Origin of the sequence: Streptomyces sp. NPDC086147 (assembly GCF_040702165.1) — a bacterium.
Lineage (GTDB): Bacteria > Actinomycetota > Actinomycetes > Streptomycetales > Streptomycetaceae > Streptomyces.
In genome coordinates this window covers 125,649-182,152 of sequence record NZ_JBFBJO010000009.1, presented here as the reverse complement: position 1 = coordinate 182,152, position 56,504 = coordinate 125,649, and the positions used below count along the sequence as shown (strand labels likewise).

54 protein-coding genes, 1 tRNA gene and 1 pseudogene (1 of these 56 only partly in view) are annotated in these 56,504 nt (G+C 72.4%); 39 read left to right on the top strand and 17 right to left on the bottom strand.

Annotated elements, in window-relative coordinates:
* The 6 genes from AB0398_RS21210 to AB0398_RS21185 all read left to right on the top strand — a co-directional run.
* Positions 1-853: the 3' portion of an MFS transporter gene (locus tag AB0398_RS21210; protein ID WP_366377247.1), read on the top strand. The gene continues 173 nt to the left of window position 1, outside the view; the window shows 853 of its 1,026 coding nt (coding positions 174-1,026); the start codon falls outside the window, past its left edge; it ends in the stop codon at positions 851-853.
* Between the two features lie 40 nt (positions 854-893).
* The gene (locus AB0398_RS21205) at positions 894-3,230 is read left to right on the top strand and encodes a molybdopterin oxidoreductase family protein (protein ID WP_366377137.1); all 2,337 of its coding nucleotides are present in this window, start codon (positions 894-896) and stop codon (positions 3,228-3,230) included.
* A 7-nt stretch (positions 3,231-3,237) separates the two neighbouring features.
* Positions 3,238-3,837, top strand: a complete 600-nt coding sequence (locus AB0398_RS21200; protein ID WP_366377136.1) for a 4Fe-4S dicluster domain-containing protein — start codon at positions 3,238-3,240, stop codon at positions 3,835-3,837.
* Positions 3,834-4,589: a Rieske (2Fe-2S) protein gene (locus AB0398_RS21195; RefSeq protein ID WP_366377135.1), complete on the top strand. Its 756-nt coding sequence runs from the start codon at positions 3,834-3,836 to the stop codon at positions 4,587-4,589. The genes AB0398_RS21200 and AB0398_RS21195 overlap by 4 nt, the downstream gene beginning before the upstream one ends.
* Positions 4,586-4,990: a hypothetical protein gene (locus tag AB0398_RS21190; protein ID WP_366377134.1), complete on the top strand. Its 405-nt coding sequence runs from the start codon at positions 4,586-4,588 to the stop codon at positions 4,988-4,990. The genes AB0398_RS21195 and AB0398_RS21190 overlap by 4 nt, the downstream gene beginning before the upstream one ends.
* A gap of 96 nt (positions 4,991-5,086) precedes the next feature.
* Positions 5,087-5,308: a hypothetical protein gene (locus AB0398_RS21185; protein ID WP_366377133.1), complete on the top strand. Its 222-nt coding sequence runs from the start codon at positions 5,087-5,089 to the stop codon at positions 5,306-5,308.
* Between the two features lie 19 nt (positions 5,309-5,327).
* Here AB0398_RS21185 and mscL read toward each other — a convergent pair whose 3' ends face one another.
* The 5 genes from mscL to AB0398_RS21160 all read right to left on the bottom strand — a co-directional run bounded on the left by mscL (position 5,328) and on the right by AB0398_RS21160 (position 10,344).
* Positions 5,328-5,900 carry a large conductance mechanosensitive channel protein MscL gene (mscL, locus tag AB0398_RS21180; RefSeq protein WP_366377132.1) on the bottom strand — a complete coding sequence of 191 codons (573 nt, stop codon included), beginning with the start codon at positions 5,898-5,900 and terminating at the stop codon, positions 5,328-5,330.
* A 72-nt stretch (positions 5,901-5,972) separates the two neighbouring features.
* Positions 5,973-6,548, bottom strand: coding sequence for a hypothetical protein (locus AB0398_RS21175; RefSeq protein ID WP_366377131.1), 576 nt, complete (start codon positions 6,546-6,548; stop codon positions 5,973-5,975).
* 262 nt (positions 6,549-6,810) lie between these two features.
* Positions 6,811-7,152, bottom strand: a complete 342-nt coding sequence (locus AB0398_RS21170) for an FmdB family zinc ribbon protein (protein ID WP_366377130.1) — start codon at positions 7,150-7,152, stop codon at positions 6,811-6,813.
* Positions 7,153-7,220: 68 nt separating this feature from the next.
* Positions 7,221-8,498, bottom strand: a complete 1,278-nt coding sequence (locus tag AB0398_RS21165; RefSeq protein ID WP_366377246.1) for an MFS transporter — start codon at positions 8,496-8,498, stop codon at positions 7,221-7,223.
* 319 nt (positions 8,499-8,817) lie between these two features.
* Positions 8,818-10,344 carry a potassium/proton antiporter gene (locus AB0398_RS21160; protein WP_366377129.1) on the bottom strand — a complete coding sequence of 509 codons (1,527 nt, stop codon included), beginning with the start codon at positions 10,342-10,344 and terminating at the stop codon, positions 8,818-8,820.
* Positions 10,345-10,604: 260 nt separating this feature from the next.
* On the opposite strand from AB0398_RS21160, the gene AB0398_RS21155 reads away from it, so the two are divergent.
* Entirely contained in the window at positions 10,605-13,412 is a 2,808-nt protein-coding gene (locus AB0398_RS21155; protein ID WP_366377128.1) for a penicillin acylase family protein, read from the top strand.
* Here AB0398_RS21155 and AB0398_RS21150 read toward each other — a convergent pair.
* Positions 13,402-14,007, bottom strand: a complete 606-nt coding sequence (locus AB0398_RS21150; protein WP_366377127.1) for a 5-formyltetrahydrofolate cyclo-ligase — start codon at positions 14,005-14,007, stop codon at positions 13,402-13,404. The two genes, AB0398_RS21155 and AB0398_RS21150, sit on opposite strands and share 11 nt — an antisense overlap.
* 104 nt (positions 14,008-14,111) lie before the next feature.
* On the opposite strand from AB0398_RS21150, the gene galU reads away from it, so the two are divergent.
* The 9 genes from galU to AB0398_RS21105 all read left to right on the top strand — a co-directional run bounded on the left by galU (position 14,112) and on the right by AB0398_RS21105 (position 20,519).
* Positions 14,112-15,023: a UTP--glucose-1-phosphate uridylyltransferase GalU gene (galU, locus tag AB0398_RS21145; RefSeq protein ID WP_366377126.1), complete on the top strand. Its 912-nt coding sequence runs from the start codon at positions 14,112-14,114 to the stop codon at positions 15,021-15,023.
* A 99-nt stretch (positions 15,024-15,122) separates the two neighbouring features.
* Positions 15,123-16,391, top strand: a complete 1,269-nt coding sequence (glp, locus tag AB0398_RS21140) for a gephyrin-like molybdotransferase Glp (RefSeq protein ID WP_366377245.1) — start codon at positions 15,123-15,125, stop codon at positions 16,389-16,391.
* Positions 16,392-16,450: 59 nt separating this feature from the next.
* The gene (gene moaC / locus AB0398_RS21135; RefSeq protein WP_366377125.1) at positions 16,451-16,936 is read left to right on the top strand and encodes a cyclic pyranopterin monophosphate synthase MoaC; all 486 of its coding nucleotides are present in this window, start codon (positions 16,451-16,453) and stop codon (positions 16,934-16,936) included.
* A gap of 92 nt (positions 16,937-17,028) precedes the next feature.
* Complete coding sequence (locus tag AB0398_RS21130; protein ID WP_366377244.1) at positions 17,029-17,499, top strand: MogA/MoaB family molybdenum cofactor biosynthesis protein; 471 nt, start codon at positions 17,029-17,031, stop codon at positions 17,497-17,499.
* A complete protein-coding gene (locus AB0398_RS21125; protein ID WP_161373234.1) occupies positions 17,496-18,107 on the top strand; it encodes a GNAT family protein in 612 nt (203 codons plus the stop codon). Before AB0398_RS21130 ends, AB0398_RS21125 begins: the two co-directional genes overlap by 4 nt.
* A 137-nt stretch (positions 18,108-18,244) precedes the next feature.
* Positions 18,245-19,354, top strand: coding sequence for a gephyrin-like molybdotransferase receptor GlpR (gene glpR, locus AB0398_RS21120; protein WP_366377124.1), 1,110 nt, complete (start codon positions 18,245-18,247; stop codon positions 19,352-19,354).
* Positions 19,355-19,387: 33 nt separating this feature from the next.
* On the top strand, positions 19,388-19,879 hold the full coding sequence (locus AB0398_RS21115; RefSeq protein ID WP_366377123.1) for a hypothetical protein: 492 nt from the start codon (positions 19,388-19,390) through the stop codon (positions 19,877-19,879).
* Between the two features lie 168 nt (positions 19,880-20,047).
* A tRNA-Ala gene (locus AB0398_RS21110) sits at positions 20,048-20,121 on the top strand.
* 182 nt (positions 20,122-20,303) lie between these two features.
* Positions 20,304-20,519 (top strand): hypothetical protein, encoded by a 216-nt coding sequence (locus AB0398_RS21105; RefSeq protein ID WP_366377122.1) that lies wholly within the window; start codon positions 20,304-20,306, stop codon positions 20,517-20,519.
* 93 nt (positions 20,520-20,612) lie between these two features.
* Here the strand turns inward: AB0398_RS21105 and AB0398_RS21100 are convergent, their stop codons facing one another.
* On the bottom strand, positions 20,613-21,092 hold the full coding sequence (locus AB0398_RS21100) for a GNAT family N-acetyltransferase (RefSeq protein WP_366377121.1): 480 nt from the start codon (positions 21,090-21,092) through the stop codon (positions 20,613-20,615).
* A 50-nt stretch (positions 21,093-21,142) separates the two neighbouring features.
* On the opposite strand from AB0398_RS21100, the gene AB0398_RS21095 reads away from it, so the two are divergent.
* Positions 21,143-21,946, top strand: a complete 804-nt coding sequence (locus AB0398_RS21095) for an exodeoxyribonuclease III (protein ID WP_366377120.1) — start codon at positions 21,143-21,145, stop codon at positions 21,944-21,946.
* Positions 21,947-21,953: 7 nt separating this feature from the next.
* Here the strand turns inward: AB0398_RS21095 and AB0398_RS21090 are convergent, their stop codons facing one another.
* On the bottom strand, positions 21,954-22,574 hold the full coding sequence (locus tag AB0398_RS21090; protein ID WP_366377243.1) for a MerR family transcriptional regulator: 621 nt from the start codon (positions 22,572-22,574) through the stop codon (positions 21,954-21,956).
* A 287-nt stretch (positions 22,575-22,861) separates the two neighbouring features.
* Here AB0398_RS21090 and AB0398_RS21085 point away from each other — a divergent pair, with 287 nt between their 5' ends.
* From AB0398_RS21085 to AB0398_RS21065, 5 genes are all read left to right on the top strand, one after another.
* Positions 22,862-24,388 (top strand): NAD(P)/FAD-dependent oxidoreductase, encoded by a 1,527-nt coding sequence (locus AB0398_RS21085; protein WP_366377119.1) that lies wholly within the window; start codon positions 22,862-22,864, stop codon positions 24,386-24,388.
* A gap of 8 nt (positions 24,389-24,396) precedes the next feature.
* On the top strand, positions 24,397-25,311 hold the full coding sequence (locus tag AB0398_RS21080) for an alpha/beta hydrolase (RefSeq protein ID WP_366377242.1): 915 nt from the start codon (positions 24,397-24,399) through the stop codon (positions 25,309-25,311).
* Entirely contained in the window at positions 25,308-26,189 is an 882-nt protein-coding gene (locus AB0398_RS21075) for an SDR family oxidoreductase (protein WP_366377118.1), read from the top strand. The genes AB0398_RS21080 and AB0398_RS21075 overlap by 4 nt, the downstream gene beginning before the upstream one ends.
* Positions 26,190-26,332: 143 nt before the next feature.
* Entirely contained in the window at positions 26,333-26,533 is a 201-nt protein-coding gene (locus AB0398_RS21070) for a hypothetical protein (RefSeq protein ID WP_366377117.1), read from the top strand.
* A gap of 116 nt (positions 26,534-26,649) precedes the next feature.
* Complete coding sequence (locus AB0398_RS21065; protein WP_366377116.1) at positions 26,650-27,144, top strand: GNAT family N-acetyltransferase; 495 nt, start codon at positions 26,650-26,652, stop codon at positions 27,142-27,144.
* A 6-nt stretch (positions 27,145-27,150) separates the two neighbouring features.
* Here the strand turns inward: AB0398_RS21065 and AB0398_RS21060 are convergent, their stop codons facing one another.
* Positions 27,151-30,453 (bottom strand): S41 family peptidase, encoded by a 3,303-nt coding sequence (locus tag AB0398_RS21060; RefSeq protein WP_366377115.1) that lies wholly within the window; start codon positions 30,451-30,453, stop codon positions 27,151-27,153.
* A gap of 203 nt (positions 30,454-30,656) precedes the next feature.
* Here AB0398_RS21060 and AB0398_RS21055 point away from each other — a divergent pair, with 203 nt between their 5' ends.
* Both AB0398_RS21055 and AB0398_RS21050 read left to right on the top strand, forming a co-directional pair.
* Positions 30,657-31,229 (top strand): TetR/AcrR family transcriptional regulator, encoded by a 573-nt coding sequence (locus tag AB0398_RS21055; protein WP_366377114.1) that lies wholly within the window; start codon positions 30,657-30,659, stop codon positions 31,227-31,229.
* A 164-nt stretch (positions 31,230-31,393) separates the two neighbouring features.
* Positions 31,394-33,583, top strand: a complete 2,190-nt coding sequence (locus AB0398_RS21050; protein WP_366377113.1) for an MMPL family transporter — start codon at positions 31,394-31,396, stop codon at positions 33,581-33,583.
* 78 nt (positions 33,584-33,661) lie between these two features.
* Here the strand turns inward: AB0398_RS21050 and AB0398_RS21045 are convergent, their stop codons facing one another.
* The gene (locus AB0398_RS21045; protein WP_366377112.1) at positions 33,662-34,060 is read right to left on the bottom strand and encodes an SsgA family sporulation/cell division regulator; all 399 of its coding nucleotides are present in this window, start codon (positions 34,058-34,060) and stop codon (positions 33,662-33,664) included.
* Between the two features lie 143 nt (positions 34,061-34,203).
* Between AB0398_RS21045 and AB0398_RS21040 the strand changes: the two genes are divergently transcribed.
* The 5 genes from AB0398_RS21040 (at position 34,204) to AB0398_RS21020 (ending at position 38,619) form a co-directional block, all read left to right on the top strand.
* Positions 34,204-35,241: an energy-coupling factor ABC transporter permease gene (locus AB0398_RS21040; protein ID WP_366377111.1), complete on the top strand. Its 1,038-nt coding sequence runs from the start codon at positions 34,204-34,206 to the stop codon at positions 35,239-35,241.
* Position 35,242: 1 nt separating this feature from the next.
* Positions 35,243-36,007: a cobalt ECF transporter T component CbiQ gene (gene cbiQ / locus AB0398_RS21035; protein ID WP_366377110.1), complete on the top strand. Its 765-nt coding sequence runs from the start codon at positions 35,243-35,245 to the stop codon at positions 36,005-36,007.
* On the top strand, positions 36,004-36,750 hold the full coding sequence (locus AB0398_RS21030; RefSeq protein ID WP_366377109.1) for an ABC transporter ATP-binding protein: 747 nt from the start codon (positions 36,004-36,006) through the stop codon (positions 36,748-36,750). Before cbiQ ends, AB0398_RS21030 begins: the two co-directional genes overlap by 4 nt.
* 122 nt (positions 36,751-36,872) lie before the next feature.
* Entirely contained in the window at positions 36,873-38,072 is a 1,200-nt protein-coding gene (locus AB0398_RS21025) for a serine hydrolase domain-containing protein (protein WP_366377108.1), read from the top strand.
* A gap of 16 nt (positions 38,073-38,088) precedes the next feature.
* Positions 38,089-38,619, top strand: a complete 531-nt coding sequence (locus AB0398_RS21020; protein ID WP_366377107.1) for a YbaK/EbsC family protein — start codon at positions 38,089-38,091, stop codon at positions 38,617-38,619.
* 8 nt (positions 38,620-38,627) lie between these two features.
* Here the strand turns inward: AB0398_RS21020 and AB0398_RS21015 are convergent, their stop codons facing one another.
* Positions 38,628-39,245 (bottom strand): LysE family transporter, encoded by a 618-nt coding sequence (locus AB0398_RS21015; RefSeq protein WP_366377106.1) that lies wholly within the window; start codon positions 39,243-39,245, stop codon positions 38,628-38,630.
* A 195-nt stretch (positions 39,246-39,440) separates the two neighbouring features.
* On the opposite strand from AB0398_RS21015, the gene AB0398_RS21010 reads away from it, so the two are divergent.
* The 5 genes from AB0398_RS21010 (at position 39,441) to AB0398_RS20990 (ending at position 42,750) form a co-directional block, all read left to right on the top strand.
* The gene (locus AB0398_RS21010; RefSeq protein ID WP_366377105.1) at positions 39,441-40,241 is read left to right on the top strand and encodes an SDR family oxidoreductase; all 801 of its coding nucleotides are present in this window, start codon (positions 39,441-39,443) and stop codon (positions 40,239-40,241) included.
* Between the two features lie 129 nt (positions 40,242-40,370).
* On the top strand, positions 40,371-40,790 hold the full coding sequence (locus tag AB0398_RS21005; protein ID WP_366377104.1) for a phage holin family protein: 420 nt from the start codon (positions 40,371-40,373) through the stop codon (positions 40,788-40,790).
* Positions 40,787-41,260 carry a DUF3618 domain-containing protein gene (locus AB0398_RS21000; protein WP_366377103.1) on the top strand — a complete coding sequence of 158 codons (474 nt, stop codon included), beginning with the start codon at positions 40,787-40,789 and terminating at the stop codon, positions 41,258-41,260. The genes AB0398_RS21005 and AB0398_RS21000 overlap by 4 nt, the downstream gene beginning before the upstream one ends.
* A gap of 78 nt (positions 41,261-41,338) precedes the next feature.
* Positions 41,339-41,797 carry a GNAT family N-acetyltransferase gene (locus AB0398_RS20995; RefSeq protein ID WP_366377102.1) on the top strand — a complete coding sequence of 153 codons (459 nt, stop codon included), beginning with the start codon at positions 41,339-41,341 and terminating at the stop codon, positions 41,795-41,797.
* 86 nt (positions 41,798-41,883) lie between these two features.
* Positions 41,884-42,750 carry a GNAT family N-acetyltransferase gene (locus AB0398_RS20990; RefSeq protein ID WP_366377101.1) on the top strand — a complete coding sequence of 289 codons (867 nt, stop codon included), beginning with the start codon at positions 41,884-41,886 and terminating at the stop codon, positions 42,748-42,750.
* A gap of 153 nt (positions 42,751-42,903) precedes the next feature.
* Here AB0398_RS20990 and AB0398_RS20985 read toward each other — a convergent pair whose 3' ends face one another.
* Complete coding sequence (locus tag AB0398_RS20985; protein ID WP_366377100.1) at positions 42,904-43,596, bottom strand: YdcF family protein; 693 nt, start codon at positions 43,594-43,596, stop codon at positions 42,904-42,906.
* Between the two features lie 699 nt (positions 43,597-44,295).
* On the opposite strand from AB0398_RS20985, the gene AB0398_RS20980 reads away from it, so the two are divergent.
* Entirely contained in the window at positions 44,296-46,857 is a 2,562-nt protein-coding gene (locus tag AB0398_RS20980; RefSeq protein WP_366377099.1) for a DUF6185 family protein, read from the top strand.
* Positions 46,858-46,866: 9 nt separating this feature from the next.
* On the opposite strand, the pseudogene AB0398_RS20975 reads toward AB0398_RS20980, so the two are convergent.
* A pseudogene (locus AB0398_RS20975) lies at positions 46,867-47,682 on the bottom strand (IS5 family transposase).
* Between the two features lie 83 nt (positions 47,683-47,765).
* Here AB0398_RS20975 and AB0398_RS20970 point away from each other — a divergent pair.
* A complete protein-coding gene (locus AB0398_RS20970) occupies positions 47,766-49,112 on the top strand; it encodes a tetratricopeptide repeat protein (protein WP_366377098.1) in 1,347 nt (448 codons plus the stop codon).
* Between the two features lie 39 nt (positions 49,113-49,151).
* Here the strand turns inward: AB0398_RS20970 and AB0398_RS20965 are convergent, their stop codons facing one another.
* The 4 genes from AB0398_RS20965 to AB0398_RS20950 form a co-directional block, all read right to left on the bottom strand.
* Positions 49,152-50,003, bottom strand: a complete 852-nt coding sequence (locus tag AB0398_RS20965) for an EamA family transporter (RefSeq protein WP_366377097.1) — start codon at positions 50,001-50,003, stop codon at positions 49,152-49,154.
* Positions 50,000-50,488 carry a YbaK/EbsC family protein gene (locus AB0398_RS20960; RefSeq protein WP_366377096.1) on the bottom strand — a complete coding sequence of 163 codons (489 nt, stop codon included), beginning with the start codon at positions 50,486-50,488 and terminating at the stop codon, positions 50,000-50,002. The genes AB0398_RS20965 and AB0398_RS20960 overlap by 4 nt, the downstream gene beginning before the upstream one ends.
* Positions 50,489-50,556: 68 nt before the next feature.
* The gene (locus AB0398_RS20955) at positions 50,557-52,206 is read right to left on the bottom strand and encodes a penicillin-binding transpeptidase domain-containing protein (RefSeq protein WP_366377095.1); all 1,650 of its coding nucleotides are present in this window, start codon (positions 52,204-52,206) and stop codon (positions 50,557-50,559) included.
* A gap of 95 nt (positions 52,207-52,301) precedes the next feature.
* Positions 52,302-54,044 carry a phospholipid carrier-dependent glycosyltransferase gene (locus AB0398_RS20950; protein WP_366377094.1) on the bottom strand — a complete coding sequence of 581 codons (1,743 nt, stop codon included), beginning with the start codon at positions 54,042-54,044 and terminating at the stop codon, positions 52,302-52,304.
* A 52-nt stretch (positions 54,045-54,096) separates the two neighbouring features.
* On the opposite strand from AB0398_RS20950, the gene rsmI reads away from it, so the two are divergent.
* The 3 genes from rsmI to AB0398_RS20935 all read left to right on the top strand — a co-directional run bounded on the left by rsmI (position 54,097) and on the right by AB0398_RS20935 (position 56,479).
* Positions 54,097-55,005: a 16S rRNA (cytidine(1402)-2'-O)-methyltransferase gene (gene rsmI, locus AB0398_RS20945; RefSeq protein WP_366377093.1), complete on the top strand. Its 909-nt coding sequence runs from the start codon at positions 54,097-54,099 to the stop codon at positions 55,003-55,005.
* 138 nt (positions 55,006-55,143) lie between these two features.
* Positions 55,144-55,560 carry a hypothetical protein gene (locus tag AB0398_RS20940; RefSeq protein ID WP_366377092.1) on the top strand — a complete coding sequence of 139 codons (417 nt, stop codon included), beginning with the start codon at positions 55,144-55,146 and terminating at the stop codon, positions 55,558-55,560.
* Positions 55,561-55,609: 49 nt separating this feature from the next.
* The gene (locus AB0398_RS20935) at positions 55,610-56,479 is read left to right on the top strand and encodes a TatD family hydrolase (RefSeq protein ID WP_366377091.1); all 870 of its coding nucleotides are present in this window, start codon (positions 55,610-55,612) and stop codon (positions 56,477-56,479) included.
* Positions 56,480-56,504: the final 25 nt, after the last annotated feature.

Genomic DNA, 56,504 nt, shown 5'->3' with positions numbered 1-56,504 from the left:
CCCCGGCGCCCGCCGCCTCTTCCGCAAGGGCTGGGGCTCCTTCTTCTCCGTCGCGAACTTCCGCAGCGCCCCCACCGCCCTGCCCAGGATGATCGCCACCTACCTCGGCTTCCAGAAGTTCCTCGGCGCCCGCTCCCACGCCCGCTGGGCCGCCCACCAGCTCATCTTCTGGGGCTGCCTGCTCGCCGCCGCGATCACCTTCCCGCTCACCTGGGGCTGGTTCACCTTCACCTCCTCCACCAGCTCGGGACCCGGCTACGAGATGCGGATCTGGGGCTTCAAGATCCTCGGCTTCGACTCCCTGAACATCGTCGGCTGGCTCATGTTCCACGGCCTCGACATCGCCGCCGTCCTCGTCATCCCCGGCGCCGCCTACTTCCTCTGGCGCCGCATGAAGGACCGGGGAGCCATCACCGGCCAGCGCTTCGCCTACGACCTGGTGCCCCTGCTCGCCCTGATCGTCATCTCCGTGACCGGGCTGCTGCTGACCTTCTCGTCGATCTTCCTGCACGGCGGCGGCTACCAGTTCCTCGCCGTCCTCCACATGGTGTCCGTGGTCTTCACCCTGATCTACATCCCCTTCGGGAAGTTCTTCCACATCGTGCAGCGGCCCGCCGCCGTCGGCATGCAGCTCTTCAAGTACACCTCCCGCCGCACGGACGAGGGGGGTGAGGTCTTCGCCTGCCGCCGCTGCGGACAGCCCATCGACACCGCGCCGTACGTGGAGAACCTCCGGGGCACCATGCGCGACCTCGACCTCGGCTTCGAGGAGTGGGCCGAGTACTGCCCCCGCTGCAAGCGCGTCCTGCGCGGCACCGCCTACCTCGACCACGTGAAGAAGGGCTTCAAGTGAGCGCCATCGCCCGCCCCGGCCACCCGAAGAAGGGCTTCGAGTGAGCGCCACCGACCCCGCGGCCGTCCCCGGCACCGTCCCCGGGCGGCCGCTGTCGCTCGACCCCTTCCTCGCCCCGCCCGGCTCCCGGAACTTCCGCGACGCCGGAGGCATCCCCGCCGACCGCTGGCACGCCGACCAGAACGAGGAGACCCTCGTCCCCACCCACTGCTGCTTCTGCGGCGTCCAGTGCGGCATGTACCTGCGGGTCGACCACCACGGCAAGGTCTTCGGCGTCGAACCCCGCAACCACGACATCAACCGGATGCGGCTCTGCCCCAAGGGCATCAACGCCTACCAGCAGGTCAACCACCCCGACCGGCTCACCGCGCCCCTCATGCGCCGCAACCGCGACGAGGAGTTCCGCGAGGTCAGCTGGGAGGAGGCCCTCGACCACACCGTCGCCGAGGTCCGCCGCATCCAGACCGAGTACGGCAACGACGCCTTCGGCCTCCTCGGCGGCGCCAGCCTCTTCTCCGAGAAGACCTACCTCGTCGGCAAGTTCGCCCGGGTCGCCCTCAAGACCAAGCACGTCGACTACAACGGGCGCCTCTGCATGGTCTCCGCCGCCGGCGCCAACAAGCTCGCCTTCGGCATCGACCGCGCCGGCAACCCCTTCTCCGACATCCTCCTCACCGATTGCCTCCTCATCGCCGGCTCCAACGTCGGCGAGTGCTTCCCCGTCATGACCCAGTACGTGTGGGGGGCCCGCGACCGGGGCGCCACCCTGATCGTGATCGACCCCCGCGAGACCGCCATCGCCCGCACCGCCGACGTCCACGTCGCCCTCAAGCCCGGCACCGACTCCGCTTTCTTCAACGCCGTCCTGAACGTCGTCGTCGCCGAGGGCCTCACCGACGAGGCCTACCTCGCCGCCCACACCACCGGCTGGGACGAGGTCAAGCGGACCGTCGCCGAGTACCCGCCGTCCCGCGCCGCGCGGATCTGCGGCGTCCCCGAGGAGCAGATCGTCCAGGTGGCCCGTATGTTCGCCGGCGCCGGCCGGGCCATGGCCTGGCACGCCCGGGGCATCGAACACCACTCCCAGGGCGTCGAGAACTGCCTCACCGTCATCAACCTCTGCGCCGCCACCGGCAACATCGGAAAGCCGGGCGCCGGCTACGGCACCATCACCGGCCAGGGCAACGGCCAGGGCGGCCGTGAACACGGCCAGAAGTCCGACCTCCTGCCCGGCGGCCGCTCCATCACCAACCCCGAGCACCGCCGCCAGATCTGCGAGATCTGGGGCATCGACGAGACCGAACTCCCGCCCGCCGGAACCTCCATGATGGAGATGGTCTGGCAGATGCAGCGCGAGGCGATCCGCGGCCTCATCGGCATCTGCAACAACCCCTTCGTCTCCCTCCCGAACTACGCCACCGTCAAGAACGGCTACGACACCCTCCAGTTCCACGCCCAGTTCGACTTCTTCCTCTCCGAGACCGCCGCCAACGCCCACGTCGTCTTCCCCGTCACCGTCTGGGCCGAGGACGAGGGCGTCATGGCCAACGCCGAGGCCCGCGTCGTCAAGCACAACAAGGCCCAGGAACCCCCCGCCGGCGTCCGCACCGACACCTGGGTCATGTGCGAGCTCGCCCGCCGCCTCGGCGCCGGCGACAAGTTCGACTTCCCCGACTCCCGCTCCGTCTTCGAGGAGCTCCGCGTCGCCTCCGCCGGGACCGTGAACGACTACTACGGCATCACCTACGAGCGCCTGGAGGAGACCGGCGGCATCGCCTGGCCCTGCCCCACCACCGACCACCCCGGCACCCCCCGCCTCTTCGAGGACGGCCGCTCCTACCACCCGGACGGCAAGGTCCACCTCCAGACCGTCGAGTGGCACCCGCCCATGGACCCGTACAGCGAGGAGTTCCCCCTCTCGCTCACCACCGGCCGGACCGTCGCCCACTTCCTCTCCGGCAACCAGACCCGCCGCCTCGCCGGACTCGTCGAGCAGACCCCCCGGCCCTGGGTCGAGGTCCACCCCTCCCACGGCTTCCGCAACGGCGACCCCGTCCGCGTCGTCACCCGCCGCGGCAGCGAGGTCTTCCCCGCCCTCGTCACCGACGCCATCCGCCCCGACACCGTCTTCGTGCCCTACCACTGGCCCGTCCCCACCGCGGCCAACGCCCTCACCATCGACGCCCTCGACCCGCGCTCCAAGATCCCCGAGTACAAGGTGTGCGCCGCCCGCGTCGAGGCCGCCGAACGCATCGACGAGGTCCCCGCCCCACCCACGCCCCCGGGACAACCGGCCTACCCGGAGGCCCAGGTCTCCCGCACCGACCCGCTGCCCCCCACCGCCCCCCAGGGCCGCGGCACCGCCGAGAGGAGCTGACCCGCACATGATGGGCCGCACGATCTTCATCGACCCCGGCCGCTGCATCGGCTGCCAGGCCTGCGTCTCCGCCTGCCGAGAATGCGACTCCCACCGCGGCAAGTCGATGATCCACCTCGACTACACCGACGAGGGCCACTCCGTCGCCTCCCTCCCCACCGTCTGCATGCACTGCGAGGACCCCGTCGCCCCCTGCGCCGAGGTCTGCCCCGCCGACGCGATCCTCGTCACCCCCGACGGCGTCGTGCAGCAGGCCGACACCACCCGCTGCATCGGCTGCGCCAACTGCGTCAACGCCTGCCCCTTCGGTGTGCCCAAGATCGACCTCCAGGCCAAGCTCCAGCTGAAGTGCAACCTCTGCTACGACCGCACCGCCTACGGCCTCGCCCCCATGTGCGCCACCGTCTGCCCCACCGGCGCCCTCTTCTACGGCACCCTCGACGAGCTGCGGGCCGAGCGCCCCGGCGTCCAGGTCGCCGACTCCTTCACCTTCGGCACCACCACGGTCTCCACCGGGGTCGCGATGGTCGTCCCCGCCGACAAGGTCCAGTGGCCGGTCCCCGGCGGGCTGCCCGTCGTGGAGATCAACGGAAGGGACGTCCGTTGAGCGTCACCGACCCCCAGCCGCCCGCCCCGGGCCCCCGCACCGACGCCGCCCAGGACGCGCTCCACGACCGGATCGCCTCCGACTCCCTCACCACCCGCCGCGACTACCTGCGGATCGTCGCCACCGTCTCCGGCGGCCTCGCCGTCGGCGGCGTCGGCGTCGCCTCCGGCATCCTGCACCGGCACGGCGACAGCGAGGGCGCCCCCGAACCGAAGCGGATCGCCGACCGGATCCTGCCCGGCGACTCCCTCGCCTTCCGCTACCCCGGCGACGACGACCGCGCGGTCGCCGTCCGCCTGGAGGACGGCACCCTCGCCGGCTACTCCGCCGTCTGCACCCACCTCGCCTGCGCCGTCCTCTGGCGCAGGGACCGGGGGAGCGAGGGCGAGCTGTACTGCCCCTGCCACGAGGGCGTCTTCGACGCGCGCACGGGAGAGGTCACCGCGGGACCGCCGCCCCGGGGGCTCCCGAAGGTGCTCCTGGTGGAGGAGACCGACGGCAGCGTCTGGGCGGTCGGCACCGCCCGCTCGGGCGAGAGCGCCCGCGAGGGCCTCTGCCGCGAACTCGGCCCGGACCGCCCCGACCTCGCCACCCGCCTGGGCTGCCCGGGAGCCTCCGGAGCCAACGGCTCCCGTACGGGGACGGGCACGGGTGCCGGCGCAGGCACGGGTGCAGGCACAGGCGCAGGCACAGGCGTGGGCGCAGGCACGGGCGCCGGAGCAAGGGCGACGGAGCGGAGCGAGCGCACATGAGCGAGAGCGCCTTCCCCCGCGACCCGGAGGCCCCGGACCCGGCGGAGCCGCCCCGGCCCCCCGCGTACACCCCGGGCAGTGTCCAGCCGCGCCTGAACCGGCCCCTGCACGAGCGCTACCCGCAGATCCGGCCCACCAGCGGTTACGGCGATCCCCGGATCCGGCACACCGGGCCGGGGCCGGGGGCCGGCGTGGAGCAGGAGCCCGAGCGCTCCTCGAAGCTGACCGCCCGCCTCGCCCTGGCGCTCTCGGTCGTCGTCGGCCAGCTCTGGGGCCTGACGATCGTGGTGGACGAGTGGATGTCGGGCGACACCGGCACCGCCTGGTGGGGCGCGGGCTTCCTCGTCCTGTCGTTCCTCGTGGTGCTCGGCCTCTGGCTGCTCGACCCGAAGGACCGCTGACCCCGGGCGGAGCGGGGCCGCGGACGAGGGAGGCGCGGGTCAGGGAGCCGCGGATCCGGGAGGTGCGGAACGGGGCCACAGGCGTACCCTGAAAGGATGAGTACCGCCCCCGCCCACGGCCCGCGAGACACGGAGCGACCCGGCACGCCCGCCCGCCCCGAGGGCGGGCCCAGGCCGGCCATCGTCTTCGACGATCCGCTGGACCGCCAGTCCGCGGACGACACGGACCGCGGGTGGGGCGAGCGGCCTCCTTCCGGCGGCGACAGCGCCGCCGACCTCGCGCGCTTCCTCGACGAGAAGCCGCCGCACCACCTCTGAACCCGGCGTACGGCGCCGGTCAGGAGGTGGGGTGTGTTCCCGTGCCACCACCCGAGCCGGAACCGGGAGCCGAACCGGGGCCCGTTCCCGTGCCCGCCGAGGGGCCGCGCTGGGCGACCAGGTGGTCGCGGATCTCCTTGAGCACCTCCAGCTCGCTGACCTCCAGCGTCTCCTGGACGCCCTCCTTCGCCTTGTCGTGCGCGGCGCGCTTCGCGAGGATCTTCGCCATCGGCAGGACCATCAGGAAGTAGACGACGGCCGCGGTGATCAGGAAGCTCAGCACCGCGCTGAGCACCAGGCCCCATTGGAGCTGGATGCCCTGCACCTCGCCGCCGACCACCTCGCAGGTGCCCTTGATGCAGGACGAGTAGCTCTCCAGGTCCTTCGTGCCGAAGGCGCCCACGATCGGGTTGATGATGCCCTTGACCACCGAGTTCACGATGTTCGTGAACGCGGCGCCGATGACGACCGCCACCGCCAGGTCGATCACATTGCCGCGCATCAGGAAGGCCTTGAAGCCTCCCAGCACGGTTTCCTTCTTCGCCACCGAGGTGCCTTTCGTCTCCGTCACTCGTGCTGAGTGCCGTGCCATTACGCCGTGCTCGGTGCGAGGGCGTCCAATCCGTACACACGGGACGGTTACTCGACGGTGTGTGCGTGCGAATCAGCACATCGTCACCGCCAGCCGGGACGTGACGCCGGCACCCGCCAGCGCCGCGGCCGTCGCCCGGGGTACGGAGAGCACGACGAGCGCCCCCGCGTCCGGGCCGTCCCCGCCGTCCGCCCGCGGGATCCCGGCGACCCGGGCGCCCGTCGCGACCACCCGGGCCCCGCCCTCCCCGCCCGGCGGCGCGTGGGGCGCGGCGATCACGTCGACCCGGTCCCCGGGCCGCAGCAGCCGTACGGTCGCGGCGTCGGCGATCCGCACCGCGGCGGACACCAGGGGGACGGCCGGCGCGGGGCGCGCGGGGGAGGCCGCCGCGGCCTTCGCGTTCCCGGGAGCGGACCTGCCGCCGGAGACCGATCCCGCCACGGCCAGCGCCGCCGCCATCAGCGCCAGGAGCACCACCTGCACCCGCCGCCCCCGGCGCGGCGCCCCGCGCAGCCGCGGCCGGGCACCCCGTACCCGTACGGGCTCGAAGGCCGGCACCGCGCACGGCGCCGGCACGGAGACGGGGGAGACCGGGGCGAGGGAGACGGGGGCGAGGGAGGCGAGGAGCGGGTCGTTCGTGGTCGTCACGGGAGACCGCCTGTCCTGGTGGGAGGGAAGGAAGAAGGGAAGCGGCTCCCACTCTCCCCGTCCCGCCCCCGCCCCGCTCCGGCCTGGGGATCACCCGGCGCCTGTGGACAACTCCCTCACCCTCCCGGGGGACCTCCCGGGAGACCTCCCGAGGAACCCGCCCGAGGGACCCTCCGAGGGCCCCCGAGGGACCCGCCCTCAAGGCTCCGGACACGCCCGAGGGCCCCGTCGCACGCGACGGGGCCCTCGGGGAAGAGCGGGATCAGGCGGCCGGGCTTCCGGTGCTCGACGAGGACGTCGAGGAGGAGGAAGAGGACGACGACGAGGCCGCCGCGGCCGGCTTGGCGTCCGACGTCGAACCCGACGTCGAGGTCGAAGAGGTCGAGGTCTTCGACGAGGACGACGACGGCGAGCTGCTGGACGACGAGCCGCGGCTGTCGTTCCGGTAGAAGCCGGATCCCTTGAAGACGATGCCGACGGCCGAGAACACCTTCTTCAGGCGGCCCTTGCAGCTGGGGCACTCGGTCAGCGCGTCATCGGTGAACTTCTGCACCGCCTCGAGGCCTTCGCCGCACTCGGTGCACTGGTACTGGTAGGTCGGCACTTGACTTCCTCCTGGCACTCACACTCATCGAGTGCTAACGACGATCCATAGTGACGTATTCCGTGGCCTCAGTCCACCGTCACCGGCACGCGGTGACCGATACCACGCGCCGCGACCCGGCTCGCCTCGCGCGGCTTCAGCCGCGACCGCAGCAGCACCAGCGTGGTCAGGGCCAGGGCCGTGCCCGCCAGCGGCACCAGGAATCCGGTGCTCGCGCCGTGGGCGTCGGCGAGGCGGCCGGCGACCGTGACGGCCGCCGCCTGCCCCAGGGCGACGGCGCCGGTGAGCCAGGTGAAGGCCTCCGTGCGGGCCGACGCCGGGATCAGGGTCTCGACGATGGTGTAGCCGGTGATCAGGGCGGGGGCGATGCACAGGCCCACGACCAGGCCCAGGGCGCCGAGGAGCAGCACCGAGTGCACGGACCACAGCAGGGACGCGGCGACGGTGAGGCCCGCGTAGCCCAGGATCAGGCGGCGGAGGGGGCCGGTCTTCCAGGCGACGGCGCCCATGGCGATGCCCGCGAGCATGTTGCCGGCGGCGAAGACCCCGTACAGCAGGCCGTTGGCGCCGGGGTTGCCGATCTCCTCGCTGAAGGCGGTGAGGGAGACCTGCATGCCGCCGAAGACGGAGCCGATGCCGAGGAAGGCGACGATCAGGACGCGGACGCCGGGCACGGAGAGCGCCGAGCGGTGGGGCTCGGCGGCGTGCGAGGCGGCCAGGCCGTGCGCGGGCTGGGTGGCGCGCTGCGCGGCGAAGAACAGGCCGCCGACGAGGGTGAGGGCGGCTTCGGCGATCAGACCGGCGGCCGGGTGGACGCCGGTGCACAGGGCGGTGGCGAGGACCGGGCCGACGACGAAGGTGAACTCGTCCGTGACGGACTCGAAGGCCGCGGCCGTCGGCATCAGCGGGGTGCCGTCGAGCCTGGCCGCCCAGCGGGCCCGGACCATCGGGCCGACCTGCGGCACGGAGGCGCCGGCGGGCACGGCGGCCAGGAACAGCGCCCAGAGCGGGGCGCCGGCCAGGGCGAGGGCCACGAGCAGCGAGACGGACGCGGTGTGGACGAGGACGCCGGGGACCAGGACGGCGCGCTGGCCGAAGCGGTCGGCGAGCTTGCCGCTCTGCGGCGCGAAGAGCGCCATGGAGACGCCGGTGACGGCGGCGACCGCGCCGGCGCTGCCGAAGGAGCCGGTGGTGTGCTGGACGAGCAGGACGATGCCGATGGTCAGCATCGCGAAGGGCTGCCGGGCGGCGAAGCCGGGGAGCAGGAAGGACAGCGCGCCGGGGGTGCGCAGCAGCTGTCCGTAACCGGGCCGCTTGCCCGTGCCGGGCCGCTCGTCCGCGTGGATCTCCTCCGCGTCGACCGTGCCCGTGTTGACCGTGGACGCCACGGTCCTTGCCTTTCCGCCGCCTGGTAGCGCTCCCCGTGCACGGTAGTGCGGGTGTCGCCGAGAGCTGTCCTCATGCGCGGAACTGCGGTAGATACCGGGCCGGCCCCACTGCGGAGGGGCGCCACGGCCGCCATACGGTCGCGCCAGCTCTGCGTCAGGCAGAGTTGGTTCGATCAGGTGTGCCTTCATGGTACAGGGAAGGAGCGTCCTCCCGCCTGGGAAACGCTCCCTCCCCTTCATCGATTCCTGCGAACACGGGGATCGTGTGGTCCACGTCTCAGCCGGCGGGCTTCTTCTGCCCGTGTCCGGCCCGGTGGAAGCGCGTCTCCGTGCCCGGCGGCGGGCCGAGCGCCGTCGAGCCGCCCCCCGTGCCGAGCCAGCCGGCCAGCTTGCCGCCCTGGCCGACGGCCCGCAGGCGCCGCTCCGTGGCGTCCCGCACCGGGTCGGTGGCGACGACCAGGAGCTCGTCGCCGTGCCGCAGGACGGTCGCGGGCGCCGGTACGAAGCTCTTCTCGTCCCGTACGACCAGGGTGACGGCCGCTCCGGCCGGGAGGCGCAGCTCCGCGACCTCCACGCCGTGCATCCGGGAGCCGTCCGGGATGGCGACGGAGAGCAGGTGGCCGCGCAGCCGCTCCAGGGGCGCCGACTCCACGCCGAGGTCGGAGGCGTCCGAGGAGGCCCCGAGCCTGAGCGCCTTCGCCAGCCAGGGCAGCGTCGGACCCTGGATGAGGGTGTAGACGACGACGAGCACGAAGACGATGTTGAAGATCCGCTCGCTGCCCTCGACCTGCGCCACCATCGGGATGGTGGCGAGGATGATGGGCACGGCTCCGCGCAGGCCGGCCCAGGACATGAGGGCCTGCTCCTGCCAGGGGATCCGGAACGGCAGCAGGCTGACCAGGACCTCCAGGGGCCGCGCCACCATCGTCAGGACCAGGCCGATGACGACGGCGGGCCAGAAGTCGTTGACCAGGTCGTGCGGGGTGACGAGCAGACCGAGCAGGACGAACATGCCGATCTGCGCGATCCAGCCGAGCCCCTCGGCGAAGCCGCGGTTCGCGGGCGCGTGCGGCAGCTTGGCGTTGCCGAGGACCATCGACGCCAGGTAGACGGCGAGGAAGCCGGAGCCGTGGGCCAGGGCGCCGGCGGCGTACGCGACGACGGCGATGGCCATGACGGCGATCGGGTAGAGGCCGGAGGCGGGCAGGGCGACGTGCCGCAGTCCGAAGGAGCCGAGGAAGCCGGCCGCGATGCCGACGGCCGCGCCGATGGCGAGTTCCAGGGCGATCTCGCCGAGGAGCACGTACCAGTGGTCGATCGGTCCGGCGGTGGAGAAGGCGACGACGAGGATGACGACGGGGGCGTCGTTGAAGCCGGACTCGGCCTCCAGGGTGCCGGTGACCCGTGAGGGGAGGGGCACCTTGCGCAGCACGGAGAAGACCGCGGCGGCGTCGGTGGAGGAGACGACGGCGCCGATGATCAGGGCCTGCCGCCATTCCAGGCCGACGAGGTAGTGGGCGCCGGCGGCGGTGACGCCGACGCTGACCGCGACGCCGACGGTGGAGAGGACGGCCGCGGCCGGCAGGGCCGGCCTGACCTCCTTCCACTTCGTGCCGAGGCCGCCCTCGGCGAGGATCACGACGAGGGCCGCGTAGCCGATGACCTGCGTGAGCTCGGCGTTGTCGAAGGCGATGTTGCCGATGCCGTCCTGACCGATGGCGACGCCGATCCCCAGGTACAGCAGAAGGCTGGGGAGGCCGCTCCGGGACGAGATCCGCACGGCCGCCACGGCGATCAGCAGCACGAGCGAGCTGACGAGCAGGAGTTCGTTGAGCTGGTGGACAGTCAGTGGCCGATCCTTCCCCTCATATGCGGCTGGAACGTTCCTCCAGCGGTCGACACTTCGTTACCTTACCTAATCTTTAACGTTTTCTTGACGCCTTCCCGGTGGCTCGTCCGCTCACCAGTACGGTTCTCTTCCTGACACCGCGTCCGAGCCGTCCGGACGCTGCGCCTAAGGTGGCTCCCGTACTCCAGGACCACCCTGCCCCTCGAAGGACAGCGATGCCCTCCAACACGTCCGCGCCCCCCGCCAAGAAGAAAGGGCGGCGTGCCCGCCTGCTCCTCGTCCTCCTGGTCCTCGTGCTGGTCGCGGGCGTCGGGGCCGGCGGGTACTGGGGTGTCAGCACCGTCCGGGCCTCGTTCCCGCAGACCACCGGCGAGATCCGCCTCGACGGGCTCTCGGGCCGGGTGGAGGTGAAGCGGGACGCCCTCGGGGTCCCGCAGATCTACGCCGACAACGAGCAGGACCTCTTCCGCGCGCAGGGCTACGTCCAGGCGCAGGACCGGTTCTACGAGATGGACGTCCGCCGGCACGTGACCGCGGGCCGGCTCTCCGAGATGTTCGGCGAGGGCCAGGTCGAGACCGACTCCTTCCTGCGTACGCTCGGCTGGCGCCGGGTCGCGCAGGAGGAGTACGACAAGGTCCTGTCGGCGGAGACCAAGAAGTACCTCCAGGCGTACGCGGAGGGCGTCAACGCCTACCTGAAGGACCGGAAGCCGGGCGACGTCTCCGTGGAGTACGCGGCCCTGGCCCTCACCAACGACTACGCGATCGAGCCGTGGACCCCGGTCGACTCGGTGGCCTGGCTCAAGGCGATGGCCTGGGACCTGCGCGGCAACATGCAGGACGAGATCGACCGCTCGCTGCTCACCAGCCGGCTGACCCCGGCGCAGATCAAGCAGCTCTACCCGGAGTACCCGTACGCGCTCCACCAGCCGATCGTGGACAAGGGCGCGGTCGACGAGTCCACCGGGAAGTTCGACCCCAAGGGCGAGGGCGACGACGACCTGGGGACGGGCGAGACCCCGGGCAGCAACCCGACCGGTTCCGACGGCTCCACCGGCTCCGGGAGCTCCGACGGCTCTTCCGGCTCCGGCGGCTCGACCGGCTCCGGCGGCTCCTCCGACGGCATGACGTCCCAGCTCGCCGCCCTCTCCGAGGTCCTCGACGGCGTCCCGGCCCTGCTCGGCCCCAACGGCAACGGCATCGGCTCGAACTCCTGGGTCGTCGCCGGGAAGTACACGACCTCCGGCAAGCCGCTGCTCGCCAACGACCCGCACCTCGCGCCGCAGCTCCCGTCCCTCTGGTACCAGATGGGCCTGCACTGCCGCTCGGTCTCGGCGACCTGCCGCTACGACGTCTCGGGCTACACCTTCTCCGGCATGCCCGGTGTGATCATCGGACACAACGACAAGATCGCCTGGGGCCTCACCAACCTGGGCGCCGACGTCACCGACCTCTACCTGGAGAAGATCGGCCCCGACGGCTACCTCGTCGACGGCAAGGTCAGGCCCTTCACCGTCCGCGAGGAGACCATCAAGGTCGCCGGCGCCTCCGACCGGAAGATCACCGTCCGCTCCACCGAGCACGGCCCGCTGGTCTCCGACCGCTCCTCCGAACTGGAGACGGTCGGCCAGAAGGCCCCCGTCGGCAACGCCGCCCCCGACCGCGGCACCGGCTACGGCGTCTCCCTCCAGTGGACCGCCCTCCAGCCCGGCCGGTCGATGGACGCGATCTTCGCCATCGACCGCGCCAAGGACTTCGCCTCCTTCCGGGCCGCCGCCGAGAACTTCGAGGTCCCCTCGCAGAACCTGATCTACGCGGACACCGAGGGCAACATCGGCTACCAGTCCCCGGGCAAGATCCCGCAGCGCGCCAAGGGCGACGGCACCCTGCCCGCGCCCGGCTGGGACTCCTCGTACGCGTGGAAGAAGCAGTACGTCCCCTTCGAGAAGCTGCCCTACGAGTACAACCCGGAGCGCGGCTACATCGTCACCGCCAACCAGGCCGTGATCGACCCGAAGAACTACCCCGACCTGCTCACCAAGGACTGGGGCTACGGCTCGCGCAGCCAGCGGATCAACGACCTGATCGAGTCGAAGACCAAGGACGGCGGGAAGATCTCGCCGGACGACATGCGGACCATGCAGACGGACAACCGCAGCGAGATCGCGACCCTGCTCAACCCGCTCCTGCTCAAGATCGACATCGCCGACCCGCACGTCCGCGAGGCACAGAAGCTGCTGGAGGGCTGGGACTACACCCAGGAGCCCGACTCGGCCGCCGCCGCCTACTTCAACGCGGTCTGGCGCAACGTCCTCAAGCTCGCCTTCGGCGACAAGCTGCCCAAGGAGCTGCGCGCCGAGGGCGACTGCATCAACGTGCGCCCGGCCGACGCCACCGGCCCGGTCGACGAGCAGAACAAGCTCGTCCGCGAGTGCGGCCAGCGCGACGCCGACTCGGCCCAGCCGGACGGCGGCGACCGCTGGTACGAGGTCGTCCGCCCGCTCCTCAAGCAGGAGAAGAACGAGTGGTGGACCACCCCGGGCAACCGCACCGACCAGGCCACCGAGACCCGTGACCAGCTGCTCGCCCGCGCCATGAAGGACGCGCGCTGGGAGCTGACCGCCAAGCTCGGCAAGGACGTCTCCACCTGGAGCTGGGGCCGGCTGCACCAGCTCACGCTGAAGAACCAGACCCTCGGCACCGCCGGACCCGGCGCCGTGCAGCGGCTCCTCAACCGCGGCCCGTGGAACCTGGGCGGCGGCGAGGCGGCCGTCGACGCCACCGGCTGGAACGCGGCCGGCGGCTACGAGGTCATCTGGGTCCCGTCGATGCGGATGGTCGTCAACGTCGGCGACTGGGACAAGTCCCGGTGGGTCAACCTGACCGGCGCCTCCGGCCACGCCTTCCACTCGCACTACACCGACCAGACGGACGCGTGGGCGAAGGGCGAGCTGTACGACTGGGCCCACGGCAAGGCGGCGGTCGACGCGGCGACCAGGGACACGCTGGTCCTCAACCCGTAGGGGCGGCCCGGAAGCGGACGACCGCCTCCGGGGTCACCACCGCGTGCACGGGGTGGTCGTGCGGTTCCTCCGGGACCCGCCCGACCACCTCGTCCGCGTAGAGGAGGACCACCAGGGCCGGGTCCCGGCCGGCCCGTACGATCCGGGCGAGGACCCGGTCGTACGAGCCGCCGCCCCGCCCCAGCCGCATCCCGCGCGCGTCCACCGCGAGGCCCGGCAGCAGCACCGCGTCCGCCCCGCACACGGCCTGCGGACCGAGCCGGGGCCCGACCGGTTCGAGCAGCCCCCGGCCCGCCCGCGCGAGCCGGTCCGGGCCCTCGTACGCGGCCCAGTCCAGGTCGTTGTCGGGGAGCAGCACCGGGAGCAGGACCCGCACCCCGCGCGCGTGGAGCGCGTCGAGCAGCGCGCGCGTGCCCGGCTCGCGGCCCACGGACACGTACGCGGCGACGGTGGAAGCCCCGGCGAGCTCGGCCAGTTCCAGCCCCTGGCGGGCGAAGGATCCGGCCGATTCCACCAGGAATTCCGGAGTCAGCGCGGCGCGGGCCCCCAGAAGTCGACTGCGCAGCACGGTCTTTTCGGACATCTCCGGTGTCATGACGGTCCTCTGTGAATACGCGAAGCTCATGTAACTGCCTTTATGCGGAGGAAGTTAATCGAAGCCACATCTTTCTCTCATTCCGAACCGTTAGGGTGCACCGCATGAATCAGTCGCTCCCCAGGCTCGGCCGGATCAGCAAGGCTGTCATCCCGGCCGCCGGTCTCGGCACCCGCTTCCTCCCGGCGACCAAGGCGACGCCGAAGGAGATGCTGCCGGTCGTCGACAAGCCGGCCATCCAGTACGTCGTCGAGGAGGCCGTCGCGGCCGGCCTCTCCGACGTCCTGATGATCACCGGCCGGAACAAGCGTCCCCTGGAGGACCACTTCGACCGGAACCACGAGCTGGAGGAGGCCCTGAGCCGGAAGGGCGACGCCGAGCGCCTCTCCAAGGTCCAGGAGCCCAGCGACCTCGCCACCATGCACTACGTCCGCCAGGGCGCCCCGCGCGGCCTCGGCCACGCCGTCCTGTGCGCCGCCCCGCACGTCGGCGACCAGCCCTTCGCGGTCCTCCTCGGCGACGACCTGATCGACCCGCGCGACCCGCTGCTCGCGCGGATGGTGGAGGTCCAGGAGCGGGAGGGCGGCAGCGTGATCGCCCTGATGGAGGTCGAGCCCTCGCAGATCCACCTGTACGGCTGCGCGGCGGTCGAGGCCACCGCCGAGGTGGACGTCGTCAAGGTGACGGACCTGGTGGAGAAGCCCGAACCGGGCGAGGCGCCCAGCAACTACGCGATCATCGGCCGCTACGTCCTGGACCCGGCCGTCTTCGGCACCCTGCGGGAGACCGAGCCGGGCCGCGGCGGGGAGATCCAGCTCACCGACGCCCTGCAGAAGCTCGCCTCGGACGAGAAGATCGGCGGACCGGTGCACGGCGTCGTCTTCAAGGGGCGCCGCTATGACACCGGCGACCGGGGGGACTATCTGCGTGCCATTGTCAGACTCGCGTGCGAACGTGAAGATCTGGGACCGGACTTCCGGGCCTGGCTCCGGAGATACGTCAGCGAGGAGATGTAGGCCTTGAGCAGCAGCACGGCACCGTCGCCGTCCCACGACGACCACGACGAGGACCGGGAGAAGGGCGCGCCCGACCCCTGCGCGGGCCCGGCCCGCGACCTGTGGACGGTCGACGAGCACCTGGACGACGTCCTCGCGTCCGTGAGCCCGCTCGAACCCATCGAGCTGCAACTCCTCGACGCGCAGGGCTGCGTCCTCGTCGAGGACGTGACGGTGCCGGCCGCGCTGCCCCCCTTCGACAACAGCTCCATGGACGGCTACGCGGTCCGGGTCGCCGACGTCGCCGGGGCCACCGAGGAGTTCCCCGCCGTCCTCACGGTGATCGGCGACGTCGCGGCCGGCGCGGACGGCCTGCCCGAGGTCGGCCCCGGCCAGGCCGCCCGGATCATGACCGGCGCCCCGCTGCCGCCCGGCGCCGAGGCCGTCGTCCCCGTCGAGTGGACCGACGGCGGTACGGGCGGGGGCGCGGCCACCGGCATGAGCGCCGCGAGCACCGCACCCGAGGGCGCGGCCGGCGAGGTCCGGGTGCACCGCGCCGCCGAGGCCCGCGCCCATGTGCGCGCGGGGGGCAGCGACGTCCGCGCCGGAGAGCTGGCCCTCGCCGCCGGCACGGTCCTCGGGCCGCCGCAGATCGGGCTGCTCGCCGCGATCGGGCGCGGCACGGTCCGGGTGCGGCCCCGCCCCCGGGTCGTCGTCATCTCCACCGGCAGCGAGCTGGTCCAGCCGGGCGAGCCGCTGGGCCCGGGGCAGATCCACGACTCCAACAGCTTCGCGCTGGCCGCCGCCGCGCGGGACGCCGGAGCCCTCGCCTACCGGGTGGGGGCCGTCGCCGACGACGCGGAGTCGCTGCGCTCCGCCATCGAGGACCAGCTCATCCGGGCGGACCTGATCGTGACCACGGGCGGGGTCAGCGTCGGCGCGTACGACGTGGTGAAGGAGGCGCTGACCGGCGACGGCGAGGTCGACTTCCGCAAGCTGGCCATGCAGCCGGGCAAGCCGCAGGGCTTCGGCGCGATCGGCGCCGACCGGATCCCGCTGCTCGCCCTGCCGGGCAACCCGGTCTCCTCGTACGTCTCCTTCGAGCTGTTCGTCCGTCCCGCGATCCGCGCCCTGATGGGGGTGGGGGACCTGCACCGGCCGCGGGTGCGGGCGGTCCTCGACGTGGACGGCCCCCTGCGCTCCCCGGCGGGCCGCCGCCAGTTCCTGCGCGGGGTGTACGACCGGGAGACCGGCGCCGTCACTCCCGTGGGCGGTGCCGGCTCCCATCTGATCGCGGCCCTCGCGCACGCGGACTGCCTGCTCGTGGTCCCGGAGGGGACGGAGAGCGTGGAGCCGGGCGCCGAGCTGGAAGTGGTCCTCCTCGGCTGAGGGGGCCAGGGTGGGGGTACGGTGTCTCGTCCCACCCAGCGACCGGGAGTGTCACGGCCATGAGCACGCAGCAAGGTCTCACCCACATCGACGAGGCGGGGGCGGCCCGCATGGTCGACGTCTCCGCGAAGGACGTCACGGCCCGCACGGCGCGTGCCAGCGGACGGGTCCTCGTCTCGCCGCGCGTGATCGAGCTGCTGCGCGGCGAGGGCGTCCCGAAGGGCGACGCGCTCGCGACCGCCCGGATCGCCGGGATCATGGGCGCGAAGAAGACGCCCGACCTGATCCCGCTCTGCCACCCGCTGGCCGTCTCGGGCGTGACGCTCGACCTGTCGGTCGCGGACGACGCGGTCGAGATCCTGGCGACCGTGAGGACGACGGACCGCACGGGCGTCGAGATGGAGGCCCTGACGGCGGTCTCGGTGGCGGCCCTGACGGTCGTCGACATGGTGAAGGCGGTCGACAAGGGCGCGGTCATCTCCGACGTGCGGGTGGAGGAGAAGACGGGCGGCAAGTCGGGCCGCTGGGCGCGGGGCGAGTCGTGACGCGCGCCGACGGGGTGGCGGGGACGCACGGGCACCCGGAGCCCGCCGGGTCCGCCGCGCCGGGGGAGACCCCGGCGGACGCCTACTCGGCCCTGGTCGTCACCGCCTCCAACCGGGCGGCGGCCGGGGTGTACGAGGACAAGGGCGGCCCGCTGATCGCCGAGGCCCTGACCGCGCTGCGGTTCGCGGTCGAGGGGCCGCAGGTCGTCCCGGACGGCGAGCCCGTCGAGGCGGTGCTGCGGGCGGCCGTGGCGGCCGGGTACGACCTGGTGGTCACCACCGGCGGCACGGGGATCTCGCCCACCGACCTGACCCCCGAGGTGACCCGCCGGGTCCTGGAGCGGGAGATCCCGGGCATCCCGGAGGCCATTCGCGCGTACGGCCGGGAGAAGGTGCCGACGGCGGCGCTCTCCCGGGGCCTCGCCGGGGTCGCGGGCACCACCCTGATCGTGAACCTGCCCGGATCGACGGGCGGGGTGCGGGACGGCCTGGCCGTCCTGGAGCCGCTGCTGCGGCACGCCGTCGACCAGATCCGCGGCGGCGACCATCCGAGACCGTCGTGATCCCGTCCTGGCCCGCGGTCCTCGTCGACGGCGACGTCGTCCTGCGGCCGATAAGGATGCGGGACCACGCGGCCTGGCGCGAGGTGAACCGGCGCAACCGCGAGTGGCTGCGCCCGTGGGAGGCGACGGTCCCGCCGCCGCCGCCGGGCGGCCCGGCCGCCCAGCGCCCGACCTACCGTCAGATGGTGCGCCACCTGCGGTCGGAGGCGAACGCGGGCCGGATGCTGCCGTTCGTGATCGAGTACCAGGGGCGGCTGGTCGGCCAGTTGACGGTGGCCGGGATCACCTGGGGCTCGATGTGCTCCGGGCACGTGGGGTACTGGGTGGACAGCGCGGTGGCCGGGCGCGGGGTGATGCCGACGGCGGTCGCGCTCGCCGTGGACCACTGCTTCCGCACGGTCGGCCTGCACCGCGTCGAGGTGTGCATCCGCCCGGAGAACGGCCCTTCGCGCCGGGTCGTGGAGAAGCTGGGCTTCCGCGAGGAGGGGCTGCGGCCCCGCTACCTCCACATCGACGGGGCGTGGCGGGACCACCTGGTGTTCGCGCTCACGGCGGAAGAGGTGCCGGAAGGGCTGCTGAGGCGCTGGCGCCAGGCAAGAATGAAATAAGTGTTCGAATTTAATCAGTAGTGGGCGGTCAATCGATCTGAACAATCACAAAAAAGTTCAGTGATATCAGCCAGATCGTGCGACACACCGGGCCAATTGGCCTATGCCCTCGTGCGAACCCCTCTACCGTGTGAACCGTGAGCAGCAGCGGCCTCATCTACGCAGTCATCGTCGGGGCCTGGGCCGCCTACTTGGTACCGATGTGGCTCCGCAGGCAGGACGAGCTGAACGAAGCACGTCCGACGGAGCGCTTCAGCACCGCCATCCGGCTGCTTTCCGGACGGGCGGGCATGGAGCGCCGTTACGCCAGGGAGCTGAAGGAGCGGGACCGTACGGCGGAGGACCCGACGCCCGACGTCGACCCGGACGCGGCGACCGAGCATCTCGGCTCGGTCGACGTCCGGGCCTTCTCCGCGCCCGCGGCCAGGACGGAAGCGCGCCTGGAACTCCCGGACCGCGACCGTGACCGCGCGTCGGACCGCGCCCCGGATCACGCGCAGGGCCGTGAACCGGGACGCGACCCGAACCGCGAGTCGCACCGCGAACCGGAACCCGCGTCCGCCCCGCCCCGCCCCGCCCCGGGCGCCGCCGAGCGCGCCCGCCGCGGCAAGGTCCTCGCCCGCCGCCGCCGCACCACGATCCTCCTCTTCCTCGCCTTCACGCTCGGCGCGGTCGTCGCGGCCGTCGGCGGCGTCCCCTTCCTGTGGGCGCCCGCCGCCCCCGCCCTGCTCCTCAGCGCGTACATCGTCCACCTGCGGATCCAGGAGCGGCGCCGCTTCGTGTACGTGATGGACCGGCGCCGCGCCGAAGCGGCGGCGGCCCGGCTGCGCGAGAGCCGCCGCCCCGCCCCGACGCCCGAACCGGAGGCCGACCCGGCGCCCGCGACGGCCCCGGCGGTCTCCCCGCAGGAGGCGGACCGGCGCGCCCTGGTCGAACAGACCGACCACGCCGAGTGGGTGGACCAGCAGCGCGACCGCGGCCCGGCCCGCGGCGACAGCTGGGACCCGGTCCCGGTCCCGCTCCCCACGTACGTCACCGCCCCGGTCGCCCCGCGCGCGTCCGGCGGCGTCGACATCACGGACCCGGAGACCTGGAGCGCGGCCCGCTCCTCCACGGCGGCCGACCCGACCCCCGCCCCGGCCCCCCGCAAGCGCCCCGCCGCCCCCCGCCGCGACCGCGACCACGGCCGCACCCCGCTCTTCGACCAGTACGCGGACGACGACCGCCCCCGGGCCGCCAACGAGTGACCCGGCGGGCGGACGTCTCTCTAGGCTCCGCCCATGGACGGATACGAGAACCCGACGGCACGGGTCGAGAAGGCCTGGAAGGAGTTCGACGACCCGGCCACGCCGTCCCGGAGCGCCTGCCTCGACTCCGTCGACGACCTCCTGGAGGCGGGCCTGCTGACGCGGGAGGACGCCGAGCGGGTGGTCGGACGCATGGCCCGGATCGCCCTGTCGGAGGACGAGGACGGGGCGGTCCTGGAGTCCGCCCTGCACGCCGTCTGCACGGCGGGCACGCGCTACACGCTCCCCCTCCCGCTGGTGGAACCGCTCGCCGCCGCGGCGGACCGCTTCGAGCGCCCGCTCCTCGTCTACGTCCTGTCGGCCCTCGGCTCCACGCACGACAGGGCGGCGATACCGCTCGCCGAACGGTTCCTCGACCATCCCCACCCGGAGATCCGCAGGGAGGCGGAGGACGCGCTGACCGAGATCAGGTGGCAGTACCGGGACGAGCCGATCCGGCGGGAGGAGCGGCGCCGGCCTTCGTAGGCGTCCTCCGGGCAGCCCCACCAGCCGCTCATCGGACCACCGGGCGGGCCCCCGCCGCGTTCGTCATGCGCCGAAGGTGCGCCGGTCCCCGCTACGGCCTCGGCTGACCTGCGGCGGAAGCGATTTTTGTTCTCGTCGGTCGGGGTGCTAATGTTTCACACGTCGCAAGGGCCTGTGGCGCAGTCTGGTAGCGCACCTCGTTCGCATCGAGGGGGTCTGGGGTTCAAATCCCCACAGGTCCACAGACACCGGGAATCCCGTCCGATTGAACAATCGGACGGGATTTCTGCTTTTCCGGGGAGATCGGCCTGCCCGAGAACGCGGGAAACGGCTCCCGCCGACCGGGGGAACGGGCCTCGTATTTCCCGGTCCTCCGGTGAGGCGGCGCGAGGCCGTGCGGCACCCCGGGGCAATAATGCGGAGCGTGACCCACAGTTCGAAGAACCGGTGGAACGAGCTCGCGCTGTTCCTGGTGGTGACGGGTGTCAGCGTCTTCGCTCTGTCTTCTCTGGTGACGTTCCTGATCGGTGACCGGGACGCGGTCGTCAACGGAATCCTCGTCGTCCTTCCCAGCGTCCTCATCGGGCTCGGCACCGCGAGGGCCTACCGCCGCCGCCCGGCGGGCGGGATCGGCAAGTAGGCGGTCCTGTCGGCCCGGTGAAGGGCGGGGGCGATCGACGGAATCGCTCCTGACACGCGGCTCGACGTCCGGTGGGCGCTCCTGGAGTGGCCGTCAGACCAGGGACTTCGCGTAGCAGCGGCTCTCCGGGTGGTCGCGGTAGTGGCCGAACTTCGGGCACGGGGCGTAGCCGCTGGAAGCGTAGAGGGCGATGGCCTCCGGCTGGGCCGTGCCCGTCTCCAGGACCATGCGGACGCGGCCGGCGGCGCGGGCGTCGGCTTCGAGGGCCGCGAGGATGCGGCGGGCCAGACCCAGGCCGCGGGCCTCGGGGATCACGTACATGCGCTTGAGTTCGGCGTCGCCGTCCGCGTAGCCGTGGTCGTTCGCGTCCTGCGTGCGCCAGCCGCCGGTGGCGAGGGGGTGGCCCTCCGGGTGGTACGCGAGCAGGTAGAGGCCGCGGGGCGGGACGAACATCCCGGCGTCCAGCGGTGTGACGTCGCCCTCGTCGCCGTAGCGGACGGCGTACTCCGCCTGGACCGCGTCGTCGAGCTTGACGGCATCGGGGTGGTCATAGGGGGTGGGACGGATGTTCATGCGTTTCATCGTACGTGTGTGCGGGTCGTGGGTGTCGGTATTCTCCCGGGATGCTCACTGTCACGACAGCTAACGTCAACGGTCTCCGCGCCGCCGCCAGGAAGGGCTTCGTCGAGTGGCTGGCGGGCACCTCCGCCGACGTCCTCTGCCTCCAGGAGGTGCGCGCCGAGGAGGCCCAGCTGCCCCCGGAGGTGCGGGCGCCCGAGGGCTGGTTCGCCGTGCACGCCCCCGCCACCGCCAAGGGCCGGGCGGGCGTCTCCCTCTACACCCGGCGCGAGCCGGACGCGGTCCGGGTCGGCTTCGGGTGCCTGGAGTTCGCCGACAGCGGCCGGTACGTCGAGGCCGACCTGCCCGGCGTGACCGTCGCCAGCCTCTACCTGCCCTCCGGCGAGGTCGGCACCGAGCGGCAGGACGAGAAGTACCGCTTCATGGGCGAGTTCCTGCCGTACCTGAAGGACCTCCGCGCCCGCGCCGCCGCCGACGGGCGCGAGGTGGTCGTCTGCGGCGACTGGAACATCGCCCACCGCGAGGCCGACCTCAAGAACTGGAAGGCCAACCAGAAGAAGGCCGGCTTCCTGCCCGACGAGCGGGAGTGGCTGACCCGGGTCCTCGACGAGGGCGACGGCGGGTACGTGGACGTCGTCCGGGAGCTCCACCCCGACCAGGAGGGGCCCTACTCCTGGTGGTCCTACCGCGGACGCGCCTTCGACAACGACAGCGGCTGGCGCATCGACTACCAGATCGCCACGCCCGGCCTCGCCGCCAGGGCCGTGAAGGCGTACGTCGAGCGGGCCGCCACCCACGACGAGCGGTGGAGCGACCACGCGCCCGTCACCGCCGTCTACGACCTGTAGGGGCGTCTCAGGGGCCGTCGCGCAGGCGGCGGTCCAGGGCCATCGACAGCTCCGCCTCCACCACGCTCTTCGCGAGCGGGCGCAGCCGCCACAGGTCCTGCTCGGCCGCGTGGGCGCGGAGCAGCTCGGTGAAGAGGTCCGCGAGCGCCTCGGCGTGCTCGCGGACCCTCGCCCCCGCCTTGAGGACCTCCGCGAGCGGCACGCCCTCGCGGACGAGCGCGGCGGAGACGTCGAGCAGCCGGCGGCTGATGTGGACGATCTCCTCGCCGTCGGTGACGAGGTAGCCGAGGTCGAGGGCGGCGGCCAGGTTCTCGGGTGTGACCTCGCCCGCGAAGTGGTCGGCCAGCTCCCCGGGGGTGAGCCGGACCGGCTCCTCCTCGCTGGGGACGTCGATGGCGAGGACCTCGCGGACGTTCCGGCCGCTCTCGAAGGCGGTGGTGAGGTCGGCGATGCCGTTGAGGGTGTGGCCGCGCTCCAGGAGGGCGGCGATGGTCCGCAGCCGGGCCAGGTGCTGCTCGTCGTACCAGGCGATCCGGCCCTCGCGGCGGGGCGGCGGGATCAGTCCGCGCTCGCGGTAGAAGCGCAGGGTGCGCACGGTGATGCCGGCGGCGGCCGCCAGCTCCTCCATGCGGTACTCGCGCACGCCCCCCTCGGCCGCCGCGCCCGTCGCGCCGCCCGCCGCCGGGCCCGCGCCCGCCGGTGCGCCCGCGCCCGTGTCCGCCGGGTCGCCGCCCGCGCCCGGTCCCTCGTGTCCGCCCGTCCCGGGACTCGATCCTTCTGCCACGCCCGCCAGCCTATGTTGTACCGCCGGTAACTTTCCCTCGTCGTACCCCTACCGCTCGGTAGGGAGCTGCTCTACAGTCCCCACCATGCCAGTGATTGCTGGCGGAATCAGCCGGGCGCACGGGAGGCGGCATGGCGAAGCACGAGCACGTACGGGTGGCGGTGATCGGATCGGGATTCGGCGGCCTCGGGGCCGCCGTCCGGCTGCGCCGCGAGGGCATCACCGACTTCGTGGTCCTGGAGCGGGCCGACTCCGTGGGCGGCACCTGGCGCGACAACAGCTACCCCGGCTGCGCCTGCGACGTCCCCTCCCACCTGTACTCCTTCTCCTTCGCGCCCAACCCGGACTGGCCCCGCACCTTCTCCGGGCAGCGGCACATCCGCGCGTACCTGGAGCACGTCACCGACACCTTCGGGATCCGGCCGCACCTGCGCCTGAACCACGAGGTGCTGCGGATGGAGTGGGACGCCGACGCGCTGCGCTGGGAGATCGAGACCTCCGCCGGCTCCTTCAGCGCCGAGGTCGTCGTCTCCGCCACCGGCCCGCTCTCCGACCCCAAGGTGCCGGACGTTCCGGGGCTCGCCGACTTCCCCGGCAAGGTCTTCCACTCGGCCCGCTGGGACCACGACTACGACCTCACCGGCAAGCGTGTCGCCATGATCGGCACCGGCGCCTCCGCCATCCAGATCGTGCCCGCGATCCAGCCGCAGGTCCGGAAGCTCACGCTCTTCCAGCGCACGCCCCCGTGGGTCATGCCCCGCATGGACCGGAACATCACGGGCGTCGAGCGCCGGCTGCACCGCGCCCTGCCCGCCACCGCCACCCTGCGCCGCGGCCTGCTCTGGGGCATCCGCGAGCTCCAGGTCGGCGCCTTCACCAAGCACCCCGGCGAGCTGGGCCTCGTCGAGAAGCTCGCCAAGGCCAACATCGCCAGGGCGGTCAAGGACCCGGTGCTGCGGGCCAAGCTGACCCCCTCGTACCGCATCGGCTGCAAGCGGATCCTGCTGTCGAACACGTACTACCCGGCGGTCGCGCGGCCCAACGTCGACGTCGTCGCCTCCGGTCTGCGCGAGGTCCGCGGCTCGACCCTGGTCGGCGCCGACGGCAGCGAGACCGAGGTCGACGCGATCGTCTTCGGCACCGGCTTCCACGTCACCGACATGCCGATCGCCTCGCGCGTCTTCGGGGCCGACGGGCACTCGCTCGCCGACGCCTGGAAGGACGGCATGGAGTCGCTGCGCGGCGCCACCGCCGCCGGCTTCCCCAACTGGATGACGATCATCGGCCCCAACACCGGCCTCGGGAACTCCTCGATGATCCTGATGATCGAGTCCCAGCTGAACTACCTGGCCGACTACCTGCGCCAGCTCAACGTCCTCGGCGGGCGCGCCGCCCTCGCCGCCCGGCCCTCCGCCGTCCACTCCTGGAACCGCAAGGTGCAGGCCCGGATGGAGCGGACCGTCTGGAAGTCCGGCGGCTGCGAGAGCTGGTACCTCGACGCCAACGGCCGCAACACCACCCTCTGGCCGGGCACCACCGGCGAGTTCCGGCGCGAGACCCGGCAGGTCGACCTCTCCGAGTACGAGGTGATCCGCGCGCCCAGGACCGCCCCGGCCGCCAAGAACCGTCCGTCCCGCACGAAGGAGGCCGCCCAGTGAGCCGGCACCTGACCCCGCTCCCCGGAGCCCGCGAACTCACCGTCACCTCCACCGACGGCTCCCGCATCCACGTCGAGGTGTACGGCCCCGAGGGCGCCCCCGCCGTCGTCCTGGCCCACGGCTGGACCTGCTCCATCGCCTTCTGGGCCGAGCAGATACGGGCGCTCGCCGCCGACCACCGGGTCATCGCCTACGACCAGCGCGGCCACGGGCGTTCGCCCGACCCCGGCCCCGGCGGCTACTCGACCACCGCGCTCGCCGACGACCTGGAGGCGGTGCTCTCCGCCACCCTCGCCACCGGCGAGCGGGCCGTTCTCGCCGGGCACTCCATGGGCGGCATGACGATCATGGCCGCCGCCGAGCGCCACGGACTGCGCGACCACGCCGCCGCCGTCCTGCTCTGCTCCACCGGCCCCTCGCGGCTGACCGCCGAGGCCACCGTCGTACCGCTGCGGCCCGGCGGCCTGCGCACCCGGCTCACCGCGGCCGTCCTCGGCTCCAAGGCGCCGCTCGGACCGGTCAACGCCGTCTCGAAGAAGGTCCTCAAGTACGCGACCATGGGCCCCGGTTCGGCGCCGGAGAAGGTCGACGCCTGCGCCCGGATCGTGCACGCCTGCCCGCGCGGCCCGCGCCACGGCTGGTCGCAGGTCCTCGCCGGGCTCGACCTCGAACGGGACGTCCGGGCGCTGCGGCTGCCGGTCGCCGTGCTCGTCGGCACCGCCGACCGGCTCACCCCGGCCGCCCACTCCCGCGCCCTCGCGGAGGCGCTGCCGCACTGCACGGGCTTCGTCGAGCTGCCCGGCATGGGCCACATGACCCCGGTGGAGGCCCCGGAGGCCGTCACCGCGCAGATCCGCGAACTGACCCTCACGTACCTGGGCGTGAAGGACACCGCCACCGTGAACGCCAAGGAGGACGCATGAGCAGGGTGAGTCTCGAAGGACAGGTCGCGGTCGTCACCGGAGGGGCCCGCGGCGTCGGCGAACTCCTCGCCCGCAAGCTCTCCGCGCGCGGCGCGAAGATCGCGCTCGTCGGCCTGGAGCCGGAGCAGCTCAAGGAGGTCGCGGGCCGGCTCCACACGGAGGCCGACTGGTGGCACGCCGACGTCACCGACCACGAGGCGATGGCCCGGGTCGCGACCGAGGTGAAGGAGCGGTTCGGGAAGGTCGACATCGTCGTCGCCAACGCCGGCGTCGCGTCGGGCGGCCCGTTCGTCGACTCCGACCCGGCCGCCTGGCGGCGGGTCATCGAGGTCAACCTGATCGGCGGCGCCGTGACCGGCCGGGCGTTCCTGCCCGTCCTCATGGAGTCCCGCGGGTACTTCCTCCAGATCGCCTCGCTCGCCGCGATCACCCCGGCCCCGATGATGACGGCGTACTGCGCCTCCAAGTCGGGCGTGGAGGCCTTCGCGCACAGCCTGCGCGCCGAGGTGGCGTACAAGGGCGTGAAGGTCGGCGTCGGCTACCTCTCCTGGACCGACACGGACATGGTGCGGGGCGCCGACGAGGACGACGTCATGCGGGAGCTGCGCCAGCGGCTGCCCTGGCCGTCCAACCGCACGTACCCCCTCGGCCCGGCCGTCGACCGGATCGTCGAGGGCATCGAGCGGCGCTCGCCGCACGTCTACGCCCAGTGGTGGCTGCGCGGGATGCAGTCGATCCGCGGCTACCTGCCCGGCGTGATCGCGACCGTGGGGCAGCGCGAGATGAGGCGCTTCGAGCCGCGCCTCAACACGGTCTCCAAGGGCCTCGTGGGCGCGGGCGGCGCGGCCGACGAGCAGGAGCGGACGGAACGGGTCTGACCCCCGGCCCCCGCGCCCGACCTCCGTCCTTCACGGTCCGTAACTGATCGAAATGCGCGGAATGTTCGCTCGTGCGAGGCTGATCGAGGCCGGGGACACCACGTCCCCGACCTCCCCCACACCTCTCACAGGAGTGAACTTCCATGGGCGTGCAGGACCAGTTCAAGGACAAGGCCGAACAGCTCAAGAACCAGGCCAAGGAGGCCATGGGCAAGGCGAAGGACGAGGCGTCCGAGCGCGCCTCCCAGGGCCGCGACCGCTCCCAGGACGCGCAGGACCGCGCCCAGCAGGAGGTCCAGGACCGCCGGCCCCAGGACCGCCGACCCCAGGGCCGCCAGGCCTGACGTCCGCCGGTTCGCACCGGAGGCGCACCCGGGAGACCGGGTGCGCCTCCGCGCGTTTCCGGCCACCGCCCACAACTCCCGCGCGCCCGCCGCCGGATCTCCGTACGGTGGCGCCCATGGCCGTACTCGAACGTCTGCGCTCCGACCACGCCCCCGCCCTGCTCGTGTTCGAGCGGGAGAACCGGGGCTACTTCGCCGCGTCCGTGCCCGATCGGGGCGACGCTTACTTCAGCGGGTTCGAGGAGCGGCACCGGGCGCTGCTCGACGAGCAGGAGACCGGGGCGGTCCACTTCCACGTGCTCGTGGGGGAGGGCGGGGAGGTCCTCGGGCGGTTCAACCTGGTCGACGTCGCCGACGGGGGCGCCGAGCTGGGCTACCGGGTCGCCGAGCGGGCCGCCGGGCGCGGGGTCGCGACGGCCGGGGTCCGGGAGGTGTGCCGGCTGGCCCGCGAGGAGTACGGGCTGAGCCGGCTGACCGCCGTCACGACCCTCGACAACCCGGGATCGAGGGCCGTGCTCGGGCGGGTCGGCTTCGGCGCGGTCGGGAGCGTGGTGCTGGACGGCCGCCCGGGCACGTCGTACGAACTCGACCTGGCGTACGGGGTGGGGTGAGGGAACTCAGCCCTCCGGCCTCGGCGGCAGCTTCGGGCGGGAGCGGTCCGGGAGTTCCTCGTACGCCGGGGGGCTCGCCGCCGGGGTCTCCTCCAGGAGCGCGAGGGCGACGTGGACGGCGTCGTCGAGCTGGGCGTGGCGGCCCTCCGCCCAGTCCAGCGGGGTGCGCAGGACCGCGAGGTCGGGCTCGACGCCGTGGTTCTCCAGGGACCAGCCGTACTCGGGGAACCAGGCCGCGTTCATCGGCACCGTGATCTGCGTGCCGTCCCCGAGCCGGTGGCGGCCGGTCATGCCGACGACCCCGCCCCAGGTGCGCTGGCCGACGACCGGGCCGAGGCCCAGGAGCTTGAAGGCGGCGGTGATCATGTCGCCGTCGGAGGAGGTGGCCTCGTCGGCGAGGGCGACGACGGGGCCGCGCGGCGCGTTGGAGGCGTAGCTGACGGGCTGGGCGTTGCGCGTCAGGTCCCAGCCGAGGATCCGGCGGGTCAGCTTCTCGATGACCAGCTCGCTGATGTTGCCGCCCGCGTTGCCGCGCACGTCCACGATCAGGGCCGGCCGGGAGACCTCCATGCGCAGGTCGCGGTTGAACTGCGCCCAGCCGGAGCCGCCCATGTCGGGGATGTGGAGGTAGCCGCAGCGCCCGCCGCTGAGTTCGCGGACCACGGTCCGGCGCTTGGCGACCCAGTCCTGGTAGCGCAGCGGACGCTCGTCGACGAGCGGGACGACGGCGACGCGGCGGGCCCGCCCCTCGCCCTCGGCGGGGGTGAAGGTCAGCTCGACGGTGGTGCCGCCGGTGCCGGAGAGCAGCGGGTACGGCCCGGCGACCGGGTCCACCGGCCGCCCGTCGACGTGGGTGAGGACGGCGCCCTCGCGGATGCCCGTACCGGCGAGCGGGGAGCGGGCCTTGGAGTCGGAGGACTCGCCGGGCAGGATCCGCTTCACCGTCCATCCGGCCTCCCGGAGCACGAGGTTGGCGCCGAGCAGGCCCATGGGCCGCTGGTAGTGCGGCGGGCCCTCGTTGCGGCGGGCCGGGGTGACGTACGCGTGCGAGGTGCCCAGCTCGCCCATCACCTCGCGCAGCAGGTCGGCGAACTCGTCGGGGGAGGAGACCCGTTCGACCAGCGGCCGGTACTGGTCGAGGACCGCCGTCCAGTCCACCCCGCCCATGCCGGGCTCCCAGAAGTAGGCGCGGACGATCCGTCCGGCCTCGTCGAAGGCCTGCCGCCACTCGGCGCCCGGGTCGACCTCGTGCAGGATGCGCCGCAGGTCCAGGTAGACGGTCGAGTCGCCGTCCCCGGCCTCGGTCGCGGGCACCGCCCGCAGCTCGCCCTCGTCCGCGACGACGAGCCGGGTGCCGTCGCCGCTGACCGCGAACCAGTCCAGGTCGGAGGCGAGTTCGCTCTTGCGGGCCTTGGTGATGGAGAAGTGCTCCAGGGTGGGGCGGCCCGAGGTGTCGGCCGGGTTGGCGAAGGTCTCGCCGAGCGCGCCCGAGATGGGCCAGCGCAGCCAGACCAGGCCGCCGCCGCTGACCGGGTGCAGCCCGGAGTACTTGGAGGCGGCCACCGGGAACGGCGTGACCCGCTCGGCGAGCCCTTCGATCTCCACCGTCACCGTGCCCTCCGCCGGCGCCGTGTCGTCGTCGGCCGGGTCCAGGCCGCCGGCCGCCGGGCGTCCGTCCGGGAGCAGCGCGAAGGGGGACGGGGTCGCGGAGGAGAGCGGTACGAGGTAGGGGCGGCAGCCCAGCGGGAACGACAGGTCGCCGGTGTGCACGTCGTACACCGGGTCGAAGCCGCGCCAGGAGAGGAAGGCGAGGTAGCGCCCGTCCCGGGTGAAGACCGGGTTCTCGTCCTCGAAGCGCCCGTTGGTGACGTCCACGACCGTGCGGGCGCCCGGGCCCGAGATCCGGGCCATCTTGATGGAGCGCAGGGAGCGGCCGATGCCGGGGTGGGACCAGGTCAGCCAGTCGCCGTCGGGGGAGAAGGCGAGGTCGCGGACAGGCCCGTTGACCGACCTGATCAGCTCGCTGACCTCGCCGTTGGACTCCTCGCTCGCGTCCAGGAGCAGGAGCCGGCCGTCGTGGGAGGCGAGGGCGAGCCGCTCGCCGTCCGGGTCGGAGACCAGCTCCTCGACCCGCCCGAGGTCCCCGGAGGCGAGCCGGCGCGGCGGACGGTCGCCGCTGGCGCGCGGCAGGTGGGCGACCTCGACGGCGTCCTCGCCGTCGGCGTCGGTGACGTACGCGACCTGGCCGCCGCTGCCGAGCATCTCGGGCAGCCGGACCCGGACGCCGGGGGAGTCGATGATCGTGCGGGCCGGGCCGTCGCGGTGCGTCAGCCAGTACAGGCTGCCCCGGACGGAGACGGCGCTGGCCCGGCCGGTCTCGTCGACGGAGAGGGAGTCGATGTGGCGGGCGGCGGGCACCTGGTAGCTCCGCCGTCCCACGCGCTGCCCGCCGAGCCGCACTTCGAGGCGGCGGGGCCGGGAGTCGGGGGTGAGGGCGTCCACGGTCCACAGCTCGCCCGCGCACTGGTAGACGACCCGCCGCCCGTCGCTGGAGGCGTGCCGGGCGTAGAACTCGGCGTGGTCGGTGTGGCGGCGCAGGTCGGTGCCGTCGGGCCGGCAGGAGTACAGGTTGCCGACGCCCTCGTGGTCGGAGAGGAACGCGATCCGGCCCCCCACGGCCATCGGGCAGTCCAGGTGCCCGCCGATGTCCGGCAGCAGCCGCCTGCCGTGCAGCCAGAGGCGGCCGGTGGCGCCGCCCAGGTACCGCTTCCAGGCGGCGGGCTCGTGCGGCGGCTTGCCCGTCAGCAGCAGCGTGCACCGCTCGCCGTCGTGGCCGGGGGCGGTGGTGTCGTCGGTGACCGTGATGTCGGAGACCGGGCCCCAGGGCAGCCGGCGGCCGGGGGTGCCGTCGGTGGGCACGGTGTAGGCCCACGAGTAGTACGAGAAGGGCTGCCCGTGCGAGGAGACGGCGAGGATCTCGGAGCGGCCGTCCTTGTCGGGGGGCGTCCAGCCGCAGACCCGGGTGTCGGTCGAGCCCCAGTGGGTGAGCCGCCGGGCGGCCCCGCCGTCGACCGGGACGAGGTGGATCTCGGGGTCGAGGCTGCGCCAGTTCGTGTACGCGATGTGGCGCCCGTCCGGCGAGAAGCGCGGGTGCCCGACCCGGGTGCGGTCGACGGTGAGGCGCCAGGCCCGCTCCGGTCGCCGCCCCTCGGGCGCGAGCGGGGCGATCCAGAGGTCGTCCTCGGCGGCGAAGCACAGCAGGTCGTCGTGGAGGTGCGGAAAGCGGAGATACGCGACGTCGTCACTCACCTCCCCATGCTTTCCGGGCGGAGGGGGCGTGGCAACTCGTACGTGTTTGCGGGCGGGTACGCGGGAGGGGGCCCGGATGTGGCCCAGGACACGTACGAAACGGTTTCGTTTCGCTGGGGGCGGGGGTACCTTTGTACTGTACGAAACCGTTTCGTTCGCCCTTCCCCGGTCCGCGGAAGGGTCGCTGAAGCAGGAGACCCGGCATGGCGCGCAGCAGACTCACTCCCGAGCGGGAGTCCGAGCTGTACGCGGCCGTGCTCGACCTCCTCCGCGAGGTCGGCTACGACGCCCTCACCATGGACGCCGTCGCCGCCCGCACCCACTCCAGCAAGGCCACCCTCTACCGCCAGTGGGGGAGCAAGCCCGAGCTGGTCGCCCGGGCGCTGCGCGCCAACAAGCCGGCCGACCTCTCCGAGATCGACACCGGCTCCCTGCGCGGCGACTTCCGGGTCATGCTCGAACGGACCGACGACTGCCAGATGGAGAAGGACTCCGCGCTGATGCGGGGCCTGGCCCATGCCGTCCACGACAACCCCGACCTGCACCGGGCGCTGCGCGAGCTCCTCATCGAACCCGAGATGAACGGTTTCGAGGAAGTGCTGCGCCGGGCGGTCCGCAGGGGCGAGGTCGACGCCGGCAACCCGGCGCTGAAGCTCGTCCCGCACATGCTGATCGGAGCGTTCGTCGCCCGCCCGCTGATCGAGGATCAGCCGGTCGACCACGCGTTCCTCAGCGCCTACGTCGACGCCGTGGTGCTCCCCTCACTCGGCGTCTGAGCCCCACGGGACCTCTCCGGAGGCCCCGGCCCCACGGGACCTCCCCGGAGGCCCCCGGCACCACTCGCACCACCCGCACCGCCCTCTCCACCTGACGTCGCGCCGCTCACGCCGTCGGGCCGGCTCCCCATGCCCCTGTCCCTCAACACCGGGAGTACGCCCCCGTGGCCACGTTCCTGTACAAACTGGGTCGTTCCGCCTTCCGGCGCCGACGGCTCGTCGCCCTCCTCTGGGTGGCGCTCCTCGCGCTCGCCGGCGTCGGCGCCGCGACCGCGCCCGCCGCCACCTCCAGCTCCTTCTCGATCCCCGGCACCGAGGCCCAGCGCGCCTTCGACCTGCTCGAAGAGCGGTTCCCGGGCGCCGGGGCCGACGGAGCCACCGCCCGCGTCGTCTTCAAGGCCCCCGAGGGCCAGAAGGTGACCGACCCGGCGCACAAGGCCGTCGTCGAGGAGACCGTCGCCGCGCTGAAGTCGGGCTCGGACCAGATCGTCTCGGTCGCCGACCCGTACACAGCCCAGGCCGTCTCCCAGGACGCCTCCACCGCCTACGTCTCCGTCGCGTACAAGGTCAACGCCATGGAGCTGACCGACGCGACGCGCGAGGCCCTCAAGGAGGCCGGGCACCAGGCGCAGGGCAAGGGCCTGACGGTCGAGGTCGGCGGCGACGCCCTCCAGACCATGCCCGAGACCGGCGCGGGCGAGATCGTCGGCGTGGTCATCGCCGGCATCGTGCTCGTCGTCACCTTCGGCTCGCTCGTCGCCGCCGGACTCCCGCTGCTCACCGCGATCATCGGCGTCGGCATCGGCGTCTCCTCGATCACGGCGCTCGCGAACGTCCTCGACCTCGGCTCCACCACCTCCACCCTCGCGATGATGATCGGCCTCGCGGTCGGCATCGACTACGCCCTCTTCATCGTCTCCCGCTACCGCGCGGAGCTGGCCGAGGGCCGCGACAAGGAGGAGGCCGCGGGCCGCGCGACCGGCACCGCCGGCTCCGCCGTCGTCTTCGCCGGACTCACCGTCGTCATCGCCCTCGTCGGCCTGGCCGTCGTCAACATCCCGATGCTGACGAAGATGGGCTTCGCCGCCGCAGGCACGGTCGTCATCGCCGTCCTCATCGCGCTCACCCTCATCCCGGCCCTGCTCGGCTTCGCCGGCGACAAGGTCGTGGGCCGCAAGCAGCGCAAGGGCGCGGCGTCCGTCGCGGGTGAGGACGGCAAGTCCGGCAAGGAGGAGAAGCCGAACGGCGGCACCCGCTGGGCCCGCTTCGTCATCCGCCGCCCCGTGCTCGTGCTCCTCGTCGGCGTCCTCGGCCTCGGCGCGATCGCGGTGCCCGCCGCCTCCCTGGAGATGGGCCTGCCGGACGACGGCGTGAAGCCGGTCTCCACCACCGAGCGCCGGGCGTACGACATGCTGTCCGACGGCTTCGGCCCCGGCTTCAACGGCCCGCTGCTCGTCGTCGTCGACGGCGACAAGTCCGCCGCCGACGAGACGGTCTCCGCGATCAAGAAGCTCGAAGGCTGGGCCGCCGTCACCCCGGCGACCCCGAACAAGGCCGGCGACGCCGCGATGATCACGGTGGTCCCGAAGGACCGCCCGTCCTCCGCCGCCACCGAGAACCTGGTCCACGACATCCGCGACGCCACCGGCGACGACGTCCTCGTCACCGGCGCCACCGCGATGAACATCGACTTCTCGCAGAAGATGAACGACGCCCTGGTGCCCTACCTGGCCCTCGTCGTCGGCCTCGCCTTCCTCCTCCTGACCCTGGTCTTCCGCTCGGTCCTCGTCCCCCTGAAGGCGGCCCTCGGCTTCCTGCTCTCGGTGGTCGCGGCCCTCGGCGCGGTCGTCGCGGTCTTCCAGTGGGGCTGGCTCGGAAGCCTCTTCGGGGTCGAGCAGACCGGCCCGATCATGTCGATGATGCCGATCTTCATGGTGGGCGTCGTCTTCGGCCTCGCGATGGACTACGAGGTCTTCCTCGTCACCCGGATGCGGGAGGCGTACGTGCACGGCGAGCGTCCCGGCGAGGCGATCGTGACCGGCTTCCGGCACAGCGCCCGGGTGGTCACCGCCGCCGCGGTGATCATGATCGCGGTCTTCTCCGGCTTCATCGGGATGACCGACCAGATGATCAAGATGATCGGCTTCGGCCTGGCCGTCGCGGTCCTCTTCGACGCCTTCGTGGTCCGCATGGCGATCGTCCCGGCCGTCCTCGCGCTGCTCGGCCACAAGGCCTGGTGGCTGCCGAAGTGGCTGGACCGGGCCCTGCCGAACGTGGACGTGGAGGGCGAGGGACTCGCCGCGCACGTCGGCGGAACCGGCTCGGAGGAGAAGCCGGACCTCGTGAAGGTCTGAGTCCGGCCTCGTGAAGGGCGTGCGGGCCGGGATCCGGTCCGTGCGCCCGGCAGCCCGACGCCGTCGGCGTGTCGCCCGTCAGCGACGCGCCGACGGCGTTCGCGTGCCCGGGCCCGCCGTGCGGGCGGTGGCGGAAGGTCCCGAGGAGTACGTGTGGCGCAGGAACCGGGCCAGGGCGGCGGTGTCGAACTGGACGACCTCCACCCCCTCCTCCGTGTGGAACTCCACCACCGTCTGCACCCGGCCGCAGGGCCAGACGCCGATGTCGCCGCGCCGGGTCGGGGTCCGCAGGCCCGTCTCCAGGAGGGCGCGCGGGAAGGACCACTCGACGGCGCCGGGGAAGACGAAGCGGACGGTCGCGGGGGAGTAGCCGGGGTCGTAGCGCAGGGCCACCGGGACGGGTCGGGAGAGCGGCGCGTCGGTGATGATCCGACCCTTGGCGCGGTCGTCGACGGCGGGGGCGGGTGCGGTGGCCATCGGTGGCTCCTGACTTTTGTCCTCTTATAGGCCAATGTGGCACTCCTTCCCCGTGATCGCACGGCTCATGCGGGGAAAGGTGCGGCCATGATGTGACCCGTGCGCTCTTGCAAGGCCTTCGCAGGAGCGCCCATCATGCCGACGTGCATGTACCTGACGGATTCATCAACGCCCCCGTATCGGCCGTCGCCGGTGTCGTCGCCGCCGGCGCCGTCGCCGTCAGCCTGCGCGGAGCCCGCCGCGAACTCGACGAGAAGACGGCACCGCTCGCCGGACTCGTCGCGGCCTTCGTCTTCGCCGTCCAGATGCTGAACTTCCCGGTCGCCGCCGGGACCAGCGGACACCTCCTCGGCGGCGCGCTCGCCGCGATACTCGTCGGCCCCTGGACCGGCGTCCTGTGCATATCGGTCGTCCTGCTCATGCAGGGCGTCCTCTTCGCGGACGGCGGCCTCACCGCGCTCGGCGTGAACATCGACGTCATGGGCGTCGTCACCGTCGTCGTGGCCTACGCGCTCTTCCGGGGCCTCGTCCTGGTCCTGCCGCGCACCCGCCGCTCGGTGACCGCCGCCTCCTTCGCCGCCGCGCTCGTCTCCGTACCGGCCGCGGCCGCCGCCTTCACCCTGATCTACGCGATCGGCGGCACCACCGACGTCCCCGTCGGCAAGGTCCTCACCGCGATGGTCGGCGTGCACGTCCTCATCGGCGTCGGCGAGGCCGTCATCACCATGCTGACCGTCGGCGCGGTCCTCGCCGTCCGCCCCGACCTGGTGTACGGCGCGCGCGGCCTGACCGCCCCGCTCAAGCTCCGGGTGGGCGGCGAACTGGTCGACGCCGAGCCCGCCGCCCCGGCCGCTCCCGCCCAGGGCTCCCCCAGGAAGCTGTGGATCGGCGGCCTCGTCACCGCCCTCGTCCTCGCCGGCTTCGTCTCCTTCTACGCCTCCGCCAGCCCCGACGGCCTGGAGAAGGTCGCCGCCGACAAGGGCATCGACGCCAAGGCCGAGGAGTACGAGCACGCCACCGCCGACTCCCCGCTCGCCGACTACGGCGTCCAGGGCGTCGCCGCCGAACGCCTCTCCGGCGGCCTGGCCGGCGTCATCGGCGTGGGCGCCACCCTGGCCGTCGGCACCGGCGTCTTCCTGGTCGTCCGCCGCCGACGCGCCGCCGCACCGGAAAGCGTCTGACGTGGGTGCGGGCCACGCCCACAAGCTCTACCGGCACGGGCACTCGCCGGTCCACGGGCTGCCCCCGCACACCAAGCTCGTCGCCGTCCTCGGCTTCGTCGTGGTCGTCGTCTCGACGCCCCGCGAGGCCGTCTGGGCCTTCGCCGCGTACGCCGCGCTCCTCGCGGCCGTGGCGGCGAAGGCCCGGATCCCGGCCGGCTTCCTCCTCAAGCGGCTCCTCGTCGAGGTGCCGTTCGTCGCGTTCGCGCTGCTCATGCCGTTCGTCGTGCCCGGCGAGCGGACCGAGGTCCTCGGGATCTCCCTGAGCGTCCCCGGCCTGTGGGGCGCCTGGAACGTGCTGGCCAAGGGCACCCTCGGCGTCGCCGCCTCCGTGCTCCTCGCCGCCACGACCGAACTGCGCTCCCTGCTCCTCGGCCTCCAGCGGCTGAGGCTGCCGCCGCTGCTCGTCCAGATCGCCTCCTTCATGATCCGGTACGGCGACGTCATCACCGACGAGATGCGCCGCATGTCCGTCGCCCGCCGCTCGCGCGGCTTCGAGGCGCGGGGCGTGCGCCACTGGGGCGTCCTCGCCAAGTCCGCGGGCGCGCTCTTCATCCGCTCGTACGAGCGCGGGGAACGGGTCCACCTGGCCATGGTCAGCCGCGGCTACACCGGCACCATCCCGGTGCTCGACGAGGTGACCGCCACCCGCGCCCAGTGGGCGCGCGCCGCCGCGCTGCCGCTGGCCGCCCTCCTGATCTGCCTCCTGGGATGGACCCTCCGATGAACGCTCCCGCCTCCCTCGACGTCCGCGGCCTCGCGTACGCCTACCCCGACGGCCACCAGGCCCTCTTCGGGGTGGACCTGACCGTCGGGCGCGGCGAGCGGGTCGCCCTGCTCGGCCCCAACGGCGCCGGCAAGACCACCCTCGTCCTCCACCTCAACGGCATCCTCACCGGCGGTGCGGGCACCGTCACCGTCGCCGGGCTCCCGGTCGGCCGCGCCCACATGGCCGAGATTCGCCGCAGGGTCGGCATCGTCTTCCAGGACCCCGACGACCAGCTCTTCATGCCGACCGTCCGCGAGGACGTCGCCTTCGGCCCGGCCGCCGCCGGGCTGCGCGGCGCCGAGCTGGACGCCGTGGTGCGCCGGGCCCTGGAGCGGGTCGGGATGGCGGAGTACGCCGACCGGCCGCCGCACCACCTCTCCTTCGGACAGCGCCGCCGGGTCGCCGTGGCGACCGTCCTCGCCATGGAGCCGGAGATCCTCGTCCTCGACGAGCCGTCCTCCAACCTGGACCCGGCCTCGCGCCGCGAGCTCGCGGACGTCCTGCGCTCCCTGGACGTCACCGTCCTGATGGTCACCCACGACCTCCCGTACGCCCTGGAGCTCTGCCCGCGCGCGGTGGTCCTCAGCGAGGGCGTCATCGCCGCCGACGGGCCGACCGGCGAACTCCTCGCGGACGAGGAGCTGATGGCCCGGCACCGCCTGGAGCTGCCGTTCGGCTTCGTGCCGCGGCCGGTGGTCTGAGGGCCCGCCTCCCCGACGGCCCGAGGGCCGGCCCCCGGTGCTCCGAGGGCCCCGGAATCGGCCCCGCGCCCGCCGCGTTGCACCATGGAGAGTCGGAACAGGGCAAGAGGAGGAGCGGGAACGTGGACGTCCGGGGCACGGTGGCGGCGGGCTGGGAGCCGGTCGGGGACGCGTTCCTGCGCAACTTCGAGCAGCGCGGTGAGCGCGGGGCGGCCGTCGCCGTCCACCGGGACGGCGTGAAGGTCGTCGACCTGTGGGCGGGCAGCCGCGACGTGGACGGCGAGGACCCCTGGACCGAGGACACCGCCCAGGTCGTCCGCTCGGCCACCAAGGGCGTCGCCGCCGCCGTGCCGCTGCTCCTGCACCAGCGCGGCCTGCTCGACCCGGACGCCCCCGTGGCGACGTACTGGCCCGAGTTCAAGGCGGCCGGCAAGGACCGCGCGACCGTGCGGGACCTGCTCGCACACCGGGCCGGCGTCCCCGTCCTCGACCGGCCGCTCACCCTCGCCGAGGCCGTCGACCTGCCGACGGCGACGGCCGCCGTCGCCGCCCAGGCCCCCGTCTGGGAGCCCGGCACCGACCACGGCTACCACGCCCACACCTTCAGCTGGCTGCTCTCCGGCCTGGTCCACCGGGTCACCGGCCGGACGATCGGCCGCTGGGTGGCGGAGGAGATCGCCGGCCCGCTCGGCCTCGACCTGTGGATCGGGCTCCCGGAGGCGGAGGCCCACCGGGTCGGCCGCATCGGCCCCGTCGAGGAGGTCGAACCGGCCGGCAGCGGCGCGCTCAGGCTCCGCCCCAAGCGCGCGGTCACCGAGGCCTACCGGGACCCCGGCTCCCTCACCCGCCGCGCCTTCGGCGTCATCGACCCGAAGCCCGACGAGAACGATCCGGTCTACCGGGCCGCCGAACTCCCCGGCTCGGCCGGCGTCGCCACCGCCCGCGCGCTCTCCCGCTTCTACGCCGCCACCCTCGGCCCCGTCGACGGCGCCGACCGCCTCTTCGCCCCGGCGACCCTCACCCTCGCCCGTACCGAGGAGTCGGCGGGCACGGACCGCGTGCTGCTCGTCGACACCCGCTTCGGCCTCGGGCACATGCTGCACGGCCCGGCCTCGCCGCTCCTCGGCCCGTCCTCCTTCGGCCACCCGGGCCGCGGCGGCTCCCTGGGCTTCGCGGACCCCGACTCCGGGATCGCCTTCGGATACGTCACCAACGGCATGCGCAGGACGGTCACGGCGGACCCGCGCGCCCAGGCGCTCGTACGGGCGGTGGGGGCGGTGACGGGCGTAGGGTCGACCCGTCAGGCGACGAAGGCGAATTGAGACGGGGAGTGGGCGCATGACCGTGGAGACGGCGGAGACCGGAGGGGCGGCGGCCGGGGACGGCACCCACGCCGCGTACGAGAAGCTGATCGCCCTGCTCGACGAGCGCGGGGCCGCCTACCGGGTGCTCGAACACGCCCCCGAGGGCGCCACCGAGGCGGTCAGCGCGCTGCGGGGCAACACGCTCGCGCAGGCGGCCAAGTGCATCATCGCGATGGTCAAGATCGGCAAGAAGGAGAAGCGGTTCGCGCTGGCCGTCGTCCCCGGCGACCGCCGGATCGACCTCGCGGCGGTGAAGGCGCTGTACGGCGGCACGTACGTCTCCTTCGCCTCCCCGGAGATCGCGGAGGAGCTCGCGGGCTCCCCGAGCGGCACCATCCTGCCCTTCGCCTTCGACGAGCGCCTCGAACTGCTCGTGGACCCGGACCTGTTGGTCCACCCGGAGATCTACTTCAACGCGGCCCGGCTCGACCGCTCGCTCGCCCTCTCCACCGAGGACTACCGGGCGGTCGCCGAGCCGCGCGTGGAGCGGGTCTCGACGGCCTGAGGCCCCCCTCAGGCGGCCGACGGCGTCAGCGCGAGCACCATCCCGAGGCCGACGAGCACGGCGCCGATGGCCTTGTTGAGCACGGTCTGGCGCCGCAGCAGCCGGGTCCGCAGGCTCTGCTGGGAGAACAGCAGCGCGGCGAGCGAGAACCACACCAGGTGCGCGAGCGACATGAACAGGCCGTAGCCGATCTGCTGGGGCACGGGGGTGTCGGCGCTGACGACCTGGGTGTAGGTGCTCAGGACGAACAGCATCGTCTTCGGGTTGAGCGCGTTCGTCAGGAAGCCGGTGCGCAGCGCGCCCGCCTTCGACAGGCCCTCGCCGTCCGACAGGTCGACGTCCACCTGGGACTTGGTGACGAAGGTCTTGTACCCGATGTACACCAGGTACGCGGCGCCGATCAGCTTCATCGCGGTGAAGAGCGCCGGGCTCCGGGACACCAGGAGCCCGACGCCCAGCATGGTGTACGTGACGTGGACCAGGACGCCGAGGGCGATGCCGACGGCGGCGAGGACGCCGGCGGTCCGCCCGTACAGATAGCTGTTGCGGACGGTCATCGCGAAGTCCGCGCCGGGACTGATGACGGCCAGGACGGTGATGACCGCCACGGCGATGAGCTGACCCATGTTCCCGCTCGTTCCCGTCTTCTTGTTCGGACTTCTCGTTCGGACTTCTCGTCGGGGCTTCTCGTTCGGGCCGGGACGGTGCGGATCCGCGCCGGGCGCCGGGGGTTGCGACAGTAGATGATCTCCGGCGCGTCGTGCGAGGCCCTTCGAACATTCCTCTGGTGCGGACGCCGCGGTCGGTGTTGTGATCAGCCCATGGAGCACTTGAAGCACGTGGATCTCGGCAAACGGCTCGACGGGTACGGGGTACTGATCACGGGCGGGGCGCGCGGCATCGGCGCGGCGACCGCGCGGCGCCTCGCGGCGGAGGGCGCGCGGGTCCTCGTCACGGACGTGGACGAGGAGGCGGCCCGGGCGACGGCGGCGGAACTGCCGGGGGCGGAGTCCGTACGCTGCGACGTGTCCGACCAGGGCTCGGTGGACGCGGCCGTGGCGTACGCGGTGGAGGCCTTCGGCGGCCTCGACGTCCTGGTGAACAACGCGCTCGGGCCCGTGACCCCCGACCGGGACCGCTTCGAGGACGAGCCGGACGAGGTGTGGTCCGTCCAGCACGAGGTCACGTTCATGGGGGCGGTGCGCTGCTCGCGGGCGGCGCTGCCGCACCTGGCGGCGGCGGGCGGGCGCGGGGCGATCGTCGTGATCGGGTCGGTCAACGCGGAGACGGACTTCGGCAACCACGCGTACAGCGCCGCCAAGGCCGGACTCGCCTCCCTCACCCGCACCCTGGCGGGGGACGCGGCGGCGCGCGGGGTCCGGGTCAACCAGATCAACCCGGGCACGATCGCGACCAGGGCGTGGGAGGGCAAGGAGGCCGGGCTCGCCGCCCTCGCCGAGCGGGTCTACCCGCTGGGCCGCGTCGGCACCCCCGAGGACATCGCCGCCGCCGTCGCCTTCCTCGCCTCCCCGGACGCCTCCTGGGTCACCGGCACGGTCCTCCGCGTCGACGGCGGACTCCTCGCGGTGAACCGGCACTTCAGGGAGGTGCTGGGGGACTGAGGGGCCGGTCCCCTTCCACCGCACGACACGGCGTCCGGTCCGGCGGGTGAGAACGGACCCGTGTGAAAACGCTCGTACCGAGCAGGCGAAGAAGAGGAGAAGCGGGGAAACGGACGAAGAGAGGACGCGATGAGCACCATCCAACGGCCGGTCCACGGCAGCGCCGCCGACGCGTCGGTGGGCGACCTCGTCTCGCGGGCGTCGCAGCAGATCTCGGAGCTGGTCCGCGACGAGATGCGGCTCGCCCGGGCGGAGATGACCGAGAAGGGCAAGCGCTACGGCGTGGGCGGCGGCCTGTTCGGCGGCGCCGGCCTGGTCGGCGTGCTGGCCGCGCAGGCCCTCGTCGTCGCCGTGATCGCGGCCCTCGCCCTGGTCCTCCCGGTCTGGGCGTCGGCCCTGATCGTCGCCGCCCTGCTCGCGGCGGGCGCGGCGGGCATGGCCGCGGCCGGGAAGAAGCAGATCGACGAGGCGGGCGCGCCGACCCCCGAGCAGACCATCGACAACGTCAAGGCCGACGTGGCCGAGATCAAGGAGAGGGCCCACCGATGAACCACCGGACGCAGGGCGACAAGACCGCGAACGACCTCGGCGAACTGCGCGAGCAGGCCGAGCACACCCGCGACGAACTCGGGCGCACGGTGGAGGCGTTGGCGGCCAAGGCGGACGTCAAGGCACAGGCCGGGGAGAAGGTGGCCGAGGTGCGCGAGAAGGCGGCGGTCGCGACCGAGCGGGCCAAGGAGAAGGCGGTGGTCGCCGCCGACCTGGTCAAGGAGAAGACGGCGGTCGCCGCCGACCGGGCCAGGGAGAAGACGGCGGTCGTCACCGACCGGGCCAAGGAGAAGGCGACGCAGGCCGCCGACCTGGTGCAGGAGAAGACCCCCGACCCGCTCCTGGAGAGGGCCGAGGTGGTCGCTCACAAGGCGAAGGCCAACAGGACCCCGCTGGTCGCCGGGGCCGCAGCCCTGGCCGGCTTCCTGCTGGTGCGCCGGATCATCCGGGGCCGCCGCGGGCGCCGCTGACGGCGCCGCCGAGGAACGCCGGCACCGTGCCCCGGCCCCGGGTGGGATACCTCCCCGGGGCCGGGGCACACGGGTTTCATGAACGGACACCATGCGCGCCCCGGCAGCACCATGTTCGGCTCAGTCCTGACCCCGTCGACCGACCGCCCCGCGGCCAGGCACTCACGACCGGGCAGGCTCGCGACCCGCCTGCGCCGCCGGTTCCTGGCGTACGGGGCGGTCGAGTTCCTCTCCACGCACGTCCCGGACGACCCGGGCCCGGGCGAGGAGCGCCTGCTCCTGGTCCACGCCCGCCAGGTCGTCGGGCAGGTCCACTACCGGATGTGCGCGCGATGCGCCCGGGGCGTCATCACCGACGTCGCCCTCGACGAACGCTTCCGCGGCAGCGGCCTGGGCACCCGGGCCCTCTCCCACCTCCGCGCCCGCCACCCGGGCACCGCCTGGCACAGCACCCTGACCCTCCGCGCCACCCGCGACCTCCTGCGGCGCATGCGCATCCCGACGACGGGCCCGGGACCGCTCTGCGCCCACGCGTGACGCACAGGCGGACCGGGCCCGTCGATCCGGTCGGCTGAGCGAAATCCGGGTGCGGCCGGTCGCCGCGATGGTGTGGGATGCGGGACATGACGATCGTTCTGAACGTGCCCGGCGTCGAGGGGCTGACCGGGGTCGTGGATGCCCTCCGCGCATGGCAGGACGACCGCACGCCGCTGCAACTGCATCCGGGAGACCTCGGCTGGGCCTGGGCGCTGGGCGCGGAGAGGCTGGCTGCGGCCGTCCGCACCTGGAGCGTGGACGGACGGATCGTCGCCGTCGGATATCTGGACGACCCCGGTGTGCTGCGCCTGACGACCGCGCCGGATCTGCGCCGGGACGGTGATCTGGCGCGCCGGCTGCTGGCGGACCTCGACGATCCGGAGCGCGGGGTCCTGCCGCCCGGGAAGGTCGGCCTCGAAATCCCCAACGGCGCCCTGCTCCGCGAGGTCCTCTTGGAGGCGGGCTGGACTCCGGACGAGCCGTGGACGCCGCTGCGCCGCGACCTCGCCCAGCCGGTGAAGGACTCCGGCCTGCGGATCGAGGTGGCCGGTCCGGAGACGGCGGGGGTGCGGACCGCGGTGCATCGCTCGGCGTTCGGCAGCCCGGCGTTCACCGAGGAGGTGTGGCACGTCCTCGCGGCCGGGCCGGTCTATGCCGACGCCCGCTGCCTGATCGGCTACGACGGCCAGGACAACGCGGTGGCCGCGGCGACGGTCTGGTCGGCCGGGCCCGGCAAGCCCGGTCTGCTGGAGCCGGTGGGCGTGCACGCCGACCATCGCGGTCGCGGCTACGGGACGGCGATCGGCGTCGCCGCTGCGGCGGTGCTGCGTGAACTGGGTGCGTCCAGCGCACTCGTCAGCACCCCGACCTCGAACGCTGCCGCCGTCGCCGCCTACAGGGCGGCCGGCTACGAGCCGTCGCCCGAACGGCTGGACGTCGGCCGAGCCGCCTGAGAGCACGCTTCGTTCCACCGGGCCGAAGGCGTCATCGCCGCCCTCGTGATCCGGCTCCGCCGATCGACGGCCCCTGCGGCCGGACCTCCACCTTCACCGGCCCCGACGGCCACCACGTCACCCTCCACGACCGCGCCCGACGCGCCCCGCGGCCTACTGCCCGGGGACGAGCCGCCCGGTGAACCCGGCGTCCCGGAGCCGCTCGTAGGCCGCGACCACGGCCCCGGGGATCTCCTGCTCGATCATGAACCCCCGCGCCGGATAGACGATCAACCGCTGTACGGCCCCCACGAGCATGTCGAGGACGAGCCGGGCGTCGCCGAGGGACGCGACGTACGCGTCGAGTGCCAGGGGAGCGGACGCGCTGACGACCTCCACCCCGGGCCAGAGCCGCCGGACGGTGGCGTACGCCCGCCGCTCCTCGTACGGCTTGCTGACGAGCAGTACGGAGGACACCTCCACGCCCCGCCCGGCGAGCAGTTCCCGCGAGAACCGGATGTTCTCCCCGGTGTTCCGCGCCCGCGTCTCCACGAGCACGACCTCCCCGGGCACCCCGCTCTCCAGCGCCCGCTCCCGGTAGTGCACGGCCTCGCCGCGCGGCATCCGGTCCCGGGTCGTCGGGCTGGTGGCCCCGGTGAACACGATCAACGGCGCCATGCCCCGCCGGTACAGCTCCACCGTCACGTCGGCCACCCCGAGATCGTGACTTCCGAGCCCGACGGCCACGGAACAGGGGCGGGGCTCGTGGCCCATCCGCTGGAAGTCCCAGAGGAGCCGGGCGTCGGCCATGACCACCCTGTTGCCCTCCGGCGCTTCGGAATCGTCGTAGTGCTCGGTCCGTGCCATGCGCTCAGCCTTCCACGGGCAGGCCGGCGAACACGCCCGGAGCGGTCGCCGTGCCGGCCGGGACCCCGTCCACGCCCCACGGGAGAACAGGCGCACGGACGGGGCGGTTCACACGTCAGCCCGTTACGGGGACGGGCCGGTCGGGGTCTTCGTGCCACGTCCACCACACGTCACGGAGCCGCAGCCCCATGGCGAACTGCGCGGCGAGGTCGTCACCCGCCACCCGCCACGGCGGAAGAGCGAGGCAAGGTCATCCTCCGGGCCGAACCCGCCATCTGCGACCTCGGCACAGATGCGGCGAAGCAATCCGGGCAGGGGGGTACCCGAGGCTGCGCTCGGTAAGGTGCACCTCCGCTTTCGTGAGAGGCGGGAACGGCTGATCCGGGAGAAGCCCAGGAGAGGCAGGCACGCTTTTTGAGCCCCAGGCGATGGCGTGCAGCCTCTCCGGAAGAGCGTCGTCATCCGCGGCGGCGCGGCAGGCGGTATCGGTCATGAACCGAGACTGTGGTGCGCATTGTCTCAGGTAGCGCGCTTCCATAGGGCCGACTGCGCAGCGTGCATCTCCTGCTTTCCGGGTCGGCTTGGCAACCGCAGCCCTGGTGGAAGACCTGTATCGGGGAATGCGTCGCGTCCGGGTGGGGTCCTCACTCATCATGAAGGTGACAACCGCGTTATGGGGGAGGCGGGTTGAGGGCTTGTGTGGTTTTACTCGTGGTTTTGTTGTTTGGGATCCTTGTCCTATCCGGTCAGGCTGCTCAGGCGTCGGATGATGGTGCCTGCGGCTCGGGGGGTCTGGCCAAGGCCCAGGTGAGCGCATCCCTGCGGCTGGAGCATGAACGTCGCACCCAGACCAAACTGGTCAGCCAGTTCACGGTGCGGGTTCCCTCCAGGTGGATGCATGCGGCCGGGTTGCTCATGGGCGAAGACTCTGAGGTGTACCGGCAGGCGATGCGCTGTCTGCTGAGAGGTACGGGGACCCAGTACGCGTGGTGGGGCGAGTGGCGTTCCCGCGCTCCGCGCATCACGGCGGAGAAAAATCTCGTAGAGGTCCAGGTGGACACCTACGCCTGGGCAGACAGTAGCGGTGTGAAGTACTTGGGGCCCTGGGACGTCGAGATCGGCAAGGATTATTGGCGCGTGCGTCTCAATCCTGCCGAGGCTCTGCGTGGTGCGCGATGGATGTCTGTGGTGGTGGATCCGGGCTCTGCCAGTGCTCTCACGGTCAGCCCTCGTCCGACTGGCGGCAAAGGGAACACGGCGTTGCTTTGGCAGCAGAAGTCCGAGATCATGCCGGCCGTCGATGTCCGTGTCGATCCGGCCTGGCAGCGCTCGTGGGCAACTCAGCTTAATCGGCTCCGCTTTCTCGGTGCGGACACCGCCGGCAGACTGCTTTGGGTGGGTTCCCTGTCTGTCTTGCTGCTCGTGGTCGTACGCAGAACCAGACAGGCCACCGGGTCGCTGACAGTGGACGAGACAAAACAGCTCGGCACGATGAGCCAATGGGCTTGGATGTACGCCGCGATAGGCGTGGTGGACCTCGGGGAAGATTTTCTCTACCGTGCGCTGGCCGAGTCTCCCTATGACGGCTGGGCCTTGGGGCAGGCACGTCACGGTCTGGCTGCCAGCCTTGTCACCAGCTGGGCTCTGCTGCTCTTCGGCCGTCCGCGGCGTACCATCCATGTGGCTGGCGTGGTCCTCACCGTGCCCGCGCTGGCCGTGGCGGTTTGGCCCGAGGGCTTTGGGCTGCCTGCCCACCTCTTCCTTCCGGCAGATGCCTCCGACTGGGCTGTCATTGCGCTCTTCATGGCGAGCGGCTGCGCCTTCGGTCTGCTGCTCCTGGGCACGGCAGCCACGGGCTGGCGTCTGTCGCGCGCGGCTGGACTGATCAAGGACCGTACATCTGGTACTCCGCGCGAGCTGCGGCTGCGTCATGCGGCACCAGTGCTCCTTCTTGCCGTCGTCGTGATCGGCCTGTGTGTGGGGTTCACCAGGGAACGGGACTGGCAGCGTGCCGCCTGGCTGAGCGCGCACGGCGATCCGTCCTATGGCACTGCTCACCTGGAGGCTCTGCGGAACGAGCTGACCTGGTTCGCCGAGACCAGCATGGACTGGTGGCTCACGTATGACTGGACCCTTGTCGGCTTGGCCGTCCTTGCCGTGCTACGAGCTCGAGTGCATCGGCCTGCGGCTTCGGCGTACGGCCCCGACACTGTCGAGAAGTTCTGGTTGCTTATCTTCTTCCCGGTTGCGGTCGGCATGGGACTTGGCTGGTTCGTCAACAACGGTGCGTTGAGCTGGCTGTGGGTCTTCGTGAACCTCGGCGCCCTGTGGCTGGTCCTGGTCCTCGGCAAGGGCCGAGGCGTGCTCGACCGATCGTTGCGGCGTTCGGGCATCCCACTCGGCAAAGCCCTGGATGAGGCTCGCCGTCACGACTTGCTCGACAGAGCCCGTAGGTTTCGAGAGGTGCACGCCAAGCTACGCCGCCTGGATCAGGGGCAGTCCGACGACGAAGCGCACAGCCGACGCGCCTATGAGCGCGAACTGCGCGGCCTCCATCACTGGCGGACGCCCTCAGGAACTGCCGACAGTCTTCCCGCAGACGTCTCCGTGGTCGACGCCGCCCTCGCGTTGGGGCCCCGTACGACCTGGTGGAAGAACGGCTGCCGGGCTGCCACGCTCGCTGGGATCATCGGACTGCCGATGAGCGCCCTCATGATCTGGTCCGATCATCTCAGGGGTGAGTTCCTCACCTCGACCTTCTACTACGGCTACGGTCTTCCTGAAGTTCTCAGGAGTCTCGTTTACTGGGAGATAACCTGGGCTGGTGCCGGCTTCCTGCTCGGTGCGCTCTGGCGGCAACTCCCTGGGCGCCGAGGCCCGGTGCGCAGCCTGCTGATCACGGCCGCGTTCACGCTCCCGATAGGGCTCGATGCTGTCGGTAACTGGATCACACGCGAGGGGCAGAGCACCCTGGCCCAGAGCGCTGCGGCCATGCTCCTGGTCATGACCCTGACTGGTATAGCCGTCGACCTAGACACCTTCCGTGGTGAACGTCGTTACTGGCAAAGCCGCTTCGGACTTCTGCTTTCGATTTACCAGATGCGTTACTTTTCGCTACAGATGGCATACCTGTTCGCCCAACTCATCGCTTTTCTCACCCTGTGGCAGTTCTTCACCGACACCGGAGGGCCACCAGGATCCGGCCCGTCGGGATCTGGCTCGCCGGGATCCGGTCCGTCGGGAGGCGCGACAGGAAACTAAGACCGTGTCCTATGTAGTGAGGCTGAGGAGTCGTTTGTAGCAGCAGAGGGCCGCGGCGAGACCGAGGAAGGCCAGGTAGTTGCGGGGATGGCGTTCGTATCGGTGGTTGAGTCGGCGGTAACTGGTGAGCCAGGACATCGTGCGCTCGATGACCCATCTGCGGCGTCCGAATCATTCGCTGGACCCGATGCCCTTGCGGGCGATGCGGACGCCGATGCGTTTGTCGCGGAGCCATTTCCGCAGTTCAGGGATGGCGTAGGCCTTATCGGTGTGCGGACGCCGGGGTTTGAAGTGGCGGCCTCGGTGGGGGTCGTGTCTCGTTTGGTGGCCGAGGACCATGGGTTTCAGGGCTTGGCTGTCGTGGGTGTTGGCAGCTGAGAGGCCGACGAGGAGAGGCAGTCCGTTCGCGTCCGGCAGGACGTGCATCCTGGAACCTGCTTTGCCCCGGTCCACGGGGCTCGGACCGGTGAGTTCGCCCCTTTTCGCCCTGACGTGGGCGGAGTCGAGGACGGCTCGGGTCAGGTCGAGCAGGCCGGCGTCGTCGAGGCGGTGCAGGATCTCCTCGTGCAGCCGGCCCCAGACACCGGCGCGGGACCAGATCAGGAACCGGCGATGGGCCGTGGACTTCGATATGCCGAAGCACGGCGGTAAGGCCCGCCGGGCGCAGCCGGAGACCAGGACGTAGATGATCGCGGCGAACAGCGTCTCATCAGGTGTGTCCTGCGTTCCGTCGCCCTGCGGCCGCACCCTGGAGGGCGGGATCAGCGGCTTCGCGATCTCCCGCGGTCCGTCCGGAACAATCCAACTCCACGCACCCCGCCCCATGGCGACGTCAACGATCGCCTCACCGCATAGGGCACAGTCTTAAGATCTTCAAGTGCGTTCAAACAGAGGGGAGTTGATTGCTTATGGCCGCCCCGAAGCCGAACGAAGGACTCGTGCGCCTCTACCGGGAGACCGGTTGGACGCTGCGGCAGTTCGCACAGGAGATCAACCGGCTGGGTACGGAGCGGGGCACACCCCTCCGGTACCGGGAGCCGTCGGTCCACCAGTGGCTCAAGGGCCACCTGCCGAAGGAAGCGGTCCGGCCGCTGATCCTGGAGGCGTTCGCCCGCAGGCTGCGTTGTCCCGTGGCGTACGGCGAGACGGGCTTCCCGTCTCCTCCCGCCGGAGAGTCCAGTGCGCTCCCCAGTACCGTGGAAGGACTGTTGGACCTGGGGAGGCAAGACATGGATCCGTCCCGTCGTAGCGTTCTCGGGGTCGGCCTCTTCTCCGTCGCGCTGACCATTCCCCACTGGCCCGACGTCATCGGCCGAATGGAAGCGGCGCAGAAGGGTCATGTGCGGCGCATAGGAACGGCGGACGTCCGGGCCGTCGCCGCCATGACCGAGCGGATCTCCGACCTCGACGACCAGTTCGGCGGACGGACCGCCCGCCCCATGGCCGCGGCGTTCCTCGTGAACACGGCGGCCCCGTACCTGCGCGCGGAAGCCCCCGACGACGTACGCAAGGCGATGACGGGTGCCGTCTCGGACCTCTGCTACCTCACGGGGTACATGGCGGTGGACGAGGGGCTGCACGGGTTGGCGCAGCGGTACTACCTCAAGGCGCTCGAACTCGCGGGTGCCGCCGAGGACCACTTGACGTTCCGCACCACCTTGCGGGGCATGAGCGTCCAGGCCGTCGACCTGGGGCACGGCGCGGAGGCGATGCGGCTCGCGGACGCCGCTGCCGCCGCCTCACCGCAAGCGGGCCCCCGGATGCGGGCCTTCCTCGCCGGCCAGCAGGCCCACGCGGCGGCGCGGACGGGGGCGCGAGCCGCAGCGCGGACTTATCTCAAGGAAGCCGAAGTGGCCATGGAAAAGGCCGAGTCGCAGTCCAAGGCCTTCGGCTCCTACGATCCCTCCTCGCTCCTGTACCACACCAGCCAAGTGCGTTTCGAACTGGGCGACGTCGCCGGATCGATTGCGGCCATGCAGGAATCGGACAAGGTCCGCCAGAGCGTCTACCGGCGTGCTCGCGTCCGGCATCGCTGCACCCTGGCCGAGAGGCAGCTCGATCTGGGGCACCTCGAAGCCGCGTGCGCCACATGGACCCTCGCGCTGGAGGATTACCCGAGCCTTCAGTCCGGACGGGCGGACGAGCGCATCAAGGTCATGCACAGCCGCATCAAGCCGTACCTCAAGAACCCCGTGGCGCGAGACCTCTTCGAGCGGGCGCGAGGGGTGACGCCGGCCGGCCTCCTGCCCCGGTGAGGAGAAGCGAGCCCCCGGCTTCGTCGACGTGACGCGCCGTCACCCCGCGTGCAGCATCAACCCGATTCCCACCGCCATCAGCGCCGCCGCCGCGATGCGCGGGGCGCCGAAGCGTTCCTTGAAGAGGAGGGCGCCGATGGCCGCGCCCACGATGATGGAGGACTCGCGGAGGGCGGCGATCGGGGCGAGGGGGGCCTTCGTCTGGGCCCAGAGGACCAGGCCGTACGCGGCGACCGAGAGGGCCGCGCCGAGGAGGCCGCGGGCGGCGTACGGGCGGAGCTGGGGGAGGAGGGCGGCGCGGCGGCGCCACAGGGCGTACGCCGGGATCGCGAGGCCCTCCAGGGCCATCAGCCACGCGATGTAGCCGAGCGGGGTGCCGGAGGCGCGGACGCCCATGCCGTCGACGACCGTGTACAGGGCGATCGCGACGCCCGTCGCGCCCGCCGCCAGGAGGGCCGGGCCGTGCGGTCGCGCGCCCTTGCCCCGGATGCCCCACAGGGCGAGCCCGGTCAGGCCCGCGCAGGCCACCGCCACCCCGAGGAGCTGCCGGCCGTCCGGGACCTCGTCGAGGAGGACGGCCGCCAGGAGGGTCACGATCAGCGGGGCCGTACCGCGCGCGATCGGATACATCTGGCCGAAGTCGCCCAGCGTGAACGAGCGCATCAGGAGCACGTAGTACCCGACGTGCAGGAGCGCGGACACGATCAGGTACGGCCACGCCCCCGCCGCCGGGAAGGGGGCGAAGGGGGCGAGGGCCAGGCCGATCAGCGCCCCGCCGCCCGCGATCAGCGTGAAGGAGAGCAGCTGGTCCTTGATGTGGTGCGCGAGGGCGTTCCAGCCGGCGTGCGTGACGGCCGCGACCAGGACCGCGAGCGTGACGAGCGGAGTCACGCCGACGGCTCGCGCACGTCCACCAGCGTGCCGCCCGCGTGCGCCACCAGCGCCTTCGGGTCGATCGCGAAGACCGTGTGCGGGGTGCCCGCCGCCGCCCACACCACCTCGTGGTCGAGGATCCCCCGGTCCGCGAGGACCCGGGTCCGGCTGCGGTGGCCGAACGGCGGGACGCCCCCGATCGCGTACCCCGTCGTCTCGCGGACGACCTTCGCGTCGGCCCGGGTCACCTTCTCCGCGCCCAGTTCCTCCCGTACCCGCTCGACGTCCACCCGGGACGCGCCGTCCATCAGGACGAGCACCGGCACCCCGTCCGCCGCGAAGACCAGGGACTTCACGATCTCCGCGACCGCGCAGCCGATCGCGTCGGCGGCCTGCTGCGCGGTGCGGGTCTCGTCCGGGAAGCGGCGGACCTCGACGTCGAGCCCCAGCTCCTGGAGAGCGGTGGCGAAGAGGGGATGGGCGGTGGTGTGATCGGTCGTCATGGGGGGACGTTAGCGATCCGCGTACGGGTCGTGCGACCGGCTTTCGCCCCTCGGGATCCCCCGGCGGATCAGCCCGCCTTCAGCACCCCCGCCACCACCTTGCCCGCCGAGTCGCCCCCGTGCCCGCCCGCCTGCACCACGGCCGCCGCCGCGAGGTTTCCCGAGTAGCCGGTGAACCAGCTGTTCGAGACGGACTGGTTGCCCATCTCCGCCGAACCCGTCTTCGCGCCCTTCGGAGACGGCACTCCCGCCATCGCCTCCGTCGCGGTGCCGTCCGGCGCCGTCGCCGCCGACCTCATCATCTTCTGCAGCCCCGAGGCGATTCCCGCGGGCAGGCGCTCGGCCGTGGCGAACTCGCGGTCGCCGTACTTCTTCGCCACCAGGTACGGCTGGAGGAAGCCGCCGTTCTTCACGGTCGCGGAGAGCGAGGCGACGTTCAGCGCGTTCATCGTGATCCTGCCCTGGCCGATGTACGAGGCGGCCGTCTCGGGGCCGTCCGACGCGGGGACGCTGCCGTCCGTCGTCGAGGTGCCGACCTCCCAGGTGGCGCCGATGCCGAAGTAGCGGCGGGCGGTCTCGCCGAGGGCGGTGTCCGCGACGTTCTTCTCGTTGAGGGGGCCGATCGCCTTGATGAAGGCGGTGTTGCAGGAGCGGCGGAACGCCTCGGTGAGGGTGCCGTTCTTGATCTCGAAGCGGTCCAGGTTCTGGAAGGTCGTGCCGAGCCACTGCGCGGTGGGCGGACACTCCACCCGGTCGCCGGGGCCGGCGATCCCGTGCTCCATCATCATCGCGGCCGTCACGATCTTCATCGTCGAGCCCGGGGCCTGCGTTCCCAGGAAGGCCGTGTTGTAGCCCTCCGCCGGGCTGTTCGCCACCGCCCGTATCGCGCCCGTGGACGGCTCGACCGCCGCCACGGAGGCCTGGCCGTACGCCTTGACCGCCTTCTCGGCCGCCGCCTGGACCCCCGCGTCGATGGTGGTCTCTATCGTGCCCGGCTTGCCCTGCCGCAGGACGAGGAGGGTGGTGTCGGCGACGGTCTCGCTGCCCGAGTCGATCCAGGTCTCGACCCCGGTCGTGCCGCCCGCCTGCGCCCCGTACCGCTGCCGCAGCGTGTCGATGATGACGCCGAGCGAGGGGTACTTCTCCTTGGTCAGCTCGGCGCCGTTCCGGTCGACGGCCTTCACGGAGGCGACCTTCGCGGTGCCGGTGCGCAGGGTCGCGTCGGCGGTCAGCTTCGGGTGCAGGACGGTCGGGCGCCACTGCACCAGCGGCCGGCCGGTGGTCTGCCCCCGGACCACCGTCAGCTCGGAGGCGTACGACAGGTCCTTGGAGACGCCCTCGTGCGAGACCGTCGCCTTCACCGTGAACGGCACCTTCGTGCCGACCGGCGTCCCCGGGGTGATGACCGCCTTCGAGACCTTCGCGCCCTCCTTGTAGGCGAGCAGCGCGGGACCGGCCGTGACCGGGTCGTTGGTGAGCTGGGCCGCCTTGTCCGACTCACCGGCGGCCCAGGCCGCCAGGAAGTCCTTCGAGGTGGCCGTCGTCTCCTCGGGGGTGACGGGCCCCGATCTCTTCTCCGGTGCGGCCTCGCTCCGGGTGTTCACGGTCGAGTCGCCGCCCGTGACCCCGTTCCAGAGGTTGTAGCCCCCGTAACCGACCCCGCCCGCGACGACCGCGAAGACCCCTCCGACGACCGCGACCTTGGCTCCACTGCGCATGGCTGCGCCTCCCCTCCCCCAGACGACCGTCCAGTCAAGCAGTGCGCTCCCGGGCGTGTCGAGCAACCCTGGTCATCTCCGTCACTCCCGCCCCGCTACACCCACGTGTCCAACCACATCCGCCCCCGCCAGTCCTCCAGCGGGATCGGCGTGCCCGTGTAGATCGGCCAGAAGTAGATGAAGTTCCAGACGACGAGGAGGACGAGGCAGCCCGCCGCCACCGCGCCGAAGGTGCGGCGCCTCTCCGTGGAGCCCCGGGGGCCGATGAGCGCGCCCAGCATCATCGCCACCGCCAGGCACAGGAAGGGCACGAAGACGACCGCGTAGAAGAGGAAGATGGTGCGTTCCTGGTAGAGGAACCAGGGGAGCCAGCCCGCCGCGACGCCGCAGGCGATCGCGCCCGCGCGCCAGTCGCGGCGGAAGGCCCAGCGCCACAGGACGTACAGGAGCGCGAAGCAGGCGGCCCACCAGAGCAGCGGAGTGCCGAGGGCCAGGACCTCCTGGGCGCACTTCTCCCTCGCGTCGGCCGGGCAGCCCTGCGTGCCGGGCGCCGGGGACTCGTAGAAGTACGAGACGGGGCGGCCGAGGACGATCCAGGACCAGGGGTTCGACTCGTACGTGTGCGGCGAGGTCAGGCCCACGTGGAACGAGTAGACCTCGGTCTCGTAGTGCCAGAGGCTGCGCAGCCAGTCCGGCAGCCAGCTCCAGGTCCCGCCGCCGTCCAGCTTGTCCTGGTCGGCCGCCCAGGAGCGGAAGTACCCCTTGTCGCTGACGATCCAGCCGGTCCAGGTCACCAGGTACGTCGCGATCGCCACCGGCACCACCGACACGAACGCCGGGACCAGGTCCTTCCTGATCACCGAGGCGTACGGGCGGACCGCCCCGGCCGTGCGCCGCCCGGCCACGTCCCACAGGACCGTCATCAGGCCGAAGGCCACCATGACGTACAGGCCGTTCCACTTGGTCGCCGCCGCCAGCCCCAGCATCACGCCGGCCGCGATCCGCCACGGCCGCCACCCGAGGCGCAGCGTCTCCGCGACCTCCGCGTCCGGCCGCAGCACCCCCTCCTCGTCCTCCGGGAGCGCCGCCGCCAGCCGTTTCCTGACCCGGTCGCGGTCCAGGACGAGACAGCCGAAGGAGGCGAGCACGAAGAACATCAGGACCTGGTCGAGGAGCGCGGTGCGGCTCATCACGAAGTGCAGCCCGTCGACCGCGAGCAGCAGGCCCGCCAGACAGCCCAGGAGCGTCGAGCGGAACAGGCGCCGCCCGATCCGGCACAGCATCAGGACCGACAGGGTGCCGAGCAGGGCCACCATGAAGCGCCAGCCGAACGGCTCGAAGCCGAACAGCTTCTCGCCGACGCCGATCACCCATTTGCCCATCGGCGGGTGCACGACGTAACCCGGGTCGGTCGGCACGAGGACCGACCCCGGGTCCTTCAGGATCGACTTGTCGATGTCCTTCGGCCAGGACCCCTCGTACCCCTGGTTGATCAGCGCCCAGGAGTCCTTGGCGTAGTACGTCTCGTCGAATATCACCGCGTTCGGCCTGCCCAGGTTCCAGAACCGGAGCAGGCCCGCGACCGCCGTGACCAGGAGCGGACCGCCCCAGGCGAGCAGCCGCCACAGCCGCTCGGCCCGGTCGGGGCCGACGCCGAGGAGCGACCACACGCGCGCGGAGGGCCGGGTGTACGGGGGGTCGAGCCGCTCCCGCAGCCCGACGGGGGCGGCGCTTCCGGCGGGCGGCGCGTAGCCGAAGAGCCGGAGCCGCTGCTGCCACGAAGAGGGCTCTGCCACGGACTGCCGGCCCTCCAGGGTCTCGGGTGCGGTACTGGTCACCGCGCCATCGTAGGGAACGCGCCTGTGCGAGTCGCCTGTCCGGGCTGGGAGGATGGCACCCGTGACAGGAACGCTGGTACTCGCAGGGACCCCCATCGGCGACATCGCGGACGCCCCGCCCCGGCTCGCCACCGAGCTGGAGAACGCGGACATCGTGGCCGCCGAGGACACCCGCAGGCTGCGCGGCCTGACCCGGGCCCTCGGCATCCACACCTCCGGGCGCGTCGTCTCGTACTTCGAGGGCAACGAGTCCGCCCGTACGCCCGAGCTGGTCGAGGCGCTGGTGGGCGGGGCGCGGGTGCTGCTCGTGACCGACGCGGGCATGCCGTCCGTGTCGGATCCCGGCTACCGGCTCGTGGCCGCCGCCGTCGAGCAGGACATCAAGGTGACCGCCGTCCCCGGTCCGTCCGCCGTCCTCACCGCGCTCGCCCTCTCCGGCCTGCCCGTCGACCGCTTCTGCTTCGAGGGCTTCCTGCCGAGGAAGGCGGGCGAGCGCCTCGGACGGCTGCGCGAGGTCGCGGACGAGCGGCGGACCCTCGTCTACTTCGAGGCCCCGCACCGGCTCGACGACACCCTCGCCGCGATGGCCGAGGTCTTCGGCGCCGAGCGCCGGGCCGCCGTCTGCCGCGAGCTGACCAAGACGTACGAGGAGGTGAAGCGCGGCCCGCTCGCCGAGCTCGCCGCCTGGGCCGCCGAGGGCGTGCGGGGCGAGATCACCGTCGTCGTCGAGGGCGCCCCCGAGACCGGGCCCGCCGAACTCGACGCGGAGGAGCTGGTGCGCAGGGTGCGGGTGCGCGAGGAGGCGGGGGAGCGGCGGAAGGAGGCGATCGCCGCCGTCGCGGCCGAGGCGGGCCTTCCCAAGAGGGAGGTGTTCGATGCCGTCGTCGCGGCAAAGAACGCGGCTGCGCAGGCCCCCGGAAAGGCTGAGCGGGACCCCGGAAAGGGTAAAGGGCTAATCTGAAAAGCAAAGCCGAAACCGGCGCCGGGACCCTTCGCAGGGCGCTTGGCAAGGGAAGGGCCAAAAGCCCTCCATGGTTCGACCCGCGCTGATGCGCTCCGGCCCGAAAAGGCGTCCACTGATCAGTGGAGAGGAGCTGGCATGAGCGAGATCACCGGCACCGGCACATCCGTCGCCCACGAGGCGTACGCCTTCGCCTGCATGCGCTGCGGATACGGCTGGGAGCAGGCGTACGACATCGAGCACCACGTCGACGCCGCCGGCCACGCGTTCGTCGTCTACAAGGCCGGGGGAGAGCGGGTCCCGTCCCCGTTGTCCAGTCCCACCTGCATGAACTGCGGCGGTCACGTCGTCAGGATCATGCGCGCGGGGCAGGTGTCCTCGGTGCTCGACCTGATCGCCGCGACGGAGAAGCACGGACGCGGATCCAAGGAGACCAAGCCGATCGGGCCCGCGGGACCCATCGGACAGGAGCTGACCGAGGGCCCCGACACCCCGCCCGTGCCGCACCACTGGCACCTGTCGGACCTCCTGCACCCCTTCCGCAAGCGCGGGTAGCCGAAAAGGGGCGGGCGCCGGTACTCGTGGCCCTCGTACGATCGGGGCCATGAGTGCCAAGGACGCCCCGCCCCCGCTGCCCGAACCCCTCCTCGTGGAGGTCGCGGACTCGCACACCCACCTGGACCTCCAGTCCGGGACCGTCGAGGAGGCCCTGGTGAAGGCCGCCGCCGTCGGCGTCACCACGGTCGTGCAGGTCGGCTGCGACGTGAAGGGCTCCCGGTGGGCCGCCGAGACGGCCGCCGCCCACGAGAACGTGCACGCGGCCGTGGCCCTGCACCCCAACGAAGCCCCCAGGATCGTCCTCGGGGACCCCGACGGCTGGTCCCGCCAGGGGGCGCGCGAGGGCGGCGGGGACGCGGCCCTGGACGACGCGCTCACCGAGATCGACCGGCTCGCCGCCCTGCCGTACGTGCGCGGGGTCGGCGAGACCGGCCTCGACTTCTTCCGCACGGGCCCCGAGGGCGTCGCCGCGCAGGAGCGCTCCTTCCGCGCCCACATCGAGATCGCCAAGCGGCACGGCAAGGCGCTCGTCATCCACGACCGGGAGGCCCACGCCGACGTGCTGCGCGTCCTGGACGAGGAGGGCGCCCCCGAGCGGACCGTCTTCCACTGCTACTCCGGCGACGCGGAGATGGCGGAGATCTGCGCGGCCAAGGGCTACTACATGTCCTTCGCCGGCAACGTCACCTTCAAGAACGCCCAGCCGCTCCGGGACGCCCTCGCGGTAGCCCCCCTGGAGCTGGTCCTCGTCGAGACCGACGCCCCCTTCCTCACCCCGGCGCCCTTCCGGGGCCGCCCCAACGCCCCGTACCTGATCCCGGTCACCGTCCGGGCCATGGCGGAGGTGCGCGGGATCGGGGAGAACGAGCTCGCCGAGGCGATCGCGGTGAACACGGCCCGCGCGTTCGACTACTGAGCGAGGGGACGGGGGCTCGGGGTCT

Coding starts and splice junctions, on each gene's coding strand:
- AB0398_RS21200 (WP_366377136.1), top strand. CDS start 3,238: ATGATGGGCCGCACGATCTTCATCGACCCCGGCCGCTGCATCGGCTGC.
- AB0398_RS21190 (WP_366377134.1), top strand. CDS start 4,586: ATGAGCGAGAGCGCCTTCCCCCGCGACCCGGAGGCCCCGGACCCGGCG.
- AB0398_RS21185 (WP_366377133.1), top strand. CDS start 5,087: ATGAGTACCGCCCCCGCCCACGGCCCGCGAGACACGGAGCGACCCGGC.
- mscL (WP_366377132.1), bottom strand. CDS start 5,900: ATGGCACGGCACTCAGCACGAGTGACGGAGACGAAAGGCACCTCGGTG.
- AB0398_RS21155 (WP_366377128.1), top strand. CDS start 10,605: ATGCCCTCCAACACGTCCGCGCCCCCCGCCAAGAAGAAAGGGCGGCGT.
- AB0398_RS21150 (WP_366377127.1), bottom strand. CDS start 14,007: ATGACACCGGAGATGTCCGAAAAGACCGTGCTGCGCAGTCGACTTCTG.
- galU (WP_366377126.1), top strand. CDS start 14,112: ATGAATCAGTCGCTCCCCAGGCTCGGCCGGATCAGCAAGGCTGTCATC.
- moaC (WP_366377125.1), top strand. CDS start 16,451: ATGAGCACGCAGCAAGGTCTCACCCACATCGACGAGGCGGGGGCGGCC.
- AB0398_RS21115 (WP_366377123.1), top strand. CDS start 19,388: ATGGACGGATACGAGAACCCGACGGCACGGGTCGAGAAGGCCTGGAAG.
- AB0398_RS21100 (WP_366377121.1), bottom strand. CDS start 21,092: ATGAACATCCGTCCCACCCCCTATGACCACCCCGATGCCGTCAAGCTC.
- AB0398_RS21095 (WP_366377120.1), top strand. CDS start 21,143: ATGCTCACTGTCACGACAGCTAACGTCAACGGTCTCCGCGCCGCCGCC.
- AB0398_RS21090 (WP_366377243.1), bottom strand. CDS start 22,574: ATGGAGGAGCTGGCGGCCGCCGCCGGCATCACCGTGCGCACCCTGCGC.
- AB0398_RS21085 (WP_366377119.1), top strand. CDS start 22,862: ATGGCGAAGCACGAGCACGTACGGGTGGCGGTGATCGGATCGGGATTC.
- AB0398_RS21075 (WP_366377118.1), top strand. CDS start 25,308: ATGAGCAGGGTGAGTCTCGAAGGACAGGTCGCGGTCGTCACCGGAGGG.
- AB0398_RS21070 (WP_366377117.1), top strand. CDS start 26,333: ATGGGCGTGCAGGACCAGTTCAAGGACAAGGCCGAACAGCTCAAGAAC.
- AB0398_RS21065 (WP_366377116.1), top strand. CDS start 26,650: ATGGCCGTACTCGAACGTCTGCGCTCCGACCACGCCCCCGCCCTGCTC.
- AB0398_RS21055 (WP_366377114.1), top strand. CDS start 30,657: ATGGCGCGCAGCAGACTCACTCCCGAGCGGGAGTCCGAGCTGTACGCG.
- AB0398_RS21045 (WP_366377112.1), bottom strand. CDS start 34,060: ATGGCCACCGCACCCGCCCCCGCCGTCGACGACCGCGCCAAGGGTCGG.
- AB0398_RS21030 (WP_366377109.1), top strand. CDS start 36,004: ATGAACGCTCCCGCCTCCCTCGACGTCCGCGGCCTCGCGTACGCCTAC.
- AB0398_RS21020 (WP_366377107.1), top strand. CDS start 38,089: ATGACCGTGGAGACGGCGGAGACCGGAGGGGCGGCGGCCGGGGACGGC.
- AB0398_RS21015 (WP_366377106.1), bottom strand. CDS start 39,245: ATGGGTCAGCTCATCGCCGTGGCGGTCATCACCGTCCTGGCCGTCATC.
- AB0398_RS21010 (WP_366377105.1), top strand. CDS start 39,441: ATGGAGCACTTGAAGCACGTGGATCTCGGCAAACGGCTCGACGGGTAC.
- AB0398_RS21005 (WP_366377104.1), top strand. CDS start 40,371: ATGAGCACCATCCAACGGCCGGTCCACGGCAGCGCCGCCGACGCGTCG.
- AB0398_RS21000 (WP_366377103.1), top strand. CDS start 40,787: ATGAACCACCGGACGCAGGGCGACAAGACCGCGAACGACCTCGGCGAA.
- AB0398_RS20995 (WP_366377102.1), top strand. CDS start 41,339: ATGAACGGACACCATGCGCGCCCCGGCAGCACCATGTTCGGCTCAGTC.
- AB0398_RS20990 (WP_366377101.1), top strand. CDS start 41,884: ATGACGATCGTTCTGAACGTGCCCGGCGTCGAGGGGCTGACCGGGGTC.
- AB0398_RS20985 (WP_366377100.1), bottom strand. CDS start 43,596: ATGGCACGGACCGAGCACTACGACGATTCCGAAGCGCCGGAGGGCAAC.
- AB0398_RS20970 (WP_366377098.1), top strand. CDS start 47,766: ATGGCCGCCCCGAAGCCGAACGAAGGACTCGTGCGCCTCTACCGGGAG.
- AB0398_RS20960 (WP_366377096.1), bottom strand. CDS start 50,488: ATGACGACCGATCACACCACCGCCCATCCCCTCTTCGCCACCGCTCTC.
- AB0398_RS20955 (WP_366377095.1), bottom strand. CDS start 52,206: ATGCGCAGTGGAGCCAAGGTCGCGGTCGTCGGAGGGGTCTTCGCGGTC.
- rsmI (WP_366377093.1), top strand. CDS start 54,097: ATGGCACCCGTGACAGGAACGCTGGTACTCGCAGGGACCCCCATCGGC.
- AB0398_RS20940 (WP_366377092.1), top strand. CDS start 55,144: ATGAGCGAGATCACCGGCACCGGCACATCCGTCGCCCACGAGGCGTAC.
- AB0398_RS20935 (WP_366377091.1), top strand. CDS start 55,610: ATGAGTGCCAAGGACGCCCCGCCCCCGCTGCCCGAACCCCTCCTCGTG.